The following is a 57,252-nucleotide window of genomic DNA, read 5'->3' on the forward strand; positions in this document are numbered from 1 at the left end:
TTTTTACACGGCCGCCTAAAATAGAAGGGTACGAAGTAAGATCTTCAACAGCAATAACATCGGTACCCAGGCTGCGGATAAAAGTTTCGGTACCGCCGGTTGAGTATATTTTAACACCAAGACGTTTTAACTCGTTAATTACAGGCTCCAAATGGTCCTTGTAATAAACCGAAATTAAAGCGTTTTTGATTTGAACAGACTGGCTCATGCAACAATGTTTTTTGAGCCGCAAAGGTAATGGTTTTAGTTGATTACGGCGAGGAGAATGATGAATAGTTAGCCGCTTAATACAAACCAATTCATTTGGTTATTAGCCGGCCATTTTTCGGCTAATAGGCTACTCGGTACTTTTGCAAAAGTAGGCGTTAAAATCAGGACTTGATGTTACTTCGCATTTTAGTGGCCAGGTTATCAACCACCCTGGGGAAATGAAAATGCTCGAGTTGTTGTCCTTTCAGTTTTATATTGTCTAACGTATCGCCAGGTTCAATTTTAAATTTAGCCTGGCTAATAATCTCGCCCTCGTCAAAATGCTCGTTAACAAAGTGGATGGTAATACCGCTTTCTGTTTCGCCATTGGCTAATACGGCTTTGTGTACGTTATCGCCATACATACCCTTGCCGCCATATTTAGGCAACAGGGCCGGGTGAATATTAATGATTTGATTAGGAAAAGCTTTCAATAACGATACCGGTACCAGCCATAAAAAACCGGCCAGCACAATAAGGTCTACCTCCATGGTCTTCAGCAGCTTCACCACATTCTCGGTTTGGTAAAACTCGGTGCGGGTAAATACATGGGTGGGTATCTCAAAGTTATCGGCACGTTGCAGTACGTAGGCCTGCGGGTTATTGGTTAACACTAAAACTACTTCGCCATGCGTATGATGTTTGAAATGCTCTAATATCTTTTGAGCATTAGACCCCGATCCTGAAGCAAAAATGGCTATCCTGGTTTTCAAAGCAGCAATGAGTTATTTTGGGATAAATATAGTATTTTAAATATTATGAGAAGTTTAACGAATAAATCCATAATTGCTGATACGGCGTCGGAGCACCACTAAAGGCGTTTTGCGGAGTGTATCGGTACGTACTACCTGCAATACCAGCGAGTTTTGACCCAGGTTGAGTACCTGTGCTTTGGCAAAAGGCCTGCCTGTACCTGTTACAGTAGTGTCTTTACAAACCATATTGGAGCGAAATATAACCGAATCGGTAGTGGCAAGCTCCCAGGTACCATTTGTAGTTTGATCTAAACAGCTGAAATCTTCATAAGTGCAGGTTCCATCTGGTTTAAAGGTAAAGCTTTGGTTAAACACACAATTGGTATTTAGGGTGTCGCGACGTTTAGAGGTATCGCCGTGCAAGGTTTCTACCCTTAAAGATGCCAGCCGCCATAAACCATCGCGGTCGGTTAAAAATGTGCTGATGGTTTGCTCCTCATCGCCCTTGTTGCACGAACTGATGAACCAGCCCGAAAGCATGAAGGCCAGTACAATTACTACAGGTAATTTGCTTTTGATAGAATACACGTGGTAAAAATACAAAATCCCGTAAAATACTTGGCTGCGGGATTGTATTATAAAACGTTGAGGTTTTAATAAATTGTGCGATAATTTGAATCTTCTATTACTTGGTATGCTGAGCCAGTTGAAGCGTTTGTAGCGCTACTTAGTCTTCTACAGGCTCATACTGACGGTGTTTTATTATTTACTCGGTTTTTAAGTTTTTTACCGGATTGGCTAAAGCCGCTTTAACCGCTTGAAAACTAAGCGTGGCAAAGGCGATGATAATAGCTAACAAACCGGCCAGGGCAAACACCCACCAGCTAATAGTAACCGGGTAAGCAAAATTTTGCAGCCACTTATTCATAGCATACCAGGCAACGGGCGAGGCTATAACAATAGCGAGGATTATAAGCTTAATGAAATCTCTGGATAACAATAAGGTGATTTGTGCTACCGATGCACCCAGCACTTTGCGGATGCCGATCTCCTTGGTGCGGCGTTCGGCAGTATAAATTACCAGTCCTAATAACCCTAAACAGGCCACAAATATGGATAGGGAAGTGAAGATAAACAACAGGCTGCCCATGCGCTGATCGGTAACATACAAGGCATTTAAATCAGCATTTAAAAAGGTGTATTCAAAAGGTTGTTCGGTATTGTAGCTTTTCCACTTGTTATTTATTTGCGTTAGGGTGGTAGCCGGGTTGCCTGGTTTAAGTTTAGCAATTACAAACGACGTATTGCTGTCATAACTTTTAGATGAGTTGTGGAACAATGCGAAAGGTGCAATAGCATCGTGCAACGATTCCATATTAAAATCCTTCACCACTCCTGTAACTTTGTATAATTCCATTTTACCACCCGGATAACGGATAAAACGGCCAATGGGATCTTTCCACCCGATTTGTTTAACGGCAGTTTCGTTTAATATAACCGATAACGAATCGTTAAAGCGTTTATCAAACGCTCGTCCCTTAATTACTTTTAGGTTAAGTGTGGTTATAAAATCCTGATCAATTAAAAACGAACCCAGTGTAATGTCTTTAGCGATATGCTCATTAGGTGTATTAGCAATAGGATTATAAAAATCACCGAATGCACCTCTGGAGATCATACTGGTAGATATACTGGCGCTTTTTACCTGTGGCATAGCAGCGATTTCCTGCCGGAACTGTTCCTGGCTGCGACCCAATTTTTCGGTATTGTTGAATATAACCACATTCTCTTTATCGAAACCCAGATCGCAGTTTTGTATGTAACGCAATTGCATATATACCACCAGCGTACAAATTATTAATGCAGTGGAAACAGTGAACTGAAAAACTACCAGCCCGTTACGTATGCCCCGGTTACCGTTACCGGCTTTAAAAACAGCCAGTCCTTTTAATACATTAACCGGCTTAAAGGAGGCTAAATAAAAAGCGGGATAACTGCCCGCCAAAAAAGTAATAGTAATAATTAACCCGGTAATAATGAGCCAGAACTGTACGTTGAGCATCATATTTATATCCATAGATTTCCCCGATATTTGATTGAAGCCGGGAAGAAGTAAAACAACGAGTATAAGTGCAATAATTACTGAAATTACGCTGAAGAACAATGCCTCCATTAAAAATTGCTGTATCAATTGACTTTTCTCTGAGCCCATTACTTTGCGTACACCAATTTCTTTGGCCCTTTTAGCAGCCTGCGCGGTAGATAAGTTGATGAAGTTTACACAGGCCAGTACAATTACAAATAAGCCTATAGCGGCAAAAATGTAAAGGTTTTTTATATCGCCCTGGTCGGTTACCGCCGAAATGATGCCGGCCGATCTTAAATGCACATCGGGCAGGGCCTGCAGGTGCAGGTTCCAGCGGCCACCCTTTTTTATAAACTCATTGTAAGGCTGGCCTATGCGTTCAAATGCGGTAGCCGCCTGTACTTTCATCATAGCGGGGAACTTTGCTTCCATGTTTTTAACTACATTGGGGTTGGCCGCCGCTGCTTTGTTCAATTTAATATAGGTTGCCATATTAAGCCATACCCAGCTCCAGTTAAAGTATTTTACATCGGCACATAGCTGTAAGGGTATCAGCATATTAAATTGTAACGATGAGGTTTGCGATACCTCTTTTATAACACCCGTAACCTTGAGCGGGGTTTTAGCCACATCCAGGATAAGCATTTTTCCCATAGCATCGGTATTGCCAAAGTATTTCCTGGCCATATCCTCGGTAATTACAATAGCATTAGGTTCCAACAAACACGTGGCCGGGTTGCCTTGTAGTAATGGGTAAGTAAGCACCTGCAAAAAGTTAGAATCCACCGCAAATACCTTGCTCTCGGTAAACGATTTATTTTCGACGCCGTTATTGTAGCGGATGAGCTGATTGCCCGGACGGTAAACGCGGGTATAGCTTTCTACTTCGGGGAAATTGTTTTTAAGTGCTTCGCCTGCCGGGGGTGGGGTATAGCCTGCGTAAAATTCACTATCACCCATTTTGCCATCCATATTTACCCGGTAAACGCGGCTGGCATCTTGCACAAAGCTGTCATAAGCCAGTTCGGTTTTAATATACAGGCTAATCCACATTACGCAGGCAAAGCCAATAGCCAAACCGGCTACACTAATAAAAGAAGATACCTTGTTGCGAAACAGGTGTCTTAAAGCAATGGTAACGTAACTTTTAAACATACAGGCAGGTAATTAAATAAGTTTACAATTATTGTACAGCACAAGCAAAGCCAATTTTGTAAATAATTGAATTACAGTGATTTTAGTTCATAAGCAAAGCTGTTGCCTGTACGAAACCGGACACTCTATTGTGCGGTAGTATTACTGAATTTGCTTTTAGCCAAACTTATTCAAAGCACTAATGTAATTTGTACAGCCAAACCATTCACTCAATCACCATTCATTAACTCACTCATTACAATGAGAATACTTTACGAAACTCTGCAGGCCGAATTTAAACGTGTACTGCTGAAACTTGGTTTTACCGAAACCAAAGCGCAGCAAATTGCCATCATATTTGCCAATAACAGTCGGGATGGCGTTTATACCCACGGTTTAAACCGTTTCCCGGTTTTTGTACAGTATGTTAACGAAGGCAAGGTAAAGCCCGATGCCCAACCCGTGGCCGATGAAGGCCTGGGCTTGCTGGAACGGTACGATGGTAATTTAGCCCCAGGTATGCTGAACGCTCAGTTTTGCATGGATAGGGCTATTACACTGGCTAACGAACATGGCATGGGTTGCGTAGCTATACGTAATACCAACCACTGGATGCGTGGCGGTACCTACGGCTGGCAGGCTGCCGAAGCCGGTTGTATAGGTATTTGCTTTACCAACACCATTGCCAACGTACCACCCTGGGGTGGGGTAGAGCCGCGCTTAGGTAACAACCCGCTGGTTATAGCCGTACCTCGCGAAGGCGGACACGTGGTGCTGGATATGGCCATCTCCCAATACTCGTTTGGTAAACTACAACAGTACCATGCCGCGGGCAATGAACTGCCTTTGCCCGGTGGTTATAATAAAGCGGGTGAACTGACCACCAACGCTGGTGAAATTATGGAAACATGGCGGTTGCTGCCTATCGGTTTCTGGAAAGGTTCGGGCTTATCGCTGATGCTGGATCTGCTGGTAACTATCCTGAGCCAGGGACGGTCTACCGCCGAAATATCTAAAAGTAAAGCAGAATACGGGGTGTCGCAAGTATTTATTTGTATAAAGCCTCACGGCACTGCACAAAACGCCGATTTAATTGAACAGATTATTGCCTATACCAAAACCAGCGGACTCGAAGATCCTGAGAAAGCCATCCGTTACCCCGGCGAAGGCACATTAGCTACCCGCAACAAAAATTTACAGCAGGGCATCCCGGTAGATGAACTGATTTGGGCTAAGGTGAAAGCGCTGTAGATAGAGACAAGAAACAATAGACAAGAAACAAGAAAGAAAAGTCTTATAAAGAAGAAAATTACTCTTGGCTCTTGTTTCTTACTTCTTGTCTCTTTCTACTACTTTTCTTTCAGCACCATCTCATCATCTTTAGCTTGTACTAAATGGTTGAACTTTTCCCAAAAGCCATCTTTGGGTAATGGAGCTATAATATCAACCGGTTCTTTTTTTACAGGGTGGATAAATTGCAGCCGACGGGCATGCAGGCAAATGCTTTTTTTGAGGCTGCCCCTTGGGTAGCCGTATTTATTATCGCCTACAATGGGGCAATCTAAGGTGGATAGCTGTACGCGGATTTGGTGTGGGCGGCCTGTAATAGGGTTCACCTGTATCAAATAATAACCTTCCAGCTCACCTGCTAAACGATAGTGCAGTTCGGCACGCTGGCTGCCTTGTACTTCGTGGCCGTGTGCTTTGGTTACGTTTTTTTGCGGATTTTTAATTAGCCAGTGTACTAAATCACCATACGGCGGGTTGGGGCGGTTACGTACCACGGCGTAGTAGGTTTTGCGCATTTCGCGTGTTTTAAACATCTCGTTTACCCGCTCTAAGGCCTTACTGGTTTTGGCAAACAATATTACGCCGCTCACTGGCCGGTCTAACCGGTGTACAACGCCTAAAAAGGCACCATTGGGTTTATTGTATTTTTTAGCAAGGTAATTTTTAACTTTTTCATCCAAAGAAACATCGCCTGTATCGTCAACCTGCACAATATCACCGGCACGCTTGTTAATAGCAATCAGGTGATTGTCTTCAAACAAAACATCACGATCCGTAATTTCGGCGTTAGGGTTACTGGGTACAAATTTCAACATAATTGTTATAGTAAACGAAGTAAGGGAGGATGCGTAAGCCTGTTAAAAGTAATAGTGCTTGATAATTGATAAAGTTTTAAACCATAATCAAGAGTGCATTGTGGCAGAATAAGGATTTGTATGAAATTAGTTGGCATCACATTATACGCTATATTCTAATCCTTAATATAAACCTCGCCCTTATACGGGTTAATGGTATCGTAAAATTTGTAGCTTGCTACATGTAACAGGTAGTAAGTCATAATATCGCACCAGCAAATCTCGTCGTGAAAGATGGGTACTTTAGGAAATTTGCCTTCTTGTTTGCTTGCCTCTTTATTATAATCGTATTCCCCGTCGTGTTGTTTAATCCATTCCCTGAACAGGTCAAACTCTGCCGGTTCCGAAAACACGATCTTAAAATGGGTTTCCTCTTTTACTTCTTTTAAATCATCATTCATATAATGATGAAATTTATGCCGATGACGGATGATTTTGGCCGTGTACATGTTGCTGCGCTTATGGTGTGATAGGGTAACAAAAATACGCAAATGATGTTTAGCCTCCACCCCAATCTTCCTGCCGGGGGAGAAAAAGATTAATAATTTATGCGCTCATCAATAACATTTTTTTAGTAGGCGCCGGGGCATTGCTTCCTGCTCCAGATTACCGCCCACAACATATTTTTCCAAATCACATCTACCTCGTTAAAACCAACTGCTTCCAATTGTTTTAAGTGCCAGCCTACCGGGGTATGATGATCGTGCGCATCCTGATGTAGCATCCAGAGTTGCCAGTTTTCTTCGGTCGACCCCAGTTTAAAAGCTTCTTCTTTCCAGCGCAAAATATGTTTATGGTAAATTTCTTCGGTAATGCCTTTAGTTTGATCGGCAAAAACAAACAGGCCGCCCGGTTTAAGCAGCGCGTACACTTGCTGGTAAAGTATGGCTTTTTCTTCATCAGTTATATGATGTATAGCAATGCTCGAAATAATCAGATCAAAACTCTCCGGCTCAAATTTCAAATGACTAAAGTTTTGCTGATGGTAATAAACGTTATTATTGCCCAAAAAGCGCTGTCGGCATTCGGTCAGTATATCGGCCGATATATCCAGTGCATGAATATCGGCATCGGGGTAATGTTGCAAAGCTACTGCAGTTAAATTACCTGTGCCGCAACCTAAATCGATTATTTGGCGCGGATGCAGATTATTAGGTATATAATGAAACAAATTGTAAAATAGCTCCTCGTAACGTGGTACGCACTTGCTAATAAGTTCGGTATAGCGGGTACTTAATTGGTCGTAAAAAGCTTCAACGGTTTGCATTTTGTGGTCCGTGGGTTAATAAGTCAGTTAGTTGGAAAGATAAGAAAAAGGCGGATAGTATAATAGTTCGTTTGAAAAGTAATATTTATTTAAACATGTTTTCTTTTTTGGCATTGAGGACTAACGGACTAACGGACTAACGGACTAACGGACTTTCCCAACTCCCAACTAAATTTATTACCTTCACGCCCTCTAATATTACCTGAAAGTATATGAAATTGTTAGAAGGAAAAACAGCGCTCATTACCGGAGCATCCAAAGGAATTGGCCGTACCATAGCCGAAAAATTTGCCGAACATGGTGCTAATGTAGCGTTCACTTACTTATCGTCGGTGGAAAAAGGACTGGCCCTGGAGCAGGAATTGCAAAGCTATGGCACACAGGTAAAAGGCTACCGCTCGGATGCTTCTAAATTTGACGAAGCCGATAAATTGATCACCGATATTATAGCCGATTTTGGCAAACTGGATATTGTAGTGAACAATGCCGGTATCACCAAAGATGGCTTGCTCATGCGCATGACCGAAGAACAATGGGACGAAGTGCTGAACGTAAACCTGAAATCGATATTTAATGTAACCAAAGCGGCCTCTAAAATAATGATGAAGGCCCGCCAGGGTGTGTTTATCAACATGAGTTCGGTGGTGGGCTTGCAGGGTAATGCCGGTCAGGGTAACTATGCGGCTTCTAAAGCGGGTATTATTGGTTTCTCTAAATCAATGGCTAAAGAATTGGGTTCCCGTAATATCCGCACCAACGTGGTTGCTCCCGGCTTCATTAAAACTGAAATGACCGAAGTTTTAGATCCAAAAGTGGTGGAAGGCTGGACGGCAGGCATCCCGCTTAAACGTGCCGGTGAAACGCTTGAGATTGCTAATACCTGCGTTTTTCTGGCATCTGATATGGCTTCTTACATTACCGGCCAGGTAATTTCGGTTGACGGCGGAATGGCGTAAAGAGAGAGTCGAGAGTACAGAGTCAGGAGTCCAGAGTGAAGAATATGCCGCTTATTTCCACGCAGGACAGTCAACTGTGCCGATAGAAATTGTTCGCACCATGAACCATGAACCATGAACCATGAACCATGAAAGATCACCCATAAGTCAAACCATCTTAACGATGGCTACTGAACGGGGAGTGGATAAAACCATTTGCCCGTCGGAGGTTGCGAGGGCTTTGTTCGATACACATTGGCGTAAGCAAATGCACGAGGTAAGGCAAGCCGCTATTATGCTACAACAGGAAGGCAAAGTCAGTATTACACAAAAAGGGGAGCCTGTTGATATTAATCACATCAAAGGGCCTATCCGTATAAAAATTGTTTCTGGTTCATAGTTGATAGCTAATGGTTCATAGTTATTGTGAAATAAAAGCTATTTTTAGAACCGTAATATGAGCTGCTATGAATTATTGACTATGAACTACGGGCTTTTGCTGGGTTCCCTAACCTGGGGAAGTATTTCGGGCTGGTGGACGCTTGTTTGCATGTTGTTTGGTGTGTTGTACGCCTGGCTGCTCTACCGTAACCCGGTCAATGTAAGTGAGCGTACACGCTGGTTACTGGCTGTTTTACGTGCGGTTGCTGTGTTTGTAATCGCTTTTATGCTGGTTGCTCCTCTAATAAAAACCGTTACTTACCAGCCACAAAAACCGTTAGTACTTATCGCGCAGGATAATTCATCATCCATCAATACTTTTAAACCGCGGGGGTTTAGTACCGAAGCATTTAATACTCAACTTGCCACACTTAAAAAGGTGCTGGGTAAAGATTATGAGGTGCGCGAGTTTAACTTCGACCATGATCTACACACCGGTTTATCTACCGGTTACCAGGGTAAACAAACTAATATCGCTTCGGCAATTCACCAGTTGAGTGAACGCTTTGTCAATCAAAACATAGGGGCACTAATACTGGCTACCGATGGATTGTACAACCAGGGGACAGACCCGCAATACGAAGCCCGCAACCTTAAAACCAGCATTTATACCATTGCCCTGGGCGATACCATCCCGAGGCGAGATCTGCTGATTGGCAACATTAACTACAATAAAACCACATTTTTAGGTAACGATTTCATGCTCGAAGTGCTGGCTGAAGCCTACCAAAGTCAGGGCGAACAAATGCGTTTAAGCGTTGCCGAAGATGGGCGTGTAGTTTTTAATCAAAATATACTTATAACTACTGGTACGTTCAGGAAGGTGATACCGGTAAAGCTCAATGCCGATAAAAAAGGCGTTCATCAGTTTGCCATAAAGCTGGCACCGGTAAGTAACGAGCTATCGGTACAAAACAACACGGAAACCGTTTACATTGAAGTGTTGGATGCCCGGCAAAAAATATTGCTGGCCTATGCCGCCACACACCCCGATATCAGCGTAATTAAGCAGCTGGTAGAGCGCAATAAAAACTATGAGTTAAAAGCCATACAAACCAACAAGCTATCAACTCTGAAGCTAAGCGATTATGGCTTAATTATACTGTACCAGATCACCGCTGCCGATAACCTGGCCCTCAAGAGTTTTATACCTCAAAGTAAAGTGCCGGTTTGGTATATGGCCGGTGCGCAAACCAATTTGCAGGATTTTAACCAGGAACAAAGCACCATACAAATAGTAGCCGGCCGTACCGATGTGCAGGAAGAATTTGCCGTGCCCGTTACCGGTTTTTCGTTGTTTACGCTCACCGATTCTACATTGAATAAGATCAACCGTTTCCCGCCCTTGCTGGCACCGTTTGGTAATTATGGTTCGGCGGGAGGTGCATCGGTATTGCTCAAACAAAAAATAGGCAGCGTTAGCACCACTTATCCTTTAATGGCCTTCAACGAAGCCGATGGTCGCCGCTCGGCGGTGCTGGCCGGTGAGGGTCTTTGGCGCTGGAACCTGGCCGAGTACCAAGACTTTGGCAGTCATACAGCTATGGAAGAGCTATTTAGTCAAAGTATCCAGTACTTAACAGCTAATGCCAACCGCCAGCGTTTTAGGGTGTATCCGTCTAAAACGGTGTTTGACGAAGGGGAGAACGTCCTGCTGAATGCCGAATTATACAACGATGCCCTGCAACTGGTAAACACGCCCGATGTAAACATCACCTTAAAAAACAGCAGCGGTAAAAACTATAGTTATCTGTTTACCCGTACCGGTCAAAGTTACCAGTTAAACGCTGGCGTACTCCCTGTGGGTAATTACAGCTATACGGCTAACAGCCAGTTAGGTAAGCAACCGTTTAGCACCAAAGGGCAATTCACCATTAAGCCTTTAAATTTAGAGAGCCGGCAAAGTACGGCTAACCACCAGCTCTTGTATGGCTTGGCTAAACAATCGGGCGGTAAAATGCTGCAGCCGTCGCAGTTAAACCAACTGGCCGATCTCATCCGTAAGAACGACAATATCAAGACCATTGTGTACGACGACCAGCGTTACAGCGACTTGATAGACAGCAAATGGGTATTTGTACTCATATTGGCTTTATTAAGTACGGAGTGGTTTCTACGCAAGCGCGAAGGGGAGGTGTAAATGTTCAGCGTTACTTTTATTATCGAATTGCTGGGCACTATTGCTTTTGCCATATCGGGTGCGTTTTCGGCCATGCAAAAGCGGCTTGATGCATTTGGAGTATTAGTTATTGCCTTCATCACGGCTATAGGCGGCGGTACCATCCGCGATGTACTGATCGGCTACATGCCCGTAAGCTGGATGCGTGATTTGAACGGACCTATCCTCATCACTATAACCGCCATATTTGCTATCTTGTTCAAGAAATATATTAAAAACTTTAAGGTTACCCTCTTTTTGTTTGATGCCGTGGGCCTGGGTTTGTTCACGCTTATTGGTATTCAAAAAGGAATAGATGCCGGGCTAAATCATGGGGTATGCATTATCCTTGGCACCATAACCGGTTGTTTCGGTGGTGTGCTACGTGATATTTTGCTGAATAATATTCCCCTTATTTTCCGCAAAGAAATTTATGCTACGGCTTGCATTGTAGGCGGCGTAATTTACTTTGGCTTATTTCGACTGATAGATCCTAATTGGGCCAAAGTCATAGCGATAGCTTTCATTTGCGGAATAAGAATATTGGCGGTAAGGTATGATTTGAAATTGCCGGTTTGGTAGAGGGGTGCGGGGTTTTGAGGTTCGGGGAGCGGGGTGGGCACTCTTCTCGTCATTGCGAGACAGCAGAGGGAAAAAGCCTGGCCGTCGAAGCAATCCCGGAGTAACAAACCACAGGCATTTTAAAATAGACTGCCCATTAACTTTACACACCCGTCCTTGCGAGACAGCTGGGGCAAAAGCGTGGCCATCGAAGCAATCCAGAAGTAATTAACCACAGGCTTAACATGTAAGCACTATCTATTGAGCAGCTACTTCTTCATACAAGTCTTTCCAAGTTGGATTAAATACATCGATAAGCCTCATTTTTCCAAACCTGCTCCCGCTTTTAATTGCTTTTTCGGCTGCAATAGCTTCTTCTATAGTCGAAAATACGCGATAATAAATTAATTGATCGCAATTTTATTTAGCGGTAAAACTGTCAGGATAGACCTTGTTTTTGTGTTCCCAAATCCGGTTTACCAAGTTTGAGGTAACGCCTGTATACAGAACGGTATGACGTTTATTAGTCATGATGTAAATTTGTCCGCCTCTTTCCATTTTGGTTTCTGCGTTTATTTAGCTCTGTGCTCTGAACTTCCAGATTGCTTCGACGTCCATGCTAAACCTTTGCCTTTTGAATTTAGTTTATGCATTAATTATGGTCTGTGGATAGTTACTCCCAGATTGCTTCGACGGCTACGCTCTTCCTCCACTGTCTCGCAATGACGGACGAGTTCAACCCACGTAACTGCATCTACTTCAATTCATCCAGCACCTTAAACAACTTCTGCCTTACCGCCGTTGTCGATCCATTATAGTTATTAATAATGGCCGAAAAGCACAACTTACGGCCGGAATGAGTTTGGTAACCCGCATAAGCTACCACATCGGCTATGGTGCCGCTTTTCATGTGCATGTTGTTGTACAGGGGCAGGCTTTCAAAAAATACCGGGTACCAGGGTTGGTTTACGGCTGTTTGTAAAATATGGGCTATGGTATTGGTGGTGATCCTATCGGCGGGAGCGAGGCCGCTGCCATCGTATAAGTTTAAAGTATGGGTATCAATACCGCGTACTTTCCAAAAGTTTTGCAGGGTTTCTACACCCATTTTAGTCGACACGGGTTTGCCGGCTTTGAGGGCAATGGTTTTCAGCAACTGCTCGGCATACAGGTTGATGCTTTCCTTATTAAGCCAGTAAATGATCTTGCTCAATTCGGGCGACGAAATGATAGTTAACGTTTTACTGATAACCGGCGCTTGTTCGGCTTTGGCAGCAAGGGTAACGGTCGATTCCGGGTCGTGGCTTACCGTAATGCCTAAACGTTTCAGCGTATCGGTTAAGCGCCAGGCGGCATCGAATGCTGGGTCGGGCAGGGCTACGGTAATGCTTTTTTTGGCTTTATCAATGGCGTAAGCACCACGAATATACATGGACTTATTACCTATAGGCAAGTAGGCATACGATTTGTCGCCCGAGCCGGCTGCAGATGTAATGACTTCGCTTTTGAAATCGAAATAGGGCATAGCCGGACTGGTACGTAATACTTTTACCGGGCTACCCACCGCCCCGGTTTCATATTTAATATCAAAGATGTTTTCGCGCCAACATAAACCCGATGCACCGGCACCGTAATAATTGCCTAAATCCTGCCAAATCCATCCATCTGGGATAGACTGGGTATCAAAAATAGAATCGTCGCCAATAACGCGGCCGTTTATTTGTTTGATGCCGGATTGCTGTAAAGCGGTAATCAGTTGGGTTAATACAATGTTTTCTTTGGTAGTAGGATAGTGCCAGCTGCCCAGGGTAGGGTCGCCGCCACCTTTAATAATTACATCGCCATTGAGTGTGCCCCCGGCATCAATAGTTCCACTGTAGCCAAACTGCGTTTGAAAATGATAATCGGCACCGAGCAGGTTAAACGCGGTAATCGACGTCACCGTTTTTAAAGTAGAAGCCGGTGCCAGGCCCATATTGGGGTTAGCAGCAAATACCTGTTCGCCGGTGGTGGCATCCAGTACCGTTAACGATATGGATGCATAGCGGCACTGGCTATCCTGCTGTAAATGATTGAAAGCAGTTTGCAGCTTTTGGTTTAAAGTTTGTGCCTGTGTTAAGGTAGTAACAAGTAAAAAACTAACTATCTGAAAGTACGGTATCCTCATGCTTAACGTTGCGTTGCGATATATAATAAATAGGAATGCCGATGAGTACAATAATCAGGCCCGGCCAGGTGTATTGTGGCTTATAGATAATTAAAAGCGTACAAAAGGTTAAGCCCATGAGTATGTATATAGCTGGAAGCACCGGGTAACCAAAAGCCTTATATGGACGCGGTGCATCCGGCCGTTTTACGCGTAAAATGTAAATGCCTATAATAGTCAACACGTAAAATATCACCACCACAAAGGAGATCATGTCCAGCAGATCGCCATAACGGCCACTCAGGCATAGTATGCTGGCTACCAAACATTGCAACCACAAGCCAAATTCAGGTACCGCATTTTTATTTAAAGTGCCGGTTCTTTTAAAGAAAACACCATCCTTAGCCATAGTGTGATACACCCTGGCACCTGCCAAAATTAAACCGTTATTGCATCCAAAGGTGGAGATCATGATCATCACGGCAATAATTATGGTACCTATATTACCAAAAATAACGTTGGAGGCAGCCACGGCTACCCGGTCCTTTTCGGCCGAGGCAATTTCTTGTAAAGGCAAAACAGCTGTGTACATTACGTTAGCCGATACGTAGATCAGCGTAACGATCAGCGTACCGAAAAACAAGCTCAAGCCAATATTACGCTGCGGGTTTTTCATTTCGCCGGCAATAAAGGTTACGTTGTTCCAGGCATCGCTGCTGAATATAGAACCCACCATGGAGGCCGCAATGGCCCCCAGCGCACCGGCTATGGTTAGTTGGGTAATGCTGCCATCCTTACCCAGGCCGTGCATGTCCCAGGCATTGCTCCAGTTAGCGGTCCACACATCTCCCTTTAGCATAATAAAGCCGAAGGTGATGAGCCCGAACAAGCTCAGTAATTTGGTTAGCGTAAAGGTGGTGGTAATAATCTTCCCGCCTTTTACACCACGGGTATTAATATAGGTGAGTATAACAATGGTAAAAATGGAAACCAGTTGCGCAGCGCTGATAGTAAAGTTGTAAGTATCTGTTATAGGAATATTTAATAATATATTGTCTTCGCTAACTGCCGGTATTAAGTATGCCGTAAACTTGGAAAAGGCCACACCCACGGCCGCTATGGTACCGGTTTGTATCACCGCGAAAAAGCTCCAGCCATATAAAAAAGCGATCAGCTTATTGTAGGCTTCTTTTAAATAAACGTATTGTCCGCCCGCTTTAGGAAACATGGCGCTAAGTTCGCCATAGCTAACGGCAGCAGTAAGGGTCATAAAGCCGGTAATTATCCACACGGCTATCAGCCAGCCGGCCGAACCTACATTGCGAATAATATCGGCACTCACAATAAATATCCCCGAACCGATCATAGATCCGGCTACCAGCATGGTGCCATCCAGCAGGCCCAGTTCGCTCTTTAGTTTAGGTTGAGTTGAAGGTTGTTCCATCAATAGTTTAAGGTTTAAAGTCCTAAGCTATTCAAAAATGTTTGAATTAATACGGAGGTAACGAAAATATTAAGTGAGCGGGGGAGTGAGGAGTGTCAGTAGCAAATGGCGAGTAGCAGTGGCACCGGCTGTTGCATGTATCCATATAGCGGAGTACATGTCAATAATATGCACATTTCGGATTTTGACTACTGACTCTGTACTCCTGACTCTTTATTTTTTCCTGGCGTTGCTTTCGGCCCGCGATATATATTATAAGTCCTCATTCCGCTACGCTGCATTCCGGGCTTTCCTTTACAGAATCTAACGCGGTATTAGGGTGATTAGTTGAATAGTGAGTAGTTGATTGGTTGAATAGTTAAAAAAATCTGAATCAAAGAAAGTAGAGATCGACTTGCCTTATCAACCAATCAACATCTGACAGCCAATTATTTCGCTTGCAAAATTCCATATTTTATTTGCACATTCGTTACACCAATTTTAGTATAAACCAAACTTAACATTATGGATTTTTTGTACCATTATCTGATCTATTTAATTCCGTTAATAGGTGTTGTTGGCCTTGTGGCTATGGCTGTAAAATCGGCCTGGGTGGTAAAACAACCTACCGGCGACGCCAATATGAACCAACTGGCCGGCTATATTGCCGATGGTGCCATGGCCTTTTTGCGCGCCGAGTGGAAGGTGCTAAGCTACTTCGCCATTATAGCGGTAATCTTGCTGGCATGGTCGGGCAGTACGGTGGCTAATTCCAGCCCGGTTATTGCCGTGTCGTTTTTAATAGGCGCGTTTTTATCGGCCTTTGCCGGTTATTTGGGAATGCGCATTGCTACTAAAGCCAATGTGCGTACTACCGAGGCAGCCCGTACCAGTTTGGCCAAAGCGCTTAAAGTTTCGTTTACCGGCGGCACCGTAATGGGCTTGGGTGTGGCTGGTTTAGCGGTTTTAGGCTTAGGGTCGTTATTTATTTTGTTCTATCACTTTTATGTTGTAAAAACCGGTGGTAATGTTAACGGCGAGGCCATGTCGAAAGCGCTGGAAGTGTTGGCCGGCTTTTCGTTAGGTGCCGAATCCATTGCGCTTTTTGCCCGTGTGGGTGGCGGTATTTATACCAAGGCTGCCGATGTGGGCGCCGACCTGGTGGGTAAGGTAGAAGCCGGTATCCCCGAAGATGATGTGCGCAACCCGGCTACCATTGCCGATAATGTGGGTGATAATGTGGGCGACGTGGCCGGTATGGGAGCCGATCTGTTCGGCTCGTATGTGGCCACTATATTGGCAACCATGGTTTTGGGCCGCGAAATTGTATCGAAAGATAATTTTGGCGGCATTGCACCTATATTGTTACCCATGGTAATAGCCGGTTTGGGTTTGATCTTCTCTATCGTCAGTGCGTTGTTCGTGCGTATTAAAAACGAGACCGACAGCGTACAAAAGGCGTTGAACATAGGTAACTGGTCGTCCATTTTTTTAACGGCAATAGCCACCTTTTTTGTGGTGCAGTGGATGCTTCCCGAAGGTAACTTTTACCTCACCCGCGATTTGGATGCCGCCGGAAATATAAAGGCCGGTGCGCTCGTGTTCGATAAAACGGGCGTATTCCTGTCTATTGTAGTGGGTTTAATTGTAGGTACGCTTATGTCTATTATTACCGAATATTATACCGCTATGGGCAAGCGCCCGGTACTGAGCATCATCAGGCAATCATCAACCGGGCATGCTACCAATATTATTGCCGGTTTGGCTGTGGGTATGGAATCTACCGTGTTGCCAATCCTGGTTTTAGCTGCCGGTATTTACGGCTCGTATCACTTTGCCGGTTTGTACGGTGTGGCTATTGCGGCGGCGGGTATGATGGCCACTACAGCTATGCAACTGGCTATTGATGCCTTTGGACCCATTGCAGACAATGCCGGTGGTATTGCCGAAATGAACCAGTTGCCCGAGGAAGTTCGTGAGCGTACCGACAACCTCGACGCAGTAGGTAACACCACTGCCGCTACAGGAAAAGGTTTTGCCATAGCCTCGGCAGCTTTAACCTCGCTGGCTTTGTTTGCGGCATTTGTAGGTGTGGCAGGTATTGAGCATATTGATATTTACAAGGCCAATGTATTGGCCGGTTTGTTTGTGGGCGGCATGATTCCGTTCATATTTTCGGCCTTGTGCATTTCGGCAGTAGGTAGGGCGGCTATGGCTATGGTAGAGGAAGTACGCCGCCAGTTTAGGGAAATTCCTGGTATTATGGAATATAAAGCTAAACCCGAGTACGAAAAATGTGTAGCCATTTCTACCAAGGCCTCCATTCGTGAAATGATAGCACCCGGACTAATTGCTTTGCTTACGCCAATTATTTTCGGGTTTGCCTTCGGCCCTGAGGTATTGGGCGGCTTGCTGGCCGGTGTAACCGTATCGGGCGTATTAATGGGGATTTTTCAAAGCAATGCAGGCGGTGCCTGGGACAATGCCAAAAAATCGTTTGAGAAAGGCGTGGAAATCAACGGCGAAATGTATTATAAAAAATCGGACCCGCACAAGGCCTCGGTAACGGGCGATACCGTGGGCGATCCCTTCAAGGACACTTCAGGGCCATCTATGAATATCCTGATCAAGCTGATGTCCATCGTGTCGCTGGTTATTGCGCCGCATCTCAACCAGGAGGTAAATACTCATACGCGTATTCAAAATGAGCTGAAGATGCAATCGATGAAAACGCATATAGTTAAGACCGATAAAAAGTTTTAAGTTAAAAGGGGATGCCGGATTGGTGTCCCCTTTTAATTTTGAACAGTGTATTAATTGATTATTAGCGTTTGTAATTTTAAATTTGTTATATGACGATATCTATTAATTTGCATAATGAGCAGGAAGAAAAAGTTTTATTGGCTTTTTTAAACAGTCTGTAATATGATTATCAAGCCAATGATGTATTATCGGTAGCCCAACAACAGGAAGTATTAGCCAGAGACCAGGAACTGACCGACGGAAAAACAACAGTTCGTGATTGGAGTGAAATAAAAGAAGAGTTAAAAAGTGTATATCGTTAAACTACTTCGAAAAGCCGAGATAGAACTTAACGAAGCTTGTATTTGGTATGAAGAAAAAAAGCCTGGTTTAGGTAAATCCTTTTTTAAGAGATTAGCACAAAAATTAATGGTTTAGTGCAAAATGCATTACGTTATAATGTTAGGTTTTCTGAAAAATATCGGTTTGCTCCTTTAAATGTATATCCATACCTCATTGTTTACCGGGTTCATGAGCTTAAAAAGACAGTTTATATATTATCTGTTTTTCATACCAGTCGCAATTCAAATAAGTTTAGTTAGGTTTTATTTTAAACACATAGCTATATTTAACTTATCCGTTAAATATTCCAAATTAAATTTTCTTCAAATAACTTAACGACGCTGGTATTTTATTGATTAAATTGGATCAGGAACATTTAACGACCTGATTGTAAGGTAATTTTTTAGCAATAAATTCGCATAATTCTATTTCGTGTTGTAATATTGGTTTTACAACTATATTGCTACTTCTATTTCTTTAAATTTTGAAGAAAAATAAGTACGTTTGGAGGTATAAACATGATTAAATCTATACAACTGATCAAAACACATGAGTTTATTTATTAAAAAGTCCATTCAGTCTTTACTGGCTGCCTCTGCCGAATCGGATAAGAGTTTAAAACGGACCTTAGGCCCAACGGCTTTAGTTGCTTTGGGTATAGGAGCCATTATTGGTGCAGGTTTATTTGTACGTACCGCTGCCGCTGCTGGTGGTAATGCCGGTCCTGCTGTAACCATCTCTTTTATTATTGCTGCCATTGGTTGCGCTTTAGCTGGCTTGTGCTACGCCGAGTTTGCCAGTATGATACCTATTGCCGGTAGTGCTTACACTTATTCTTATGCTACTATGGGCGAGTTTATTGCCTGGATCATTGGTTGGGATTTAGTGTTGGAATATGCTTTAGGTGCTGCTACCGTGGCTATTGGCTGGTCGCAATATTTGAACGATTTGCTGAATACATTTTTTGGATTTACCATACCCTACGAGTGGAGCCATTCGCCGTTCCAATCGGCCGATGGCGTACATGGTATCGTTAACTTGCCTGCCATACTCATCATTTTTTTATTAACCATGCTATTAATACGCGGTACGGCTGAGTCGGCTGCGGTTAATAACGTTATTGTGTTTGTTAAAGTGGCTATTGTGTTATTAATTATCGGCTTTGGCTGGCAATTCATTAACCCATTAAATCACACACCTTACATGATCCCTGAAAATGCCGGAACTGTAAAGTTGAATACCGGTGTGCTGCATGATTATGCCGCCACAGGTAACCACGGCTGGTTTGGAGTACTTAGGGGGGCAAGTATCGTATTCTTCGCTTTCATTGGTTTCGATGCCGTATCAACTGCCGCGCAGGAAGCTAAAAATCCGCAAAAGGATATGCCCTTAGGTATTCTCATCTCCTTAGTGATCTGTACTGCATTATACATACTTTTTTCGCACGTACTAACCGGTATTTCTTCTTACAAAGAGTTTTTAACTCAAGGTAGCGAGGCTTCGGTTTCGTATGCTATCCGTCATCACATGCCGGGTTTCGAGTGGTTGGCTAAACTGGTTACCGTAGCAATTTTAGCAGGTTTCTCTTCAGTTATCCTGGTAATGCTAATGGGCCAAACCCGTGTGTTTTATACCATGAGCACCGATGGTTTAGTACCTCCAATATTTTCGAAATTACACCCTAAACATCGTACGCCATACAAATCACAGTGGTTATTCTTCGTATTTGTATCGGTATTTGCCGGCTTTGTGCCCGATAGCATTGTGGGCGATATGGTAAGTATCGGTACCCTATTTGCGTTTGTGCTGGTATGCTTAGGTATCTTCATTTTGCGCCGTACCGATCCTGATATTAACCGTCCGTTTAAAACGCCTTTGTATTACATTGTTTGTCCGCTGGGCGCGTTGGTATGCTTGGGTATGATTGCCAGCGAGGGCTGGGAAAACTGGGCCCGTTTAATTGTTTGGCTGATGATTGGCTTTATAATTTACTTTGGCTACGGCATCAAGCACTCTAAAGTGCGCCAGGGCCAGGATAAAGGACCGTTAGATCCGCCAAATCCTAAATATGTTGACTAAGTAACATTTCTACGATACAAAAAGGTTCTGCATTACGTGCAGAACCTTTTTTGCTTTTAATCCTTTGTTATCCATACCAACAAAATTGTACAGTTTGCATGAAAGGGGATAAAAATTTATGGGTGCTTGTTTTTATCTGTGTCATCAATTCGATGGGGTTTGGCATTATTGTGCCGTTGCTTTATGATTACGGCAAAAAATTCGGGCTTAACGGGCAAACCATCGGTATCCTTACCGCATCTTTTTCGGTAGCGCAATTTTTTGCTACGCCCTTGTTAGGCGCACTATCTGATAAATGGGGAAGAAAGCCATTGTTGGCTATTAGTTTGGCCGGTACTTGTGCCTCGTTCCTGTTGTTTGCTACTGCGCAAAGCCTGGTAATGCTGTTTGTAGCCCGCATACTCGATGGTATAACCGGCGGAAATATTTCCGTAGCCCAGGCCATGGTGTCCGATACCTCTACCCCCGAAAACAGGGCCAAAAGGTTTGGTATATTAGGTTCGGCGTTTGGGTTTGGGTTTGTACTGGGCCCTGCAATGGGTGGGTTGTTAAGTAAGCTGGGCATGCAAGTGCCGTTTTATTTCGCCGCAGGTATAGCGCTTGTAGGAGCGCTATGTGCTACTTTTGTGTTGAAGGAGACAAGAGGGAGTTCTGAGTCGGGAGTTCAGAGTCCAGAGTTGGATGGGAAAGAGGTGAAAGGTGAAAAATTAAAGGTTGAAAGTGTAAGGTCGGGCAACAACAATCAGTCAACAGGCAACCGAATACAGGCAACCGACCACAGAAAACAGAAAACCGGGATATTCAATTTCACATCGCTCATTACCTCATTAAAGGTTCCTGTTATTGGTACGGCTGTGTTTACCGGGTTTTTGCTTACCATGGCGCAGTTTGTGATGATCATTGGCTTTCAAACGTTTTCGGTTGATGAGTTGAAAATTAAGCCGGAGCATATAGGTTTATTGTATGCGGGTTTCGGCGTTACAGGCATTATAATGCAGTTGGGGGTGCCATTGATCAATAAGTTTATCTCCTCAAAACCGGTTATTTTAATGCTGTCGACCATAGTTTGCCTGGCCGCCATGTTTTTTGCCGGGTTCACCCAAACTTTAATACCTTTTGCAGCATGTATATTTGTTTACGGTTTGTTCAACGGGCTACGTAACCCTATGCTCAACGCCATTATTGCCGACCGTAACAGCGATGATGAACAGGGCGAGATACTGGGTGTGAACCAATCATACGCCTCGGTAGGGCAAACTTTAGGACCCATTGCAGCAGGATTAATCACAGCCGTATCGGTACATGCGGTTTTCTTTTTATCGGCATTTTTTATTTTGATGGGCTTTTTACTTACCTTTCGGCTTAAAGCTAAAGAGAAGCAACATACCTAATCTGCCTTACCTATGATCGACACATTTGACCCACGGCAAATCCTGTCTGTAACCATGATCCTTTTCGCCATTATCGACATTTTAGGGACTATCCCCATTATTATTGGTATGCGCCAACGAGCGGGCCATATCGAATCGGAAAAGGCTTCGTTAACGGTGCTGGTATTGATGATCGTGTTTCTGTTTGTGGGTGAAGAATTACTCAAGATCATTGGGTTGGATATTTCGTCATTTGCCATAGCCGGTTCGCTGGTGATCTTCATTATTGCTATGGAAATGATACTGGGCATCCAATTTTTTAAGGAAGATGATATATCGTCTACCGTATCCATTGTACCATTAGCTTTTCCGTTGATAGCCGGTGCCGGTACCATGACCACGTTGCTATCCCTTAAATCGCAATATGCTACCGCCAACATCATTGTAGGTATAATTTTGAATACTATTATTGTTTACGTAGTGCTCAAAAACGTACAGTTACTGGAACGGATGCTGGGTAAAACTGGTTTGGGTGTAGTGCGTAAAGCTTTCGGTGTAATATTATTGGCTATCGCTATTAAGCTGTTCAGGAGTAATAGCGGGCTGTAGAGGGGAATTGAAGCAAGAGATAAGAAATAAGAGACAAGAAATTCCGTCTGTTCAAGCGTCCACGCTTGAACATAAACACTTGCGAGCGTCTGCGCTCGCGAAAAAATTGTGCAAGCATGGACGCTTGCAATTGTAGCATTGAGGCGTCCACGCCTCAATGGGTGGTTCATTTTATTCCATCTTGTCCAACAAAACGCCTGTAGGCGCAGGTGGGTTTGCGCATAATCTGGCCACAAACATGGTATCGGCCTTGTGCTCATAACCTTTTAGTACCTGCATTTCTTCCAGTTGCAGTCCTAATTCTTTTACCATAAAATCTACTGTGTCTTCATTCTCTGCTTTAAATGCCGAACAGGTAATGTAAATAAGCGGCTTGCCGGGTTTTAAGTATTTTACCACATTACGTGCGATGCTTTGCTGCAGTCGCTGAAAAAACTCTATGCGGTGAGTGTTAAATTGAGTAATGAGTTCAGGTGTACGCCCCCAGGTGCCCGAGCCGGTACAAGGTGCGTCCAGTATAATGCCGTCGAAGGCATAGTTATGCATAATGAAATCGGGATTCTGAGTAAGGTCGAGGATCTTCTTCTGATACTTCATTAAACCTGCCTGCCGAAAGCGCTCGTCGAGGTTAGCTAAAATATTCTCACGAATGTCTGATACCACCAGCTTCAAATCCGGTTCTTGCTCATGCAATAAGAGTGATTTACCGCCCGATGCCGCACAGGCATCCCACCAGCCTTCCCATTTTTGCGGACGAAAATATTTGGCCGTTTGTTGTGAGGAATGATCCTGCACCTCGAACCAATGCTGGTTAGGGAACAAGGTTTCCAGTTTGGTACCGTTAGGAAGGGTAAGGCAATTGTTGCCCTCGTCTTTAAAGGTGACATCGGCCTTGGCCAGCGTAGTTTTAACTTGCTGCTCAAAACCCTTGCGTACCCTGATAAACAGATCGGGCTGAATGAAGAAAGATTTAAGGAAAGCCTCCTGATCAACACTGGCCGATAGCTGCTTATTCCATGGAAAAATATCTTTTAAATTAAAGTTAGGATAAGCCGCTTTAACCATTTCCAGCTTTTCATCCAGCGTAAAACTTATGCAAGCGGCCCATTCAGGCTTAAAGTGCTGTAAAAAAGAATTGGTTTGCGTGTTGCATAAAAATTCGGCTGCCATTAAGCGGTCTTCGGCAGGCAGATCGGGCAGGGCATTACCAAGGCGAAAGTAGTTATACACCAACCGGCTTGCCACGCGCCTGTCGGTAGAGCCCATTTGCTTGTTTTGACGGAAAAAGCCGGGCAGAAACTTGCTTAACTGTCCATCAGCCGGAAAATTGGCTAAAATGCGCTGAAATGTTTTGAGCTGATTAAGGGCTTTCATTCTACCTGTTTTAACTCAAAATTAACATATTGGAGTACATATACATGCGTATTTATCCAACCAAGCCCTGGTTTTTTAATAAAGCGGAAATCATTGTGCAAGGCCTTATAAGCATGCTGGTCGAGGTAGGGCATTTCGTTACCGTCCAGTGCCAAAATCTGTCCAAAATACAAGCCTTCATCAAAACCCTTATAAGCAAACGCCGAGGGTTCTGCATTAAACTGTTTACGATAGGATTTAATAAAATTTATGGTAGCTGCAGAACGGTAGTTCACCCTATCGGCCGAGGTAATATGTGTTTTAATACGCTGCAACTGGTCGGCTTTTAAAAAGGTGAGCTTTTCCCAATTAGGGTGGCCGAAAACGGTAACCGGGTAATGGCGCGATAAGGTATCTAACGAGCGCAATGTAACCGATAAAAACGACTGATTAACCGCGGCAACAATAAATATATTCTCCATTTTGTTGTTAAGCTGAGCTCTTAAAGCGGTTAAACTACCTTTTGATACCGTAAAATTAACCACCTGGATCTTCCGCTTGCCCAGGCTATCTATCATCTTTTTAAAAGGCACCAGATATTTGTTATCCTCGCTAAAACCCGACCTTAAAATGAAGATCTTTTTGGGTTTAAGCTTGTTGTTAACATACTGCGCAGCATAACGGGCATGGTATTCCAGCGGCGGGTTAATAGTAATAAGGTTATTGTTGGCAAACTCATCGGGCGCGGCGGGCGATAGCGGCGATAGTAGCGGCTTGCTAAGCGTTGCAGGTACGCCTATAAAAGATTTGATACCTTCTGGAAATACCGGCCCTACTATAAGGTTACTGTTTTTAATAGCCGGATTGCCCGATAAGCTATGCGTGTAAGCAGGTTCATCTTTGGTATCGTAAATTTGCAGTTTGTAATTGTAACCGCGGGTGGTTAAAGAATCGAGCGCCAGTTTAAAACCCTGGTAATAATCTATGGCAATGTTGGCCTTTTTTAAATCGGCCGGGCTGTAGCCTTTCACCGAGTTTAGGTTATCTAAACTAAAAGGCAGCAGCATAACAATGCTCGAAGTTTTGTTTGCTGCAGGTAGCCTTACTTCGGGCTTAGTACTCATTGGTGGAGTAACCGTTGTGGGCTTGCCGGTTTGGGTAGTATTATCAGCTACAGGCCCTGTTTTACCAACAGGCTGCACCTTGGGCGAGCAGGCGTTGAAAAGTATCAGCGCCAGCAACCAAAGTTTGTTATTCCCACTCAATGGTAGCCGGTGGTTTTGAACTAATGTCATATACAACCCGGTTTATTCCTTTTACGTTGTTAATAATGTCGTTTGATATTTTAGCCAGCAGATTGTACGGTAAATGGCACCAATCGGCCGTCATCCCGTCTAATGATTCTACAGCGCGTAAGCAAACTACGTTTTCGTAAGTACGCTCATCGCCCATAACCCCTACCGATTGTACGGGCAAATAGATAGCGCCGGCCTGCCAAACTTTATCATAAACACCAGCCTGGCGTAAATTGTTGATATAAATCGCATCGGCCTGTTGTAGTATGTCTACTTTTTCGGGTGTTACATCGCCCAAAATACGGATAGCCAAACCCGGTCCGGGGAAAGGATGACGACCTAATATGTTAGGATCGATGCCCAAGGTTTTACCCACACGGCGCACTTCATCCTTAAATAAGGTGTTTAAAGGCTCTACTACTTTCAGCTTCATAAAATCGGGCAGTCCGCCTACGTTATGGTGTGATTTAATAGTAGCCGACGGGCCGTTAACCGATACCGATTCAATTACGTCGGGGTAAATAGTGCCTTGTCCCAGCCATTTTACATCCTGCACATCGTGCGCCGCATCATCAAACACCTCAATGAATACGCGGCCAATGGCTTTGCGTTTCTTTTCAGGATCGCTTAGGCCGCTCAATGCATCGTAAAAACGTTGCTTCGCATCAATACCACGTACGTTTAGGCCCATACCCTCATACGATTGTAATACCGATTCAAACTCATCCTTACGTAGTAAGCCATTATCTACAAAAATGCAGTACAGGTTTTTGCCGATAGCCTGGTGCAGCAATACCGCCGCAACCGATGAATCCACACCGCCCGATAAGCCTAAAACCACCTTATCATCGCCTAACTTTTCTTTTAAAGCAGCAATGGTAGTTTCCACAAACGATTCGGAAGTCCACTCCTGGTGGCAACCGCAAATATCAACCAAAAAGTTTTGCAGCAATTGCTTGCCATCCAAACTATGGGTAACCTCGGGGTGAAACTGAATGGCGTAAGTTTGGGTATCTTTTATTTGATAAGCCGCTACCTTTACGGTGTCGGTGCTGGCAATAATTTCAAAATTATCGGCTATACTGGCAATAGTATCGCCGTGCGACATCCATACTTGCGAATTACCCGGTACGTTTTTAAATAGTGGATTAGCTTCGTTTACGTATTGCAGGTTTGCCCGGCCGTATTCGCGCGTGCTCGATGGCAAAACCTCGCCGCCGTTGTGCTGAGCTAAATACTGTGCGCCGTAGCAAACCCCTAAAATGGGCAGTTTACCATGGTATGGTGCAAAATCGAACTGTGGTGCGTTTTCCTGGCGAACAGAATATGGGCTGCCGGAAAGGATAATACCTTTAACCGTACTGTCAACTTCGGGAAAATGATTGAAAGGGTGGATTTCGCAGTAAATGTTAAGCTCCCGAACACGACGGGCAATAAGCTGAGTAAACTGTGAGCCGAAATCAAGAATAAGAATTTTTTCAGGCATGGGCAAAGATAGTTTTTTGATGCGAGATGTAGGATATTAGATTTGAGATTGTTGCGTTAAATAGTATATTAGCAGACTAAACCATACCCGGAATATGCCCTTACCATTCAGGCTCTTTTTTATAATAGCACTGCTTTGTTTTATGAGCGTGTTAGCAACCGCTCAAACTCCCGAAAGCATTTATAACAAGTACACCGACTTTAATTTGGCACGCCTGCAGGGCGAAAGAACTAAATCTATTACTTTAGGTCAGACACTATTGCCTGATGCCGGCAAGCTACCTGAAAAAAACCGTATAGGCTTTTATAACAGCCTGGCTAAATTATATGAAGATAACAAGCAGTTGGATTTAGCGCGACCTTTATATGAAAAAGTAGTTGCTGCCGTACCCGATTATTATGTAGTGCATTTGGCGCTGGGACACATTTACATGAACGATGCCAATGCCCTGGCTGTAAAAGTGAACGACGCTAAAGGCGATAAAGCGGCTTATCAGCAAAGCCGCACGGCCTATATTGCGGCAGTGAACAAAGTGCTGATGCATTTAGAAAAAGTACAGGCCTGCGACCCTTACGATGATAACCTGAACTTGATTAAAAAACTTTATACCAGCATTGGCAACCCCGCTGGTTTTGCCGGTTTAGAGAGTCGGTTAAAACCCATGCGAGCTAAATGCCTGGATATTTTGGATGAGAATTGATTAGAGAGTTTTGCCATAAATTATTTTTGCCATACTAAACTTGTTTCAGCAACCCACCAAAAAGGTCGTTAATAAATGGGCTATTTAGCGTGTGAGATGCCGATATTCACCGGCATGACGGGGTAGAGTTAAACGTAATTAAAACTTCATCATCTTACCCTGCTCTGGGAAAATCAATTTTAAATGCATATTGTTACCTGTTTTAAGTTGCTCTTTAATGCGCAAAATGTGGCTTTGCGGAGGTTTTACATGGGTAATAACCATATTAACCTTTTGTAATGCAACAACGCCGGTAAGTTGACTCAATTTGTTCATCTCTTTCATTAACCAGGCGGGTGTAAAATGACCGAACAGAGTTTTATCGGGTTGCTGGTTAGGAAAGGAAACTTCGATCATCAGGGCCTTCAACTGACCGGCTTTAATTAAAGGTGCTACCGACTGCCACAGTTTTTGCAGGTTCTGGCTCTTCTCTATCTCATCGGGGCCGGTGTCACCAAGGTATAGCAGGTAGTTATTGTTGCTGTTTACTAAAAAAGCGGTGCTTTGCAGGTTGGAGTGACTTAGCACAAAGGCCTGCACTTTTAAATTGGTACCGGCCACATTTACCTCGTTACCAGGCATGAGTACTTGGTAACGGTACTTGCTTAACTGCGGTTTTTCGCCCTCGTTGGCAAAGTTGGCCCATGCCTTCCAGGTAAAATAGTTATTTTTAAATACGTCTATACAATCGGCATTGGCATAAATGGTTTTGCTGGTGTCCTCGGGCGAATTGATGATGAGCCCACCCAGGTGATCTAAATGCGAATGTGAGATAAAGTAGGCTTTGACATATTGTTTGAGCACTTGTTCGACCGGAACCTTGAAAACTTTACGGTCTATAGCTTTTTGAATACCGGCATGCAGTGTGCCTGCATCCAGGCAAATGTAGCTGTTGCTGGCATATGGTGCCACCATATAAGCCGATAGGTTGCTTTCATCTATTCCACCCTTAACTCCAAGCGGCACAACTTTGAACGTTTGGGCGAAACTTGCTGACGACAAGAAGAAGCATGGTAACAACAAGCTTTTATAGAGAGATGACATCATGCTGTAAAGTTAGGTACAACAGTTAAAATACACATAACTATTTACCTGCGTAAAGTATTAATTTAGCGGCCTTATGAAATTAAGTAAATTTTTTGCCAAGCTGATGGTGCGGATGTTTTTCATCCTGATACTGGCGGCGGGGGTAGGTGTATGGCAAGGGGGCGATAAGCTAAAACACTTAGGCTACATTAACCTTTTTCAATGGCGTATGATATTCCCCGCTTTGCTTATCAGCGGCTTTATCGGACTCTTATTGACAGCCAGCATAAAAAAATATAACAATATGGAGCTGAACTGGCTGCTGGTAGTTAATACCCTCATGCTTATTATTTATGCAATGGCCATTTTTATGAAGATAGCGTATCCGGTAGCTTAGCCTCTTATCAAGAAGAGGGAAAGGAAATTACCTTACACGCCGGCCGGAGGCCGGGTAATAGCTGCCACCTGGCTGGAGCCGGGCGGCGGCAGAAATAATACTATATAAAAGTCATGGCTCTTGTTTCTTAAATCTTGTCTCTACCTTTCACTCCGTCTTCATTTCCTCTTGCGCCTGGCGGTTGTATTCGTAATCGCCGCCTAAGAGGTAACCCCAGGGGCGCAAGCCGTGTACATGATCGAAAATAATCTTAAATATGGCTATAACCGGGATTGATAAAAACATGCCCGATAAACCCCAAAGCATTTCGCCTAAAATAATGCCCATGAAAGTAATAAGTGCGTTAAGACGCACTTTTGACCCTACCACCAAAGGCAATATCACATTGGAATCTATAACATGGATGGCTACTACTACTATAGCTACAATTATAGCTTTGCTAATAGCACCGGTAGCAAAAGTAATTAAAGTACTGAGCAGTAATGCCGAAAATATACCTACATACGGAATGATGTTGAATAAGCCGGTAATGATGCCCAGCAACATGGCATATTTTACCCCGATAATCCAAAACGCAATGCAGGATATAGCCGATACGATCACCATTTCGAGCAGGAGCCCGATGATGTATTTGCGTAAAATACTTTGGATGCTTTCGGCTATGTTATGCACCGTTTTAGCCGCTTCCTCGTTAAAAACATAAATAACGAACCTGAACAGCAAACGCCTGTAAAACAGGATCAGGAACGTAAAAATGATAATAAAAACATAAAACAGCAACAGTGACGATACCGCGCCGAAGGTAGTACCAAAAATGCTGGTACCCGAGGCCATGAGCTTATCGGTGGTATCGTTCACATACACCATCTGTTTTTCGGCATTTACATGAAAGGTATGTTGTACCCAAATCTGTATATCGGAGGCCGATTTGCCTACCTGGTCTTTAAGCATGGGCCAATCGTTGGCTAAATTTGATATTTGAGTACCCACCAGGTAAACAATACCACTTATAAAAGCAACCATTAACAGGATGGATAGAAACCCCGACATGCTTCGCGGCATTTTAAGTTTCCGCTCAAAAAAGTTAGCCAACGGTAACAGGAGTATAGCGAACAAAAAGCCGAACATTAGCGGGTCGAGCAGTTCTTTGCCCAGGATAATTAAAAACCCAAGTGCCATTATACCAATAAGTATAAAAGCTGATTTGGCATAAAAAGGCAGTGGGGTATTTTTTATTATCATAGTTATGACTTTAATATTCTAAATATTTAGCTGATTAACATGGTATCGTTTTATATGTTTGTGTTGCGCATAGTTAAATTAAATACATGTCCCCGAAATATTAAGGAAATTAATCATCTTAAATGGTTGTTTGAGGAACGCTCAGTTGTTATAAATTCCTGCACCTTATCCTTTGATCACTCATATCGCGCAAAGTTCTGCTGCTGCCTTTATTCTTGCTTACTCTTTCTGCAAATTATTTGTTATGCAGTTTTAATGCTTGCATTAATATTTTTTGTAAATGCTGTATAGGCATATATACCTCATTAATCATATCCGTATGAACTCGCTTGTTTACAGCGGATACCTGATTATAATGCTTTTCTAACTCTGCCTTAGTTTTTATGATGTAGCTATTAATGAGTTTATAGTTTGGGCAGCACTTAACGCAGCTGGCGATTCTTCATCCCAATAATACGAGTGAATTTTTACTGGAATAAAATCAGTACGCCCACATTTCACAGTATTACGAACATAAATAAATACTAAATCTTCTTTTATGACTTTTTGGAGTTTTAGCCAACATAATATGGATAGATCTTCATTTACTTTCATACTTTTTTGTTTTAATTTGAAACTGTGTTTTTTAAACTGAAAATCAAACTGATATAGTGTATAGTGCAATTCGGCCACCGATTACTTTAAATTAGATTGAACTAACTTGTAATGAAATTTTTAAGAAAAGTGGAGGAATGGTTTTGGAAAATTTAGTTAATAACTCAAAAACTAAATAAGCCTCAAATCTTTCGACTTGAGACTTTCTGCTTAAAATGTGATCCCACTGGGATTATTTTCGAACCATTTCCTTACAGAATTGAAAAAATCAGGAACATTAAATGATCAATGGTTCGAGTTCTGCCCGGTCTGGCGAGAAAGTTCTGAAACACCAGCCCCAACAGGACTATTATCGAACCATTTTATGGCATAAACGCAGATGGATATAGCGCAAAGCTGATAGAAATATCAATGGTAATACTTCTATCAGCTATTTTACAAAGATACGGGAGAACTGTGTATTATCCCATGGAATGGAATCCAACTTTGTTTCCTTCTGTGTCGATAAAAAGTGCAATAAAGCCCCTGTTGTCACCAATAGCAGTTTTCGGCAAAATCACTATTCCACCGGCACTTTCTACTCTGCCTAATGGAACTGAAAGGTCATTTCCGCCATCTAAGTAAACAGTTGTACCGGTCATTGCAGGGACATAGTTTTCACCGCAAGCAATTGCTCCGCCAAATCCGCCTTTATGTGGATCAGACGGTAAATATGCATATTGCATATTAGGATCGTCATGAATTTGAGCATCTAAAACTTTTGCATAAAAAGTTTTTGCTCTTTCGAAATCTGTAGCTGGTATTTCAAACCAATTTAGAGTATTTACCATGTTTATTAAATTTTATTTGAGTGTTTAGTGTTTTTATTTTTTAGTTGTTAAATATAAATTCATCAGTAATCAGGCAAATACGGGTAACTCGAGTTGGTCAATCTGCGCTTCGGCATTCTGTACACTTTCTGCAGCGTTGAACAAAAGCCCGGAGGCTTCAATAAACTGCACGTGTTGAATACCCAGCGTTTGCCACAAATATTTTGCGTACGGTGTTGCGAAATCCTTGTCGCTCCCTATGCCGGTGCCCCCGCTGGTAAAAATGATGTACACGCTTTGTGCGGCAAGTTTGCCGTGAGAAACGCCGTCAACGTATTCAAAGGTCGAGCCGGGACGGCTGATATGGTCAACGTACGCTTTGAACGTGGAGGGAATGGTCCAGTTGTAAAGCGGCAGGCCGAGCACCACCACGTCGGCGGTGAGCAGTTCTGTCACCATTTCGTCGGAAAGCTGCTTAGCGGCCTGCATGGCCGGGGTGGGGTTTGCCATGGCGTACAAAATCCCATCAACCATCGCCTCCGTTGGGAGGGGTAGGCCTATTGCTAAATCGCGGGTGGTAACGTTAGCTTCGGGATGATCCCGGCGTAGGCGCGCTACCAAGCGGGTGGTTAGTTGCCGGGTTACTGAATCGGCATACCGCGGGCTACTGTCCAAGCGCAGAATTTCAAGGGGGCGGGATGGGGTGTGAGTCATAAGAAAAAGTGTTTGAGTGTGGTGAACAATTGATGATTAGTGGCAAGTATCATAGTTGTACATTTTTGTCAATTACCGGGGGTTTTTGCCGTTAGTTTCCCAAAACCTGATCTGGCTACTGTGATTAAAATGTTTTTACTTGACATGTTAATTACTTTGATTTAGTTTTGTAGTACAAATTTTCATTATTAACTTTAATTAAACAAGTAGGTTGATAAAAATAAGTAAGTATGGAAAAAGCTACTAATATTGAAAAAGAAATAGTTAACGACGAAAAAAAAATTGTTTTTGATGAATATTCTTGTCCTGTAACTGCTACTATTCAAGTTTTGGGTGGAAAATGGAAGGCCATTCTCATCAATGCTATCTACTTCACATCCCCTGCACGGTTTGGTGAATTGAGGCGTAGCGTAAAAGGAATCACGCAATCAATGCTTACTACTCAATTACGAGAGTTAGAAGCTGACGGGATAATTAGTAGAAAAATTTATGCAGAAATTCCCCCAAGAGTGGAGTACAAGCTTACCGACTTTGGGCTAACCCTATCGCCTATAATTCAAGCAATGGCAGAGTGGGGCAAACAATACAGACTTAACGATGAAATAAAAAAGAAAAAGTAAGGTTTCATTGATATCACGCTCAGAACTCCTCAAAGAAATCAACGAGCTGAACAGCCGTATTGCCGAAGCAAGGGAGTTACTTTTTAATGTCGATATAGACGGAGCAGATTATAAGACCATTAAGTCTGAAAATAAAAATATGATAAACGTATTGGAAGCAAAGTTAGCAGAAGCTGCAGCAGACTCAAAAGCTGAAAACATAGAACCGATACTTAGGTCATATTGCTTGAAGGCAAGATATGTGATCTGCGAGGTAATCAGATGAGCATAAGTGAGGCCGAGAAAACGCTGGATGCAGCGTTACTGAAGCTAACCTGCCTCAATACAATTTACTGTAAGTCTGATCATAACGTAAAGCGAAAACTGATCGGTTCGATATACCCCGAAAAGTTCATATTTGAGGATTTGAAAGTTCGAACTGCAAAAACAGGGGATATATTTAGTTTTATTTACCTGATAAACAATGAGTTAAGAGGGCATAAAAAAGGGACAAACAATGTTTTAAATCGTTTGTCCCAAGAGGTGATCCCGCTGGGATTCGAACCCAGGACCACTACATTAAAAGTGTAATGCTCTACCAGCTGAGCTACGGAATCAAAAAAATTTACTTTAATACCTATTAAATGTCTCTATTGCTTTATAGCACATTATAAAGCATCTCACAATTGAAATTTCAAAGCCTCCTGAAAGTCAGAAGGCTTTGATGTGATCCCGCTGGGATTCGAACCCAGGACCACTACATTAAAAGTGTAATGCTCTACCAGCTGAGCTACGGAATCAACTATTACCTTTTCCGATTAAAGTGGTGCAAATATAGGGTTTATTGCCTTTGCCTGCAAAAGTTTTTCAATAAAATTTGAACATGTATTTAAGTGTTTAATTATCAGAAAACTAAAGTTTAAATACAGCAATTTTCCCTTTATCGCCGGCTAATATAACCAGGCTGCCTTTCTTAGCTTTCTGGCATACGTTATAACTGGTGGTGTCAATTTGTTTCCAGGTTTTGCCTCCATCGTTGGTTAGGTTACTACCGGGCGTACCAGTAGCAAGATATTGTTTTTTGTTTAACCACTCTACACACGATTGGTAACCAGCTGGTCCTGGTGTTTTACCTTTCGATGTTATGACTTGAGTTTTATTAAAATTAACGCTTACGGAATCAAGCCGCTTGGCGTTGGCGTAATCGCCGCCTACAATTACTGCAAAATCGTTGCTAATTGAAAATGCCCCCTGGCTTGGTTTGCCTTGTGCTATAGGTATTTTTAAAGTCTGCCATGTGGTATCAATATTGTAAAATGTAAGCAAGCGCGCCGTACTGCCCCCCGTGACTATATTGATAACCTTGTTTTTACTTACCCGCAGGCAGGTGCCGCTTGCAGCAAAGGCAGCTTCACCCGGCAGGGCGGCAGGCATGTGTTTTAATTTTTGCCAACTGTTGCCGCTATCGGAACTTTCCAGCATCAGAAATTTACCCTCAATGGGGTCGCCCAGTACATAACCATATTTACCGTTTGCTGTAAAATCCATAGCATCTAAAAAATACGCTTTATCATCCTCTCGGTAAACCTCTTTCCAATTAGCCCCGCCGTTTACAGTTTTTAAAATAAGCGCTGGTGTGCCCGAACTCATGATGATGGCTTCTTTATCTGAAAAGGCTTCTATATCCCTGAAATCGCTTTGTTCGTATCCCTTTACCTGTTGCCAGGTCCAGCTTTGTCCGCCGTTAGTACTCAAGGCTACATGGCCTTTGCTGCCGCTTACCCAAGCCACATGGTCATCCACAACCGATAGTCCTCGAATGCTGGTAGGTTTCCCCTGCTCAACCAAGGTTATGGTTTGCCCGGTTACCAATTCAACGCTCAACAACAGGCAAATAAAAACGAATGTGTACTTCATTACAGATTATTTAACTCTCGTCCAAACTTCAGACCTGCCCAGTAACGAGATGCCAATGTAGCCTCTGATTTTGAGTTTGTTGCCATCCAACGTCATTTTGCATTTATAGGTTTTGCCATTTTTAGGATCGTAAATACTTCCTTCATCGTACAGCTCATCTCCATCGAACTTAAAGTTCTTCAAAATTTCCAGGCCTAATATGGGTTTGCTTTGCAAGCTTTTTTCAGGATTATTTATATCGGTTTTAGGCTGACCGGTAGTTTCATCATTGGGTAGCTTTAACCAAACCAGTTTACCAAAGTACAAACTGCCTTTTTTATAAACCAGGATCTGGCCTTCGCCACTTGGGTTAATCCATTTACCTAAAATAGCATCGGCCTTTTGTGCCTGTACAAACACGGGGCTTAAAAAGCCACATATAAGAATTAAAAAACTCCATCTCATTATCATATATTTATAATTGATACCCCGAAAGTATCAGGTAAAAAGCACTATATCAAACCTATAACAATTTTTATTAATTATTTAACTGCTTTTAGCTTAAACTGCTATATTTGCAGCCTCAATACCAATAATGGTTGATTGCGTATGCTTCTAAACAATTAATGTTCTTTTAGGCCTATTTAATTAACCAGGTAAAGAGCTGAGCCCAGGTGGCGAAATTGGTAAACGTTGCGGTCTCAGAAGCCGTTGAGAATTGTCTCTTGAGAGTTCGAGTCTCTCCCTGGGCACATTACCAGTCGGGTTTTTAAAAACCCGATTTACGCCGAAAATAAACAAGAATAGCACTCCTCATCAAGTGCTATTTTTTTTGAAGATGCTTTTACAGAGCATATTGTATTACCTGCCCAGGTGGCGAAATTGGTAGACGCACCATCTTGAGGGGGTGGCATTCGTAAGATTGTACGAGTTCGAATCTCGTTCTGGGCACCAAATAAAAAGGCAACCGATTTTTTATCAGTTGCCTTTTTTATGCATTCACAATATCATGAGAAGTTGCGAACTCTAATATTTTGGTAGTTAAACTACAGCAGATCAGGATCTGTTCCGCCAACATTGGGGCTGGTAATCTTGCTCAAATTATAGCTCACTTCGCCATCCTGTTCGGCACCTTTAATAAGCCCTTTTTCATATAAGCCCATTAATACCTGCTCGGCATGGCGATGCAACTCCTGCGGTGCTACTTCGGGTTCATACTCTGTTAACTTGGCAGCTACATCGGGTGCGGTGCCTTCACCTAATTGAGCAAGGGCATATAAAACCTTGTCCTGCCAGTCGGCCTCAGGATGATAGGCCTCAGGTGGAGCAACCGGTTTAAATTGTTCGTTGAAAGATTGATCTGCTTTATTCATAGTAGCTTAATAACATGCTGGTTAAACATATTGTTTCAACTGGTTGCAGTAAACCCTTATCATTAAAAATTTAAAAAGTGGAAGATGTAGATATGTTTAGTTAAACTTTAACTGCTATAATTGCACATGATTAAGGCGTATCAACTATATACAGCGGCCGACGGCCATTCTTACTTTAAAGCCGGAAACGTAGCTGAAGCGGTAATAACCCGTGCCGAATCTATCCGTTTTCAGGAGTCGCCTCCGGGCTCGGTTTATGATTGGCATCCGGCCCCAACTATGCAGTTTGTAATTAATTTGCGTGGTACTTTAGAGTTCACCACTTACAAAGGCGATACTTTTACCCTGAAACCCGGTGAAGTTTTAATAGCGTTGGATACTACCGGCAGCGGACATAAGTGGCGTTTATTGGGCGACGATCCGTGGCAACGGGCTTATGTGGTTTTTGATGATACCACCGATATTAACTTTATACCCGAGCAGGTGGCAGATGTTTAGGAGAGCGAGATAGGGCAATTGTGTATTGGAGACCGTGGTACGGCTAACTGGTTGCTTTAAACCGGTGCTGATAGTACCATTCCATAATGTAGGCACCGTCTTGCCAGGTAAGTTTGCCGTCCGCGGCTACCTGGGCTATTAAAACGGATAGGTTATGCAAAAAGGCGCTCTTTAAATCGCCGGTTAAGCTTTGCAGGGTTTTAATGGCACAGGCGGTAGTTTCCTGAGGCGTATTAGCGCCCGAACAGTTATCAGCTAACTTTAACTGGATAAGCAATGTGGGCAGGGCTGCACGCAAAGCGGCTTTGATCCTGTCGTCTGTTTCACCCGGAATAAGGGTGGTCAGGATATCGGCGGCGGGCGACTCTACAAATGTTTTAATATTTTCGGTTACTACAACGCCGGTATGTATGGCGGTTTTCAATTCGGCCGGAATACGGTTAAACAAGCTTTGAATAGCTTTCCAAATTTTCTTGATCCAAACGGGAATTTTCATAATCATTTTTTAATTTTAAGTTGACGATAGAATTTTACAGCCCATATTACCGCGCGCACTATCCATGATAAAGCCGTGGCGCAGCCCACCACGCAACCTGCGCAGGATGAGATAGCGGCCACCATTTTTAAGGTTTCATCGGTAAGGAGTAGTCCTTTTTGAGTGATAACATAGCTGCTTGCAGCAGACAGCATACCTACATGGGGTTTGTAGTTGAAATAGTGGTAGAGATATTTGACGGCATTTTGCATGGCGGGTCGTATTGTTTAAGGTTGTATTTGGTAATAATGCTGATGAGTTTTTGCGGGTAGGAGGGGTCGGTAGCGTAGCCGGCTTTTAAAAAGCAGCGGGCCTGCTCTTCGGGAGAAGTGCTATTAAATACACCATGCAAGGTGTAGCGCTTATTTACCTGTAAAAAGCGGACCCTATCGGCAAAGCCGGCAATTAAGGAGGGGTAAGAGCGGAAGGATTGTTTTACCGTAACGGGTTTGTTGTTGACGAATTCCTGTGTTTGGTAGGCAACTGTTTTACCTTTCCAGCCGGTGCTGGCTTTAATGCCAAAGTAATTGTGATGTAAGGCAGATAATTTAGACTTGCCATAATTGCTTTCAAGGCAAGCTTGGGCAATCATAAGCGAAGGGAATAAGTTGGTGCCCTGGCAGGCTTGAATAGCCGGAGGGGCTATTTGGGTGATGAAAGAGGAGGAGTTCATAGGATCTAATTTTTAGGTTAGTAGGAGAAGCTTGCTGGAAAAGCTATATATTAGGGCTGTTAATTATAATGCCCTCTATAGATAAGCGACGTGAGTATTGCTTAAACCATTGACGCTAATTGGTCTTTAAGGTTATTATTAAGATATTGGAGAATAGTTGCTTACTTGAGTTATAACTTTAAAAGTTTGGATACTAAATAAATGGGTTTAAAATATTATAAGGAACTCGATGGAGTAAGGGGTTTAGCGGCTTTAATGGTTGTTTTGTTTCATATTAAACAATCAGGCTTAAGTAAAGATGCATTTGCACAGATAATATTTAAAGCTGGTAATATTGGACAAACAGGTGTTATATTGTTTTTTGTATTATCTGGATTTTTAATTACGAGAATCTTAATTGTTTCAAAACATAAAAACGGCTATTTTAAGAATTTTTTTGTTCGTAGAAGTCTCCGAATATTTCCGTTATATTATCTTGCTTTAGTAGTTTTCCTCATAGTATATCCATATTTAGTGTATGGACAGCCAATTTCATTTGATAAAAGTTGGACATTTTGGTTATATCTGCAAAATATAGGTATGACGTTTAAATGGAATCAAGAGGGTCCTGCCCATTTATGGAGTTTAGCAGTTGAAGAGCATTTTTACTTAATTTGGCCGTTTGTAGTATACTGGGTATCTGATAAAACACTTTTAAAAATTATTGCAATTGTTATTTTCTTTTGCATCGCTTTTAGAATTCTTTTATTAAATAATGGCTATGCAGGGATTTTTTATTTCACATTAACTACGGTTGACTGTTTAGCAATTGGTGGTTTTGTGGCACTAAACGAAAAATACAATTGGCTTAATCTAAAACAACTTGGCTTTATCTTTTTTATAACTGTTATAATACTTGGTTTTAATTGGATTTTATTTAAAGGGAAAGGTAATGACTACATACAAATACTAAAGTTGCCATTTATTGCAATTTTGTATATGTGTGTTATTAACTTTCTTATTAGTAGTGAAAGTTATTTTAACACTATATTCAAAACGAGGTTTTTAACTTATACAGGAAAGGTTAGCTATGGTCTCTACATTTTTCACCCATTATGTATTGAATTAATAAAGAAGTTTTATATACAAAAATCCTTTCTGTTTTATTTAGTCGCGGTTTTTATGTCATCTTTTTTACTTGCTTCATTAAGTTATTATGGTTATGAAACATGGTTTTTGAAATTGAAAAAGAAGTTTGAAAACTTTAATTGGAATAAGGTAAAGTTGTTGTCTCGAAATAGAGAATCATTATAGTGCTTGGCTTAAATTTATTGTACCATTACTTATGGTTAAACGACGTCTCGTTCCATCAACCTCATCCTTTAATATTAATCCCTTTCCTGTTGTAATTATTTCTAAGTCGTTTGTTGTAATGTTGCCTTGATCCGTCATAGACTGTAAGTTTGCATTAATTTTTATTCTGTTACCATTTGTGCTAAAGTAAAGATTCGTACCATCGTATTCCCAAGCACCATTTTCTATTGTGTTAAGCAATAATCCAGGTCGAAACTTTAATGCTGAATCACCCATTGTAGCCTTCCCCGCAGCAAGTTCTAAATACGCTGATGATACAGATCCCAATCCATCTATAAATCCATCAAATAACGGATTGATTAATATCTTTCCGAAATTGTCAACCCAAAGTGGATAGGAGCCATTAATTAGAACTCGGAAAGCTTTGCCTTGTTGTATGTTTCCTCCGGCAGCATCACCAAATGTTTGTTGGCCGCGTTCACCATTTGTTATACCATCTATTGAATTAAATACAGTGGCTTCAGAAGCAGTACCACCAGTTGGTACTTTTCCATTATTACTCCAAATAACTGTATTGTATAAAGTAAAGTTGCCATTTCCGGTTAAATCTATAGATGATGCACCGTTACCCTCATCAAATTCCCACCGTCTTAATAATCCTATATTTGGAGGGGATGCTGTACCAAAACCCGAGTTGTAGATTTTATTAACGCTTTCATTACCGGATTGAGGTAATGCATAATTGTATATTAATACTTGGTCTATAAGTCCTAAATAACCGGCTCCGCCGCTACCATTTCGGCCAAATTGCATAGAACTTGGTGTAGAGCTAAATGTAATTCCAATTGTATAGATTAAAATAGTATTTAAATAGATACGTGCATTTGAACCATCAAATGTTACCACGAGGTTTTTCCAACCGACTGATTCAGAGTTTGCTGCTGGAGAGGCAATTACAGTATTTCCCTTACTTACCATAATCTTATTTGCTATTGTCCTAATATTGACACCATTTAAATTAGACCCCGTATCACCCCAAGATACAAGATTTACTCCAGCACCACCTGTTATGCCATATGTTGGATTATACCAAATGGAAACTGAAAATGGAGAATTGTTTTGTGGTATATTGTTGAATGGTGCAACAGCGTAATGATTACTATTAGTAAAGCTAATGGCTTTTCCTATTGCCCCCGATTGAAATACATTATTCTTTAATGTTAAAGAGTTACTTGTTAAGCTCTTAGTAAAGGTTGCATAAAAGCCAAGACTTCCAAATCTCATCCCGTCTAAAAATGTCCATAGACCGGATACAATACGCGAAATACCTAATGTTCTTGCAATGCCTTGCCAAAATTTCTTCGGTGTAACCATAGTTTGATCTTCTATGGTCGTTTCACTTTCTATGGTAGCTTGAGTAGCTATTTTTGCAATACCCCTCATGGCTTCGGTAGCTTGCTGTTGGTTAGTATCAAAACTGCCCCAGTTCGCTTCAACCTGACCTGGGTTGGCTATCTTGGCATAAATGGTATCACCAGGTTGATAATAATTTATACCTATACTACCTCCACCTGTAATATTATAGGCATCACCACGCCGTATTCCACCATTGGTACCAGTGCCCAATGTTGGGTAAGAACTATTGATTGAAATATCCCAATCACCCGCCGTACGATAAATAGCTGCAACTTGTGTATCGGTATAAATTTTTGCAGCGTTTAGGGTTGCTGTATCACCTGATGCAATACCAGCTATCAAATTAGCATCAGCCAGTTGTCGTTCCGTTCTTTCAGAAGAAACCTGGCTATCGACATAAGCTTTATCTGCCTTGCCCGACAAATCCACATCCGTTTGCAGCAACACCAGTTGCTCATCGGCTACGCCATCGCGCCACCAATACAAACCAATGCTTGCACCATTTACAATTACGCATTGCAGGCCCTGGTAGCGGAGTGCGGGTTTAATCAAATCGAGGGCTTCGGCAATGTTGGTGAAGGGTATGGTGGTTGATCCGTTAAATTTGCCGTAGCGCTTATCGGTAGATACGGGGTTGGTTACATCAAAAGGTTTTGCGAACTGGAAGCCCGCTAATTGTTCGGCCATAAGGTTTATATTGTTAATTCATGGGTGTGCGGATCGCCGTAAGGCACGGCTTGTTCATACAGGTAAACGTCATAGCTTACGTCGCCGGTTCCACCATTTTTTAGGTTAAAGGTTTGCTTGCCGGCCAGGTAAATAGATTTCACATCTCCGTTGGTTTGCACATCTTTTGCAACGGTAAGCGATCGGCCAATGCCGTTACGTACAGCTACAAAAAAGCGTTTGTGGGTGGTGCCGGTGTTGAGAGATATAGGTATGCTGCCGTTTTCCCAAATGAAATTTACTGAGCCGCCGCCCGATACGCCTCTTAATGAGTCGCTGCTAAGTGCCGCTGTATCCGGCAACGCACCATAAAAGACCTTGTACCTTGGGGTAATGGTGGTGGTTGAAGAAACTGTACCGTCGCCAAACTGACCACGGTTATCAGGTTCTCCAGCATCATTAGTTTTAATCGGGGCCGATTTATAGTTATAAGCGGAGGTGAAGGAAATGGCTTCGGCAGTGGTGGTAACAGCGGTGTGATCTGTAGGGTCGGTATTGCCAATCTGAATGGCTGCCGCGTTGCCTATTTTTTTAGTGATCAGTAACGGATTGGTATCGGCCAGCCCCCCGGCGCTGTTGTTATTAAATTGTGGATTGATATTAAAGTCAACAACCTGTCCAACTTCAATGTTAGCTGTTGGTTGTACTGCTTGTGTTGCGTTTATTTTGGCTGTAACCACTTGTGCTGCTGTGGGTAAGGTGTAAACTGGTGCATTTACATTTTGATAAGCCTCCTTAAATTGCATATAGGCATTCGCTGCTGCCGGTACGGTCATGTTATTACTGTACTTACCAAAAGGCACAGAGCCGTAAACTTTCCAGGCCGGGGCTGCAGTTTTACTAAGTACTTCGTTAATGGCGGCTATTAAGTTGCTCTTATCAGTGGTAGAAAGATCGCTCAGGTTGCCCAGTTCGGCAATGTCCTGGGTCATGTATTTACCGGTACCCCAGTCGCCGTTTATTTTCGGGCCATAGATTATCCAGGTGGTGGTGTTGATGTAGAAGTCGCCATTAGTGCCTACCGTTTGGTTCGATGGGTTTATAATACCGTTCAACACGGTTTTACCGTTTACGCCGGGTGCGCCGGTATCACCTTTAGGGCCAGGACCGCCTGCCGGACCATCCAGCATCGAGAACACCATTTCCCAACCCCCAACGTTTTTTTGATAGAATATGCCGTTAGCCGTATCAATATAGGTATCATCAATCTGTCCGCTCGCGGCATCGGGTTCTCCAAAACCATAGGTAATGCTGTTGCCTGCCGGTGCATTTGGCGGAAGCGTGAACACCTGCGACCAGCCCCCATTTCGTTTTTGGTAGAACGCGCCGCTAAAGGTATTAATAGCTATATCTAAATCCTTGTATTCAGTGTTTTGAGGGATGTTGGTGACAAAAAATATCTGGTTCCCGGAGGAGGTGTTAGCAGCTACATAATCGCGCAGCTTATCGAAACTAAACTGGTAATCGGTATTATTCCGTACCAGTACGCCTACATCATCGCCCGTAAGGGAAGAGGGGACAACGGGTAATTCGCTTATTTTTTTATCGGGCATGGCTTAATACAGGGTGTCTAAGGGTAAAAAGTTATCTATTTCGGCAACACCGGTACTGTCGTTAAAATCGGTATGGTCAATGCCGCGGATGCGCGGACCGGCCTGGCGGGCGCTTTTGTTGCGCTCGTTATAACGCCATAAAGGATAGTCGGCCTGGTTGTCCTGCAAAAACTTTTCCACCTCGTTGGCATGGGCATTGGCTACGCTGCGTTGTTGCTGTACCAGTTTCAAAATGTCGGGCGTGCTTACGGCCTGCGCGTTATCGTATTGTTTAATTACTGGTCCGGTAGCGGTAAAGTGCACGCCGTTACTTTCTATAAAGCGGGCGAAGGTGAAGTACACCAGCGTAGGGGTAAGGCCTTCGTATGTTACCGTATAACCCGACCGGTCGATGTACTCGAAACCGTTAAATAACTTTTTATAAACCTGTGGGGCATCGGTTTTCATTTGCCCGGCATCGTCGAAGTATTTAAGCAGCTGGTAATATAAGGGGTAACCCATAAAGGGTTTCAGATCCAGTTCCTGGGCTTTTTTGATGAACACCTGCAGGCGCTCGGGTTTAATATTGGTAGAGATGTCTTCGAATTGCTGGAAGACAGAGGGGGAAATCAATATCGTGGTAGCCCCCCAGCCCCCTGAAGGGGGAGTAGAAGTTTGGTTGCCGGTCATAACAGGAAATTAATGTGAGTTATAGATATAACCCTCTGTTCCCCCTTTAGGGGGTTAGGGGGGTATTAGTTAGGGGGTTACCATCGCTTCCGCCTCCGCTTGTTTAAAGCCGTAGGCATGTATCAGGATGGCAATTTTATTTGTGGTAGGTATTGCCGAAAGCAGGATTTGGTTGATGCTGGTGCCGGCGGTCATGCCGGCGCTATCGTCGGCTACGTTGCCGGGTACGGGGAGTATGTTCCAGTTGCCCGATGGGTTTAGGTTTTGGTGGAAGTTGCTGAACAGTTCGGCAAATATTTCACTAAGCTCCAGGCGGTCGGGGGCGGTGTTATCGTTAAACTCGCGGATGGCTTCCTTTTTTTCGCCACCATTGCTTAATCCTGATGATTTTTCGGCGTTGATCAATTCTTTGGGAACCGAGAAGCCTTTGATGATCCGTGCTTCTACCGATTTTTCGGTAGCCTCAAACAACTTGTCGTTATTCTGAATGGCGTAAGGCTTAAACTCCGGTTTTGATGCTTCGTCCTCATATTCAATTACGATGATCTTTTGTGAGCTTTTAGTACCTTGAAATGCGCCCAGGTCTTTTTCCAGCTGCGATGGAGTATTGCTGCTTTGTCCGTCTGGGGTGCTATTATCGGCTTCTTCCCGCCGGGCTTGCATAAACAACATGGTGGATGGTAAAAAGCCGGTGGTTACCTCACGGTTATTGAAAGTTTTGATACCGGCTTCGGTTTCAAAGTCTTCCCATACGCTGTCGGCTTCTATCAAGGGGTAATCGTCCACCTCGGGGTTAAAGTAGTAGAGCTGACCTTTATAGTTTCCCCAGCCACCGGCCTTAAGCACTTGTTCCTCAATAACGGTAGGGTCAGGGTTATACCGGTCGAGGAAAACGATCTTAGAACGCATTACATGTTTCCAGCTTTTGCGTCCCCAGTCGTTATACAAGGCGAAAATACCTTCCGTTTCTGCACAATCAACATTACCCATACGGATGTCTTCAAATTTTACATAATGGGCCGATGCTATCTGGTAATTGGCGTTATAATTTAAGTGGATACCGAACCCGCTGAATAAGGCCTTATCGGTAGCTACGGCTTTTAGGAGTTTAGCCAGGGTCAATCCTTTATTGTTAACCGGCTGCTTTCCCAGGCTTTTCTCTTCGAAACCGTTGCCGCCTATAAATTTGGCCCGCTTGTTCCAGCAGTCTTTTGCCGTTGGGGATGCGGCCACCAGTTCGAGCATACGCTGCGGATACGCGTTGTCCACATCATAATTCAGGATGCCATAAGTTTGGTTGGGCCGCACCTTTATCCGGCGTTCAATTTGTGGTAGGTAGGTTTTCATGTAGCCTCACCCTAACCCCTCTCCAAGAGGAGAGGGGCAAAGGATTTATTTAATTGTGATATAATTGGGTTTAAAGTCCTCTCCTTTAGAGAGGATTTAGGTGAGGTTTTTAAGCTGCCGTTAACGCTTCCAATGCCGCAATGGTGGTAGCATAAGAGGCCGAACCCGATTCGGAAATGGATACGGCACGTGGAGGATAGGGTTCGCGCAACTTATCGGGATTGGTAAGTTTAAGCTTGTAGCCGCCTTCTAAACCTTCGTCTGCAGCATTACGCTCGGCTTCGGTGAGGATCAGGCTGTTTACGGCGCCAAATAGCTCTACCGAGGAATCACTTTCTTTGTAATTGTTAATAACGATGGCTTTCACCCGGCCGTAACCCATGGCGCGCAGCTGGCCTTTAATATCAACCGAAAGACCGGCAATGTTAAAGTCTATTTCTTCGGTATAACGCGGACCAACCTGCGTTTTGGCCAGTTTGCTCATGGCGTTGAAGCTGTTGTTGGTTCCTTCAAATTTGAATACTTTACCGCTACCTATTTTTTCCAGGTCATCAATAATAAGCGGGTTGGTGGTGTTATAAGTGATCTTGATATCGTCTTCGTTGAAGATGTAGATTACATCTTCAATACCCGAGGTAACGGGCTGCGAAGTGGCAAGGCTAAAGCCTGCGTTAATTTTGTTATAAATGGATGTTGGCATGTTTTGGTTGTTGGGTTGGTGGTTATTAAGTTATTTAGGAATAGTATCAAGTAGTTAGTATCAAGTAGCAAGACAAGAAAGTTGAGGCAAAGTGACAAATGCAGAAAGCGGCTTACTTGAGAAATTGTATAAGGAAGGTTGAAGTGATAAGGCAGGAAAAATCTTGATACCTGATACTAAATACTTGCTACTTAAATTGCCGACAGGTAAAACAGTTCGTTGGCAAATTTGAAGTTAACGGCGGCTTTCATACGAGCTTTCATGCGTACCACGTTATCGTTAGTGTAAGGTTTCATGTACACGGTAGATAGCTCGCTTTGGTCGCCCAGAAGATCCACACCCAGGAACAAGTTGCTCGAACGTGCACCTAATATAGTGTTGGCTTGCCAGTGGTTCATGAGTTGCAGTGGAAGACCGAGGTAGTCCATCTTCTTTTTATCGGTAAAGGCATTAAGTACATTGGTGGCGTTGTTGGCCTGTGCCTGGGCGTAAGCATAACCTACGTGTAGCGGGATTTGCAGGTTAAAATCTTCCTGGCTGCGGTCGGCCGGGTCCAGTTGCGAGTACACATTGCTCAGCACTTCCAAAACGTTTTTAGCATTAATGAAGCTGATGCTTGCCGCAGTTGAGGTGCCTGTGAAAGTGGCCGCTTTACGAGTATTCATTTCATTGTAATTACGAATGAGCTGAAATGTGGTAGCGCTAAGTACTTTAATAAAGTAAGACTGGCCTGGCAGATCAATACCGGCTGCGCCATTGGTGGTATCTTTACTGGTGCCGGTTGCTGCTGTAATGGTTACTACATCGCCATCTACAAGTGCTGTAGTGCTGGCTACCGTTACTACACCTGCAATGCTGATAGCCGATACCGACATGGATGTAGACGTTTTTCCTAATCCAACTTTGTAAGTGTCGGTACTGGCAGCAATGGAAGGTAATAAACCTTTAAAGGCTGCCGAAAATGTAGCTTCTTTAGTGGCATCTTTACCTAACCAGTATAAACGCTCGTTGGCAATCTGTATTTTGGTAAGGTAACGCTGCACCATAAAGTCCGATAGGTCTACCACACCTTCGTAATCGCCGAAGGCACCGGGGGCCAAGCGTTGCGATTCCCAGCTTTGTACCAGTTTATCCCATTGCTCCTGTTTCATAAACTCGTAAGTTACAGGGTCAAGGTAAGTTTCGGCTTGTAAGGCAGTGGTAGCTTGGTCGTTAAACATACCCGATGGGTTTTGCAGCTTAATGTCGTCATCAACATCAAGTATTACCCTTTTCGATTTTACATCGTTAATTACTGTTAATAGTCCGCGTTTTACGGAATCGGCCTCAAGCAGGGTGCTGGCCATAAAACCTGCCAGCGCTTCGCCGGCATAGGTGTTGTTAGTGAAGGTGAATTGAGCCATGTGTTTGGTTAGCGCCGTGTTGCGGGGTTGCGAGCGGCGGGTTGTTTTGAATTAAATTTAGTGGAAGGTTTTATTTGGTTGGTTCGCGACTTACCGAGGTTTCTCTGGCAACTCGTAACACATCACCGGCAACTCATTTACTGTCGCCAACCGCTTGCTTAACCGCGTTTTGGGCTATGGTTGATTGCGGTGCAAAAAAGGGCTGCGTTTCTGTTGTGGCCTTGTTGCTGCGTTTCGATCCTTCGGGGGTAAAAGTGGACTTGATCTCGTTCTTCACCTGGGTGTGCGTTTGCTGCAGGCGGGTTTGGGCGCTTTGTAAGGTGTTGCGGGCTTCGGTAAGCAGGGCGTTTTGGGCATGGAGTTTGGCTTTAAGGGCAGCTACCTGGTTTTGTACATCGTGCGGTTTAACTTTGCCTTTGGGTTTCCCGGCTACCTCTTCATTCTCGCCACCGGCAGCTTCTTCGGCAGGTTCCAGCTTTTCTACTTTGCCGCCTTTGGTGGTTAGCTGTTGGCCATCGGCGGTGGTGTACACGTCGTCAACGGCGGGTTCGTCCAGGTCTTCGCTGTTGTACACTTCAGTGCCGGGTTCCAAATCCGCAGTGTGGTGCAGCGGACCTTTGTCGGTCATGGTTTGTTTGTTCATCACTTTCTTAAAAAAGTTCATCAGCTTGTTTAAAACCGAGGTGGTTTTGTCAATCAGGTCGGCATTGTGCATGTTCATTTGTTTTTGGGGTGATTTATTGGTGTTAACTAAAATTTTGTTGATGCAGCGCTGGTAAACGGCCGGTGCCGTGCTGGTGCATTTTTGCAGAATGGCGCTGTTGGTAATGGTGGTTTGGTAATCTTCAATACTATCAATAAAGCCCAGGGCCAGCGCCTGATCGGCCGTCATCCAGGTTACGGCGTTAATGAGGCTGTTAATGGTTACTTCGTCTAACCCGGTTTTATCGGTATAAATTTGCGCCAGGCGGGTTTGTACGGTGTTGAGCATCTGTACGTCTTTCAACAACTCATCGGCATTGCCGCCGCTGCCCGCCATAGGTTTGTGTATCATGAGCAGGGCGTATTTGCTCATGATAATTTTGTGCCCGCCCATGGCTACAATTGATGCTGCCGATGCGGCCAGGGCATCAATGTAGGTGGTTACCTGTGCGGGGTATTTCTTTAACAGATCGTATATGGCAATGGCATCGAAGGCCGAACCTCCTGCCGAGCTGATGTGCAGTTCCACATCGGCACCGGCGGCCAGCTGCAACTGTTGCTGCAAATAAGCCGACGACAAGCTGCCGGAGCCAATACCATCCTGATCGGTATCGTAAAGGTAAATTTTGTAGGGCATGGGGGTTAGTTGTTGGTTGTTAGGTTATTGGAGGATGTGCAGATGTGAAAGGCTGTCTTGAACCGGAATTTTAGGAATTTATTGAATTGCCATAATTTGGGAAGATTCAATATTAGAAAGGATTTCTGTTGATTCTTTAATCCTATAAATTCAGATCCAAGAAGGGTTTTTTGAGAGGGCGCAGAAAGAAATTCTGTTAATTCTTTAATTCAGTAAATTCAGATCCAAGAAGGGTTTTTTGAGAGGGCGAAGAAAGAAATTCTGTTAATTCTTTAATTCAGTAAATTCCGGTTCAAGACAAGCTTTGATTTCAGATGCGTTTCTCTGATTGACAATTCAAATATCGGGAAACTTTTTGGTTGTTTTCGTGACACTGTTTTGTCACATAAGCTAATTAGTGAAGGAGTGGTGTTGTATGCTGGTTGGCATAGTTCAAAGGTGCGAATAATTATTTACTTAGTTCGTGACACTGTTTTGTCACAAGCGTTGAAACTGTTAAGGGCACGCCAAATGGTACGTTTATCCTTATAAAATTTTATTTCGGCCTCTAACACGGCCTGGTACTTATTTAAATTACGGGTTTGCATCTGTGCCTTTATCCACAGGTAAATCTCCCGATAAAGGAAAACCTTATCGGTTATAAAGCCGGCCTTGTACATTTCCATAAAAGTGCCGTTATCGAACAGGGTATTGGCTAAGTTGATATTCATTTGAGGGTAGGTGTTGTGGTGCGAGGATGGGGGAAAGAAGGTTGTGGGGCTTGGGTTGCGAGGAGCGGGGAAAGAAGGTTGCGGGGTTTAAGTTGCGAGCATTGCGGGTGGAGTGGTGCCGGGAGACTTACTGCAACTGCCACTCACCCCTGCCACTAAAAACTCTTGTCTCTTGTTTCTTATCTCTTGCCTCTTGAGCTTAAAGATTCACCCTATCCACCGTTTGGGCCAGGATGTTTTGCTGGTTGTTTACGTCTTTCACATCCACGTAAATGGGGGGGAAGTTGTTAATGAGCTGGTAAGCCAGGGTATTGGCCATGTCTTTTTGGTCATTCACGGGCTGACTGTAGTAGCGGTTGGCATTGCCGCCATCGGTAAAGATACCGCCTATGGCATAACCACGGCCTGGATTAGGCATCGAAAAATCGCGGCCGCCGTGGGCCACGTTAATAGCACTCACCAGGTTACGTGCCCAGGGGTTGCGCATCGCTTCCGACACCACCACCGCCTCGCCCGAACGCAGGTAAGCGTTGGTATTATCGGTACGGCTGTAACCGGATAGGAGGGCACCACGGCCGTCGGACACGTACTGACCGCCTTGTGAGAAGCCGGGCTTTTGTTTAATGATGGATGCCAGGTTTGATGCCCCTACAGCGGCCACTAAAGCGGTTTCGGCTATGGCTTTAGGTACGCCCACAAATGGGATACCTGTATTGGCCGACCAAATATTCATTATGGACTTTTTAGTTTCAATAATGACTTGTGCGGCCGCGGCGGCCTGCTGGGCTTTAAATGCTAAACGGGCTGCGATTGTGTTTTTGCCAAATATGCCGGTTACGGCAGTAGCTACACTACTTATACTTTGTAAATACTTTTTTTGATTAGCTACCTCCGCATCCTGCTTTGCCTTATTAAGTTGCTCCGTATCATCTTTATACTTCCTTTTAATTCTTAATAGTTCACTCTCTTTTAAGCCTTCAGCACTTATAGCCTGATCGTATTCCAGTTTGAGTAAGGCTTGTTTGTCCGTAAACTCTTTTTGCCAGTTACCGGTTTTTCCATCTTGGGCAATACTGTCCTCAAGTTCTGCCTTTTTATCTTCATTGGCAAACCCTTGCGATAACTTGCCTGTGTCTTTTATATGTTTAGCATCAAGTTGTTTATTGACTGTTTCTGCTCGATTAATTAAGTTTTGTGCATCGGCTTGTTTTTTAGTCAAATCATCTATCAGAACTTGGGTTTCCTGGGTTATAGTACCTGCAGAAAGTCTTTCAATTTCAACTTTATAATTTTGGATTATATTCCTATTTTTGGTAATGACTTGCTGAACATTAGTCGACTTTTTTTCGTAGTCGGCGTTTAATTGTTGTAAAGCCTGTTCTCTTGCGTTTAGGCTGGTTTGCTTCAGTTCATTTTCGTATCCGGTAAGTTCTGTTAGACTTTCCTGGTAAAACTTTTGATTGATGTTATTAAGCGTTGTTGCCCGTTCTTTTTCCAGCTGTTCAACAGTTTTGCCATTAGCTTTGTGAAGCTCTATGATTTTGTCGAAATGTTGGTTAGTTTCTTTGACCTCACGGGCATATCCTTCTAATACCAGCAATGCTTTGCGTTCGGCAGATTCCTTTTGTACATCTTCTTCGCTTGGGCCTTTAGGTGGTTCTTGTAGGTTATTGGAGAAAGAAAGTTTAGTTTCATTACTGTTAGCAGTAACAGTCTTTTTTACTTTTTTATTTACTATAGGTTCTGCATAGTTTTGTACAGAACCTTTTGCTATAATGTAGTCAAACCTTGCAATTTGACTTAGGTACTCCTTATCTTTCTTTTTAGCTTTGTCAAATCTTTGTGTAGCATCTCTCAATAAATTAATATCGTATCCTGCTTGGTATACTCCATTAATGGTATGGCCTTGACGCGATTCTATCACGTTTTTCTTCTTTCCAGTTAAATAATCATTGCGATCGCTTTTTGCGTCATAAAATTCTGGTTTTAATTCCTCTCTTAATTTAACATATTTAGCTCTTTCAGCATGTACCGACTCTTCTAAAGCTTTTTGTTTTAAGGATTTGGTATAAGCATCAATAATCTTTTGACCTTCTTTGGTCTTCATATTTTGTAATGTTAAGCCTTCAAGAAGTTTAGGGGATAGGCCTATTAATTCTTTTAACGCATCAACGCGTGTTTTGTGGTGAAGGTCAGTATTACCAGCCTTGTTTACCAACATTTGCGCTTTAGATAAATTATCAGCTACATTTTCAACATAGCCCTTCATTACATTTTTATATTCTCTTAATGCTTGAGCAGCCTCCCTCGTTTTATCTGATTGAAACATTTTGTTTAAAAAGTCAAGAACTTGCGGACCATATGTGGTTATTAGTGTAAATGCAGCTGCGGCAATGCCTGCCCAGCCACTAAACGAACCAGAAACTTCTTTAATAGCGGTCTTAAGTGTATTGTAAGTGTCAGCCAAATTGTAAACACTATTTTTGAGTTTGGTGCCCCAATTTTCCGCTTCTAAATTTTGCACATTAAGTTTGCTTAATTTATCTGTAGACGCTACAATTTCCTTATTCAAATTATTTACTGCATCTCGCAGGCTATCAAAGCCCGCTTTGTATTTGGGCAATTGACTAAGAGCATCTGAGTTGATGTTTATATCAACATTTATTTTTTGATCAGGCATGGCAGTTTATGTTATTTATGATAAATGGCATAGGTTTATTTGAAAATAAATCTTTCGATCTATTTTTTTGATTTAAGTACATCTTCGTCAGATATATCTAATGCAAGAATATATAATTGATTATTAGTCCAGGTATAATTTTTAGGCAATTCGCCATCATAATTCGTATCGCTGAAAACCTTTTTATACGGTTCAATCTTATAAAAATTCGAAAATACTATTTGATCTCCTATCTTGATATCCAATACCTCCCTACCTTGATATAAACCTATGTAAGCAGATTTAACTCCTATTAAGTCGCTTTCCGCGAAATATTTATTTACATTAATTACATAAGGTTTTGCAGTAGGATTTAGAGTTTTCTTTTTGAGTATTTTCTCATAGTCATCTATAGATAATTTGTCGATGTCTTTTTCAGTAAGTGGACGTACTATACGGTATAAAAATACTGCTGTAGAATTTTTGTCTTTAAACAACTCATCAGATGCATACATCTTATCACCCATTTTGAAATGATTGTGTGTTAAGTTGTAATAGAAAGCATTGACGTGCCATCTGAAATAATATCCTAAAACTGATAGTACAATTATAGAAATGATTGGAAAGAGTATTTTATTTTTTTTCATGTGTTATATTGCTAATAATATTGGTAAATATAATGATTGCTATTATAAATTACAAGTTAGTTATATTGAATTAAATGTTAGTAGTTAGAGCAACCGAAATCGCCGTATTCCACGACAACATTGAACCGGCTAATTGGGACAATATGCTCTTTGGTTTTTCGCCATTGGCTACCAGTTCCTTGTTGGCTTTGTTGAATTTTCCCATGCTCTCCACTACGCCCGGTAGTTCTTTAGAGATGGCAATAAGTCCGGCCTGCATGCTATCCGCAAATTCGGGAAACTCTTTACTTAGTCCTTTAACTGAGTCTCGCAGACTGTTAAAGCCAGAGTTCAATTCATTTAAGTCTTGTTGATTATTGTCCATAATAATATGAATTCAATGCCAAAAGGCATAATATTTCTAAAAAAAGTGCATTAAGCACCCTATTCCTTTACCTTTCTGAAGGTTTTAATTTCGTTTGTACCTAAATCTAATAAACTTACATAGAACGTACTGTCTGAATCTAGGTAGTCATCAGGCATTTTATATTTATGGCTAATAATACCATCTTTGATGAGGGCATTTCTGTTAGGATTAATAACATAATGCAAGACTGGGTGGAATTCGTCATCGAGCCGTATATTGACAATTTCATATCTTACATAAGTTCCAATTACTGCACTATTATGTTTACATAGGCTATCGCCGCTAATTTGCCACCCACGCTCCATTATATAAGGTTTGTGGGAAGAATTTAAGTTAGCTTTGATCACCGATTTTTTATATAAATCTAAATCCATTGCATCTACATCGCTTTCGTTAATTGGTCGTACAAGTTGATAAAGATCCAAATTATATCCTTCACCCTCTTCATTTACGTCGTTCAAATAGAAATTCTTTGCATAGATTTTGTCTCCAGGTTCATAATCATTGTATCGGAAGTTAATGTAATACATGTCTAAATATTCTCGATTAGAAATAAATATGGCACTAATTACGGTAATTATGAATGCACTAATTATCCAAGCTTTATAGCGTTTATATTTAGGAGTTTTCTGGTTGGTTATAGTGTCAATGGTCATGTAATGTTTTATTTATATTGCTAATAATATTGGTAAATATAATGGCTGATATTGTAATTTACAACAGATGTATTAATAAAAATTAAGTAATTAGTAAGGTAGCGCCCAATGATATTGCCGTATTCCACGACAACATAGAACCTGCCAACTGAGAAAGTACACTTTTGGGTTTGCCTCCCTTAGCTGCCAGCTCTTTGTTCTGAGCATTTAGGCCTATCATCGAGTCCACTAAATCTGGCAGCTTACCTGCAACGGCAGCAATACCCTCACCTAAACTATTTGTAAATTGGGGTATTTCGCCATTAACCGCCGCTAAAGCTTTCTGTAATTCTTTTATAGCATCTGTAGTGCTATTTAACTGTTGTTGCGTGTTGTCTGCCATTTTTATGTTATTTATGCCAATTGGCATATAAAAATTAATAGGTTTACTTGACTTTAAGGTTAAGTTTAATTGACCTTATTACTTACATCATAAGGTGCGATGTAATAGTTGTGGTTTACATATAAAAAACCATTACTAACATCATTCTTGAAATTGTTGTCTCTCTTTACTACTTCCGAGTCAATTTGAATTATATATAAATTATCTAAGCCTGATACATTTTTATATTCGATATGGCAAATTTCATGACCCAAGTATTTACCTATATATCTTCTATTTGTTCTCAACAAGGAGTCTGTTTCAATATGGATACCAGCAAAAACAATGTAAGGGAAAGTTTTATCGTTATTTTTTGCTAATCTATATAATGGTATTCCTGTAAACTCCCCATTTTTTATAGCAGAACTACTTACAAACATACTATCATTAATGTTAAAGTGATTGTGCTTTAAATTGCTGTAACTAAGCCTTAAATATAGCTTATTACTTATGCCCAAAATTACAAGCGCAATGATTATAAATGAAGCTGTAATCCAACCGATAAGTTTAGTTTTGTTTTGTTGTATCCATTTTATGAATTTATCAGTCTGTTATGTTGCTAATAATATTGGTAAATATAATTGGTGCTATTGAGAACTCCAAGATAAGTTATTAACAAATGATAAATGGTAAACAGCGGGAGTAAAGCCAGTGCCAGCAAGCATATTATAGAAGGACGAACGAAATTTTGTTATCAGCCAAAGGCCCAGGTATGGCAAATGCTTATTTTCCTGTGTTAGCAACCCAAAGAGGTTCAACATAATAATTTTCATTCACATAGGTGTAATTGCTACTATTTTCCTTTTCATATTCTATATATTTTTTTACTAAACCTGTATCAACTTTTATAATATAAAAATTATCCAAACGAGTTGCATCTATGTATTTAACCTGATGGATTTCATGGCCTCCATATTTTCCAATATGTATTATATTTGATGGAGAGGAGGATTTTGCATTGATATAGCCACCGGTTAAAATCATTTCAGGCGAACCATCGCCATGCTTGCTTTGTGCTAATCTTAACAAACGTATCTGCACGTTTGAGGATAGTTTTAGAAATGATTTATTGGCGTACATATCATCATTAACCTTAAAGCGGTTTTCATTGAAATTAGTATATTGAAGTTGTAAATATTTTTTTTCACAAAGCTAACAGCAATTATTACAACAAGTATTGTTGCACCTACTAGTAAGCCCTTGTAGTTGGATTTTTTAATTGTTTGATTATTCATGAAAAATAATGGTTGCTGTACACTTGCCGTACTATATAATTATAAATGTGATCAAGTTTAATTATACGTATATGAGGTAATTAAAATGTTAAGACAATGGTTAATTGCTATTTTTTATCAGACACGAAAGCCCTGATTACGTAATAATCATTGTTAACATAAACATAGTTGCTTTTTGCTTCACTTTCCTGATCCATGCTTTTTTCCAATACATCGGGTTCTACCTGTATAGCATAAAAGTTGTCCATTCCAGATTGATCTTTAAACTTAATGTCCTGTATTTCATGACGAATATAGCGCCCGATAAAAGTGTTTTTTGTTTTTAGGGCAGGTTCTAACGTGATTTTATCCTTTACAAATACCATGTAGGGAGAACCTTTGCCATCGCTGTTTTTTACTAATCTTAGCAATGGAATACCGCCAACTTCACCAACTTGCATTGCATAAGGGCTCGCGTACATGTTACCATTAGTTTCAAAGTGGTTATTTTTTAAGTTGCTGTAGCTAAGTCTTAAATAGAGTTTGTTATTCAAGCCCAAAATAACAAGAACAATAATTACGATAGACGCTGTAAGCCATACTACACGTTTAGAACTACTTTTTTTAGTTTCGTTTGTATTCATTATTTAGGTTATAAGGTCATTCATGTGATTGCTAATAATATTGGTAAATATAAAATCCATTTTCCAAACTTCCTATACTGTGGAAAAATAATCCTCAAAAAAAGTTAAGGTCATTAATTTAGTAGTTTACTCCACACCCCGCTCCGAACACCCCGCACCTTTCTATCCCAGCTTCACCAGTTCTACCTTGGTAGGCTGCCCTTTGCGCCAGCTGTCTATTTTGTTAATGTAGTAGTAAGCGCCATCCTGTTGCAGGTAAACGGGGATGAGCAGGTCAAGCTCCAATATATCGCGCGGGGTGAGCATAAACCAGCGCACTACTTTTTTGGTTTGCTTAAGGATTCGCTCTAACTCGGGATAGTAAAGGTTTTTTAAGCCTTTCAGGTTTTCGGTGCCTGTTCCTGGCATATCGGCCCAGCACAGGTTGTGTTCGCCGTCGGGTTTGTAAAAGTACGGTACCGATAGGGTATCGTTTACCACCGTGCGTTTGCCGTCGTCATCCACAAAGGTTACGGTTTTGCCGTCGGGTAGTTTAAGCTTCTGGTCTACCAGCAGGCGGGGCTGCGTGCTAATGCTGAACTCGTTATCGGCACCATCGGTGGTGTCTATTTTTTTAATAATGGCTATGCTGCCGTTTAAAAATGGTCGGTTAAAGGTGGGAGCAAACTGACTCTCAAACAAATCGGCGGTGGCGGGCAGGGTTTTATCGTCTACATTAATTTGCGCTAGGCCAAAGGTTTTGGGCAAAATGGCCTCATCTTCCTTATGCTTTAAAAAGTTGACCTGGGCATAACTGCCTAACTTAAAGGAGATACTTTTGCCCTGGTTAAGGCATTGGGCGGTCCAGTCTTTAGTGCGGGGTATGTTGTTTACAATATCACGGAAGGAGGCAAAGTTTACCACCTTGCTTTCGGTATTGGTTTGGCAAACAATGCCGAAGCGTTGCAGGGTATCTTTCAGCAGATCTTTCTGGCTAATATCGGGGAAGATGCGTTCGCACTGTACCATTTGCCCCAGCAGCATATTTTTGGTTTTACTCACTACCGATAGGGTGGCACCGGCGTAAATGTACACAGTGGTGTTGCTGCTGTTATTTACATTGTATTCGATAAACAGTTCCTGGCCCTGCAATAGTTCCATCTCGCACGATAGCTTCTGGTTCCGGCGTTCTTCGGTATATTGCTGTTGACCGTCAACGGCGGCATCGGTGAGGGCCGAGGTAATGGTAGTAACCACGCTATGGCCCCCGGTTCGGGGGTCGATGGATTTAAGCCTGATTTCAATACCACCGCCCTTGCTGGGTTTTTCGCGGCTGTTGATAAAAAGGTCGAAAGTAAAGCTTACCGATACACTGCAACGCTGCAAAGCTTTATAAGCATAACGCGACGGTACGAACGGATTGTAAGGATATGCATTGCTATGGATAGGATAGGGGTTAACCTTATTTAGCGGAAACTTACCGGCATAACCCAGGTTTCGGCCGGCTGCAAACTGGTTGCTGTTGCTCACGCTAATGGAGTTATAATCGCGCAGGGTTTGCTGATCGGTGCCGTGCTCAAAATCATCGTTGGCAAACTGAACAATGAGTTTGTTAAACAATTCATCCTGCAATAACGAGCCGGTTGCCTTAAAGCCCGATGCCTGGGTAATTAACTCAATAGCGGTTTTTAAAAAGAAACCCGGTCGCAGGTTTTTAATGTTGATTTGAACGGGTTGTGCCGGATCATACGCCAGGTTGCCGTAATCAATAACCGGCCATATCCAGCCAGTGGTGTTGTATTGAGAATACACCACATTATCCAGGCTCCAGGTATGATCGTAAGGCAGCCAGGCTTTTGC

The 57,252-nt window shown here is 42.5% G+C and carries 56 protein-coding genes and 4 tRNA genes (2 of these 60 running past the window's edge); 17 read left to right on the forward strand and 43 right to left on the reverse strand.

Annotation, left to right across the window (positions count from 1 at the left end):
• The 4 genes from purH to ACFQ3S_RS02540 form a co-directional block, all read right to left on the reverse strand.
• Positions 1-208: the start of a bifunctional phosphoribosylaminoimidazolecarboxamide formyltransferase/IMP cyclohydrolase gene (purH, locus tag ACFQ3S_RS02525; RefSeq protein WP_377160921.1), read on the reverse strand. The gene continues 1,334 nt to the left of window position 1, outside the view; only the first 208 of its 1,542 coding nucleotides appear in the window; its start codon is at positions 206-208; the stop codon falls past the left edge of the window.
• 163 nt (positions 209-371) lie between these two features.
• On the reverse strand, positions 372-962 hold the full coding sequence (gene purN / locus ACFQ3S_RS02530; protein WP_377160923.1) for a phosphoribosylglycinamide formyltransferase: 591 nt from the start codon (positions 960-962) through the stop codon (positions 372-374).
• Positions 963-1,016: 54 nt separating this feature from the next.
• A complete protein-coding gene (locus ACFQ3S_RS02535; protein ID WP_377160925.1) occupies positions 1,017-1,532 on the reverse strand; it encodes a hypothetical protein in 516 nt (171 codons plus the stop codon).
• 178 nt (positions 1,533-1,710) lie between these two features.
• A complete protein-coding gene (locus ACFQ3S_RS02540) occupies positions 1,711-4,185 on the reverse strand; it encodes an ABC transporter permease (protein WP_377160927.1) in 2,475 nt (824 codons plus the stop codon).
• Positions 4,186-4,425: 240 nt separating this feature from the next.
• Between ACFQ3S_RS02540 and yiaK the strand changes: the two genes are divergently transcribed.
• The gene (gene yiaK, locus ACFQ3S_RS02545) at positions 4,426-5,415 is read left to right on the forward strand and encodes a 3-dehydro-L-gulonate 2-dehydrogenase (RefSeq protein WP_377160929.1); all 990 of its coding nucleotides are present in this window, start codon (positions 4,426-4,428) and stop codon (positions 5,413-5,415) included.
• Positions 5,416-5,513: 98 nt separating this feature from the next.
• On the opposite strand, the gene ACFQ3S_RS02550 is transcribed toward yiaK, so the two are convergent.
• The 3 genes from ACFQ3S_RS02550 to ACFQ3S_RS02560 form a co-directional block, all read right to left on the reverse strand.
• Complete coding sequence (locus tag ACFQ3S_RS02550; protein ID WP_377160931.1) at positions 5,514-6,269, reverse strand: RluA family pseudouridine synthase; 756 nt, start codon at positions 6,267-6,269, stop codon at positions 5,514-5,516.
• Between the two features lie 155 nt (positions 6,270-6,424).
• A complete protein-coding gene (locus tag ACFQ3S_RS02555) occupies positions 6,425-6,757 on the reverse strand; it encodes a hypothetical protein (protein ID WP_377160933.1) in 333 nt (110 codons plus the stop codon).
• A gap of 122 nt (positions 6,758-6,879) precedes the next feature.
• Positions 6,880-7,575, reverse strand: coding sequence for a class I SAM-dependent methyltransferase (locus tag ACFQ3S_RS02560; RefSeq protein ID WP_377160935.1), 696 nt, complete (start codon positions 7,573-7,575; stop codon positions 6,880-6,882).
• A gap of 212 nt (positions 7,576-7,787) precedes the next feature.
• Here ACFQ3S_RS02560 and fabG point away from each other — a divergent pair, with 212 nt between their 5' ends.
• From fabG to ACFQ3S_RS02580, 4 genes are all read left to right on the forward strand, one after another.
• Entirely contained in the window at positions 7,788-8,531 is a 744-nt protein-coding gene (gene fabG, locus ACFQ3S_RS02565; protein ID WP_377160937.1) for a 3-oxoacyl-[acyl-carrier-protein] reductase, read from the forward strand.
• Between the two features lie 121 nt (positions 8,532-8,652).
• Complete coding sequence (locus ACFQ3S_RS02570) at positions 8,653-8,910, forward strand: DUF3253 domain-containing protein (RefSeq protein ID WP_377160939.1); 258 nt, start codon at positions 8,653-8,655, stop codon at positions 8,908-8,910.
• An 81-nt stretch (positions 8,911-8,991) separates the two neighbouring features.
• Positions 8,992-11,091 carry a hypothetical protein gene (locus ACFQ3S_RS02575; RefSeq protein WP_377160941.1) on the forward strand — a complete coding sequence of 700 codons (2,100 nt, stop codon included), beginning with the start codon at positions 8,992-8,994 and terminating at the stop codon, positions 11,089-11,091.
• A complete protein-coding gene (locus tag ACFQ3S_RS02580) occupies positions 11,092-11,691 on the forward strand; it encodes a trimeric intracellular cation channel family protein (RefSeq protein ID WP_377160943.1) in 600 nt (199 codons plus the stop codon).
• Positions 11,692-12,090: 399 nt separating this feature from the next.
• Here the strand turns inward: ACFQ3S_RS02580 and ACFQ3S_RS02585 are convergent, their stop codons facing one another.
• The 3 genes from ACFQ3S_RS02585 to ACFQ3S_RS02595 form a co-directional block, all read right to left on the reverse strand.
• Positions 12,091-12,228 carry a GIY-YIG nuclease family protein gene (locus tag ACFQ3S_RS02585; protein ID WP_377160945.1) on the reverse strand — a complete coding sequence of 46 codons (138 nt, stop codon included), beginning with the start codon at positions 12,226-12,228 and terminating at the stop codon, positions 12,091-12,093.
• A 196-nt stretch (positions 12,229-12,424) separates the two neighbouring features.
• Positions 12,425-13,837 carry a D-alanyl-D-alanine carboxypeptidase/D-alanyl-D-alanine endopeptidase gene (dacB, locus tag ACFQ3S_RS02590; RefSeq protein ID WP_377160947.1) on the reverse strand — a complete coding sequence of 471 codons (1,413 nt, stop codon included), beginning with the start codon at positions 13,835-13,837 and terminating at the stop codon, positions 12,425-12,427.
• Positions 13,809-15,260 carry an APC family permease gene (locus tag ACFQ3S_RS02595; RefSeq protein WP_377160949.1) on the reverse strand — a complete coding sequence of 484 codons (1,452 nt, stop codon included), beginning with the start codon at positions 15,258-15,260 and terminating at the stop codon, positions 13,809-13,811. The genes dacB and ACFQ3S_RS02595 overlap by 29 nt, the downstream gene beginning before the upstream one ends.
• Positions 15,261-15,764: 504 nt before the next feature.
• On the opposite strand from ACFQ3S_RS02595, the gene ACFQ3S_RS02600 reads away from it, so the two are divergent.
• The 5 genes from ACFQ3S_RS02600 to ACFQ3S_RS02620 all read left to right on the forward strand — a co-directional run bounded on the left by ACFQ3S_RS02600 (position 15,765) and on the right by ACFQ3S_RS02620 (position 22,381).
• The gene (locus tag ACFQ3S_RS02600; protein ID WP_377160951.1) at positions 15,765-18,002 is read left to right on the forward strand and encodes a sodium-translocating pyrophosphatase; all 2,238 of its coding nucleotides are present in this window, start codon (positions 15,765-15,767) and stop codon (positions 18,000-18,002) included.
• A 404-nt stretch (positions 18,003-18,406) separates the two neighbouring features.
• Positions 18,407-18,583, forward strand: coding sequence for a type II toxin-antitoxin system RelE/ParE family toxin (locus tag ACFQ3S_RS02605; protein WP_377161840.1), 177 nt, complete (start codon positions 18,407-18,409; stop codon positions 18,581-18,583).
• Between the two features lie 289 nt (positions 18,584-18,872).
• Positions 18,873-20,402, forward strand: a complete 1,530-nt coding sequence (locus ACFQ3S_RS02610) for an amino acid permease (RefSeq protein WP_377160953.1) — start codon at positions 18,873-18,875, stop codon at positions 20,400-20,402.
• A gap of 98 nt (positions 20,403-20,500) precedes the next feature.
• Positions 20,501-21,793 (forward strand): MFS transporter, encoded by a 1,293-nt coding sequence (locus ACFQ3S_RS02615; RefSeq protein WP_377160955.1) that lies wholly within the window; start codon positions 20,501-20,503, stop codon positions 21,791-21,793.
• 12 nt (positions 21,794-21,805) lie between these two features.
• Positions 21,806-22,381: a MarC family protein gene (locus ACFQ3S_RS02620; protein WP_377160957.1), complete on the forward strand. Its 576-nt coding sequence runs from the start codon at positions 21,806-21,808 to the stop codon at positions 22,379-22,381.
• A 171-nt stretch (positions 22,382-22,552) separates the two neighbouring features.
• Here the strand turns inward: ACFQ3S_RS02620 and ACFQ3S_RS02625 are convergent, their stop codons facing one another.
• From ACFQ3S_RS02625 to guaA, 3 genes are read right to left on the reverse strand one after another with little or no spacing between them, the layout of a single operon-like run.
• Entirely contained in the window at positions 22,553-23,755 is a 1,203-nt protein-coding gene (locus ACFQ3S_RS02625) for an RsmB/NOP family class I SAM-dependent RNA methyltransferase (RefSeq protein ID WP_377160959.1), read from the reverse strand.
• Positions 23,752-25,029 (reverse strand): ABC transporter substrate-binding protein, encoded by a 1,278-nt coding sequence (locus ACFQ3S_RS02630; RefSeq protein WP_377160961.1) that lies wholly within the window; start codon positions 25,027-25,029, stop codon positions 23,752-23,754. Before ACFQ3S_RS02630 ends, ACFQ3S_RS02625 begins: the two co-directional genes overlap by 4 nt.
• Positions 24,986-26,515: a glutamine-hydrolyzing GMP synthase gene (guaA, locus tag ACFQ3S_RS02635; protein ID WP_377160963.1), complete on the reverse strand. Its 1,530-nt coding sequence runs from the start codon at positions 26,513-26,515 to the stop codon at positions 24,986-24,988. Before guaA ends, ACFQ3S_RS02630 begins: the two co-directional genes overlap by 44 nt.
• Positions 26,516-26,657: 142 nt before the next feature.
• Between guaA and ACFQ3S_RS02640 the strand changes: the two genes are divergently transcribed.
• Positions 26,658-27,215: a tetratricopeptide repeat protein gene (locus ACFQ3S_RS02640; RefSeq protein WP_377160965.1), complete on the forward strand. Its 558-nt coding sequence runs from the start codon at positions 26,658-26,660 to the stop codon at positions 27,213-27,215.
• A gap of 138 nt (positions 27,216-27,353) precedes the next feature.
• On the opposite strand, the gene ACFQ3S_RS02645 is transcribed toward ACFQ3S_RS02640, so the two are convergent.
• The gene (locus ACFQ3S_RS02645) at positions 27,354-28,301 is read right to left on the reverse strand and encodes an MBL fold metallo-hydrolase (protein WP_377160967.1); all 948 of its coding nucleotides are present in this window, start codon (positions 28,299-28,301) and stop codon (positions 27,354-27,356) included.
• A 73-nt stretch (positions 28,302-28,374) separates the two neighbouring features.
• On the opposite strand from ACFQ3S_RS02645, the gene ACFQ3S_RS02650 reads away from it, so the two are divergent.
• Positions 28,375-28,677, forward strand: coding sequence for a hypothetical protein (locus ACFQ3S_RS02650; RefSeq protein WP_377160969.1), 303 nt, complete (start codon positions 28,375-28,377; stop codon positions 28,675-28,677).
• A gap of 147 nt (positions 28,678-28,824) precedes the next feature.
• Here the strand turns inward: ACFQ3S_RS02650 and ACFQ3S_RS02655 are convergent, their stop codons facing one another.
• The 4 genes from ACFQ3S_RS02655 to ACFQ3S_RS02670 all read right to left on the reverse strand — a co-directional run bounded on the left by ACFQ3S_RS02655 (position 28,825) and on the right by ACFQ3S_RS02670 (position 32,036).
• Positions 28,825-29,919, reverse strand: coding sequence for an AI-2E family transporter (locus tag ACFQ3S_RS02655; protein ID WP_377160971.1), 1,095 nt, complete (start codon positions 29,917-29,919; stop codon positions 28,825-28,827).
• A gap of 381 nt (positions 29,920-30,300) precedes the next feature.
• The gene (locus tag ACFQ3S_RS02660) at positions 30,301-30,513 is read right to left on the reverse strand and encodes a hypothetical protein (protein WP_377160973.1); all 213 of its coding nucleotides are present in this window, start codon (positions 30,511-30,513) and stop codon (positions 30,301-30,303) included.
• Between the two features lie 461 nt (positions 30,514-30,974).
• Positions 30,975-31,343, reverse strand: a complete 369-nt coding sequence (locus tag ACFQ3S_RS02665; RefSeq protein ID WP_377160975.1) for a VOC family protein — start codon at positions 31,341-31,343, stop codon at positions 30,975-30,977.
• 69 nt (positions 31,344-31,412) lie between these two features.
• Entirely contained in the window at positions 31,413-32,036 is a 624-nt protein-coding gene (locus ACFQ3S_RS02670) for an FMN-dependent NADH-azoreductase (RefSeq protein ID WP_377160977.1), read from the reverse strand.
• 230 nt (positions 32,037-32,266) lie between these two features.
• On the opposite strand from ACFQ3S_RS02670, the gene ACFQ3S_RS02675 reads away from it, so the two are divergent.
• Positions 32,267-32,656 carry a winged helix-turn-helix transcriptional regulator gene (locus ACFQ3S_RS02675; protein WP_377160979.1) on the forward strand — a complete coding sequence of 130 codons (390 nt, stop codon included), beginning with the start codon at positions 32,267-32,269 and terminating at the stop codon, positions 32,654-32,656.
• A gap of 523 nt (positions 32,657-33,179) precedes the next feature.
• Here ACFQ3S_RS02675 and ACFQ3S_RS02680 read toward each other — a convergent pair.
• The 4 genes from ACFQ3S_RS02680 to ACFQ3S_RS02695 all read right to left on the reverse strand — a co-directional run bounded on the left by ACFQ3S_RS02680 (position 33,180) and on the right by ACFQ3S_RS02695 (position 34,996).
• Positions 33,180-33,252: transfer RNA gene (locus ACFQ3S_RS02680), tRNA-Lys, on the reverse strand.
• Positions 33,253-33,362: 110 nt separating this feature from the next.
• Positions 33,363-33,435 (reverse strand) — tRNA-Lys (locus ACFQ3S_RS02685).
• A 112-nt stretch (positions 33,436-33,547) separates the two neighbouring features.
• Entirely contained in the window at positions 33,548-34,552 is a 1,005-nt protein-coding gene (locus ACFQ3S_RS02690; RefSeq protein ID WP_377160980.1) for a YCF48-related protein, read from the reverse strand.
• Between the two features lie 6 nt (positions 34,553-34,558).
• Positions 34,559-34,996, reverse strand: a complete 438-nt coding sequence (locus ACFQ3S_RS02695) for a DUF2147 domain-containing protein (RefSeq protein ID WP_377160981.1) — start codon at positions 34,994-34,996, stop codon at positions 34,559-34,561.
• A gap of 203 nt (positions 34,997-35,199) precedes the next feature.
• Here ACFQ3S_RS02695 and ACFQ3S_RS02700 point away from each other — a divergent pair.
• A tRNA-Leu gene (locus tag ACFQ3S_RS02700) sits at positions 35,200-35,283 on the forward strand.
• 115 nt (positions 35,284-35,398) lie between these two features.
• Positions 35,399-35,485 (forward strand) — tRNA-Leu (locus tag ACFQ3S_RS02705).
• A gap of 92 nt (positions 35,486-35,577) precedes the next feature.
• Here the strand turns inward: ACFQ3S_RS02705 and ACFQ3S_RS02710 are convergent.
• Entirely contained in the window at positions 35,578-35,904 is a 327-nt protein-coding gene (locus ACFQ3S_RS02710) for a hypothetical protein (protein WP_377160982.1), read from the reverse strand.
• A 126-nt stretch (positions 35,905-36,030) separates the two neighbouring features.
• On the opposite strand from ACFQ3S_RS02710, the gene ACFQ3S_RS02715 reads away from it, so the two are divergent.
• The gene (locus ACFQ3S_RS02715; protein WP_377160984.1) at positions 36,031-36,402 is read left to right on the forward strand and encodes a hypothetical protein; all 372 of its coding nucleotides are present in this window, start codon (positions 36,031-36,033) and stop codon (positions 36,400-36,402) included.
• Between the two features lie 43 nt (positions 36,403-36,445).
• On the opposite strand, the gene ACFQ3S_RS02720 is transcribed toward ACFQ3S_RS02715, so the two are convergent.
• Genes ACFQ3S_RS02720 through ACFQ3S_RS02730 form a run of 3 tightly spaced genes read right to left on the reverse strand, consistent with a single transcriptional unit; the run spans position 36,446 to position 37,610 of the window.
• Complete coding sequence (locus tag ACFQ3S_RS02720; protein WP_377160986.1) at positions 36,446-36,898, reverse strand: hypothetical protein; 453 nt, start codon at positions 36,896-36,898, stop codon at positions 36,446-36,448.
• 2 nt (positions 36,899-36,900) lie between these two features.
• Positions 36,901-37,092, reverse strand: coding sequence for a hypothetical protein (locus ACFQ3S_RS02725; protein ID WP_377160988.1), 192 nt, complete (start codon positions 37,090-37,092; stop codon positions 36,901-36,903).
• A 2-nt stretch (positions 37,093-37,094) separates the two neighbouring features.
• A complete protein-coding gene (locus ACFQ3S_RS02730; RefSeq protein WP_377160990.1) occupies positions 37,095-37,610 on the reverse strand; it encodes a glycoside hydrolase family 73 protein in 516 nt (171 codons plus the stop codon).
• Between the two features lie 201 nt (positions 37,611-37,811).
• Here ACFQ3S_RS02730 and ACFQ3S_RS02735 point away from each other — a divergent pair, with 201 nt between their 5' ends.
• Positions 37,812-38,903 carry an acyltransferase family protein gene (locus ACFQ3S_RS02735; RefSeq protein WP_377160992.1) on the forward strand — a complete coding sequence of 364 codons (1,092 nt, stop codon included), beginning with the start codon at positions 37,812-37,814 and terminating at the stop codon, positions 38,901-38,903.
• Here the strand turns inward: ACFQ3S_RS02735 and ACFQ3S_RS02740 are convergent.
• The 17 genes from ACFQ3S_RS02740 to ACFQ3S_RS02820 form a co-directional block, all read right to left on the reverse strand.
• Entirely contained in the window at positions 38,898-41,006 is a 2,109-nt protein-coding gene (locus ACFQ3S_RS02740) for a LamG-like jellyroll fold domain-containing protein (RefSeq protein ID WP_377160994.1), read from the reverse strand. The two genes, ACFQ3S_RS02735 and ACFQ3S_RS02740, sit on opposite strands and share 6 nt — an antisense overlap.
• 5 nt (positions 41,007-41,011) lie before the next feature.
• Positions 41,012-42,598: a hypothetical protein gene (locus tag ACFQ3S_RS02745; RefSeq protein WP_377160996.1), complete on the reverse strand. Its 1,587-nt coding sequence runs from the start codon at positions 42,596-42,598 to the stop codon at positions 41,012-41,014.
• 3 nt (positions 42,599-42,601) lie between these two features.
• Complete coding sequence (locus ACFQ3S_RS02750) at positions 42,602-43,267, reverse strand: DUF6712 family protein (RefSeq protein WP_377160998.1); 666 nt, start codon at positions 43,265-43,267, stop codon at positions 42,602-42,604.
• A gap of 69 nt (positions 43,268-43,336) precedes the next feature.
• Positions 43,337-44,614 (reverse strand): hypothetical protein, encoded by a 1,278-nt coding sequence (locus tag ACFQ3S_RS02755; protein WP_377161000.1) that lies wholly within the window; start codon positions 44,612-44,614, stop codon positions 43,337-43,339.
• Between the two features lie 109 nt (positions 44,615-44,723).
• Complete coding sequence (locus ACFQ3S_RS02760) at positions 44,724-45,314, reverse strand: hypothetical protein (RefSeq protein WP_377161002.1); 591 nt, start codon at positions 45,312-45,314, stop codon at positions 44,724-44,726.
• 191 nt (positions 45,315-45,505) lie between these two features.
• On the reverse strand, positions 45,506-46,717 hold the full coding sequence (locus ACFQ3S_RS02765) for a hypothetical protein (protein ID WP_377161004.1): 1,212 nt from the start codon (positions 46,715-46,717) through the stop codon (positions 45,506-45,508).
• Between the two features lie 133 nt (positions 46,718-46,850).
• Positions 46,851-48,056 (reverse strand): head maturation protease, ClpP-related, encoded by a 1,206-nt coding sequence (locus tag ACFQ3S_RS02770; protein ID WP_377161006.1) that lies wholly within the window; start codon positions 48,054-48,056, stop codon positions 46,851-46,853.
• A gap of 452 nt (positions 48,057-48,508) precedes the next feature.
• Complete coding sequence (locus tag ACFQ3S_RS02775) at positions 48,509-48,766, reverse strand: hypothetical protein (RefSeq protein WP_377161008.1); 258 nt, start codon at positions 48,764-48,766, stop codon at positions 48,509-48,511.
• A gap of 199 nt (positions 48,767-48,965) precedes the next feature.
• Entirely contained in the window at positions 48,966-51,446 is a 2,481-nt protein-coding gene (locus ACFQ3S_RS02780; protein ID WP_377161010.1) for a hypothetical protein, read from the reverse strand.
• A gap of 59 nt (positions 51,447-51,505) precedes the next feature.
• Positions 51,506-52,072: a hypothetical protein gene (locus tag ACFQ3S_RS02785; protein WP_377161012.1), complete on the reverse strand. Its 567-nt coding sequence runs from the start codon at positions 52,070-52,072 to the stop codon at positions 51,506-51,508.
• A gap of 70 nt (positions 52,073-52,142) precedes the next feature.
• A complete protein-coding gene (locus ACFQ3S_RS02790; RefSeq protein WP_377161014.1) occupies positions 52,143-52,406 on the reverse strand; it encodes a hypothetical protein in 264 nt (87 codons plus the stop codon).
• An 89-nt stretch (positions 52,407-52,495) separates the two neighbouring features.
• Positions 52,496-53,134 (reverse strand): hypothetical protein, encoded by a 639-nt coding sequence (locus ACFQ3S_RS02795; RefSeq protein ID WP_377161015.1) that lies wholly within the window; start codon positions 53,132-53,134, stop codon positions 52,496-52,498.
• A gap of 82 nt (positions 53,135-53,216) precedes the next feature.
• Positions 53,217-53,516 carry a hypothetical protein gene (locus ACFQ3S_RS02800; RefSeq protein ID WP_377161017.1) on the reverse strand — a complete coding sequence of 100 codons (300 nt, stop codon included), beginning with the start codon at positions 53,514-53,516 and terminating at the stop codon, positions 53,217-53,219.
• Between the two features lie 65 nt (positions 53,517-53,581).
• Positions 53,582-53,935 carry a hypothetical protein gene (locus ACFQ3S_RS02805; RefSeq protein WP_377161019.1) on the reverse strand — a complete coding sequence of 118 codons (354 nt, stop codon included), beginning with the start codon at positions 53,933-53,935 and terminating at the stop codon, positions 53,582-53,584.
• 343 nt (positions 53,936-54,278) lie between these two features.
• The gene (locus tag ACFQ3S_RS02810; RefSeq protein WP_377161021.1) at positions 54,279-54,584 is read right to left on the reverse strand and encodes a hypothetical protein; all 306 of its coding nucleotides are present in this window, start codon (positions 54,582-54,584) and stop codon (positions 54,279-54,281) included.
• A 313-nt stretch (positions 54,585-54,897) separates the two neighbouring features.
• Positions 54,898-55,413 (reverse strand): hypothetical protein, encoded by a 516-nt coding sequence (locus ACFQ3S_RS02815; RefSeq protein ID WP_377161022.1) that lies wholly within the window; start codon positions 55,411-55,413, stop codon positions 54,898-54,900.
• Between the two features lie 162 nt (positions 55,414-55,575).
• Positions 55,576-57,252, reverse strand: the 3' portion of a protein-coding gene (locus ACFQ3S_RS02820; RefSeq protein ID WP_377161024.1) for a hypothetical protein. The gene runs 387 nt beyond the window's last position; 1,677 of the gene's 2,064 nt are visible here — the last part of the coding sequence; its start codon lies off the right edge, out of view; it ends in the stop codon at positions 55,576-55,578.

Source organism: Mucilaginibacter terrae, assembly GCF_042679325.1.
Taxonomy (GTDB): Bacteria; Bacteroidota; Bacteroidia; order Sphingobacteriales; family Sphingobacteriaceae; genus Mucilaginibacter; species Mucilaginibacter terrae.

Bases quoted from the DNA above. Each gene is read 5' to 3' on its own strand.
- ACFQ3S_RS02540 (WP_377160927.1), bottom strand. From the start codon at position 4,185: ATGTTTAAAAGTTACGTTACCATTGCTTTAAGACACCTGTTTCGCAAC.
- yiaK (WP_377160929.1), top strand. From the start codon at position 4,426: ATGAGAATACTTTACGAAACTCTGCAGGCCGAATTTAAACGTGTACTG.
- ACFQ3S_RS02550 (WP_377160931.1), bottom strand. From the start codon at position 6,269: ATGTTGAAATTTGTACCCAGTAACCCTAACGCCGAAATTACGGATCGT.
- ACFQ3S_RS02555 (WP_377160933.1), bottom strand. From the start codon at position 6,757: ATGTACACGGCCAAAATCATCCGTCATCGGCATAAATTTCATCATTAT.
- ACFQ3S_RS02560 (WP_377160935.1), bottom strand. From the start codon at position 7,575: ATGCAAACCGTTGAAGCTTTTTACGACCAATTAAGTACCCGCTATACC.
- fabG (WP_377160937.1), top strand. From the start codon at position 7,788: ATGAAATTGTTAGAAGGAAAAACAGCGCTCATTACCGGAGCATCCAAA.
- ACFQ3S_RS02570 (WP_377160939.1), top strand. From the start codon at position 8,653: ATGAACCATGAAAGATCACCCATAAGTCAAACCATCTTAACGATGGCT.
- ACFQ3S_RS02575 (WP_377160941.1), top strand. From the start codon at position 8,992: ATGAACTACGGGCTTTTGCTGGGTTCCCTAACCTGGGGAAGTATTTCG.
- ACFQ3S_RS02580 (WP_377160943.1), top strand. From the start codon at position 11,092: ATGTTCAGCGTTACTTTTATTATCGAATTGCTGGGCACTATTGCTTTT.
- ACFQ3S_RS02585 (WP_377160945.1), bottom strand. From the start codon at position 12,228: ATGGAAAGAGGCGGACAAATTTACATCATGACTAATAAACGTCATACC.
- dacB (WP_377160947.1), bottom strand. From the start codon at position 13,837: ATGAGGATACCGTACTTTCAGATAGTTAGTTTTTTACTTGTTACTACC.
- ACFQ3S_RS02595 (WP_377160949.1), bottom strand. From the start codon at position 15,260: ATGGAACAACCTTCAACTCAACCTAAACTAAAGAGCGAACTGGGCCTG.
- ACFQ3S_RS02600 (WP_377160951.1), top strand. From the start codon at position 15,765: ATGGATTTTTTGTACCATTATCTGATCTATTTAATTCCGTTAATAGGT.
- ACFQ3S_RS02610 (WP_377160953.1), top strand. From the start codon at position 18,873: ATGAGTTTATTTATTAAAAAGTCCATTCAGTCTTTACTGGCTGCCTCT.
- ACFQ3S_RS02615 (WP_377160955.1), top strand. From the start codon at position 20,501: ATGAAAGGGGATAAAAATTTATGGGTGCTTGTTTTTATCTGTGTCATC.
- ACFQ3S_RS02620 (WP_377160957.1), top strand. From the start codon at position 21,806: ATGATCGACACATTTGACCCACGGCAAATCCTGTCTGTAACCATGATC.
- ACFQ3S_RS02625 (WP_377160959.1), bottom strand. From the start codon at position 23,755: ATGAAAGCCCTTAATCAGCTCAAAACATTTCAGCGCATTTTAGCCAAT.
- ACFQ3S_RS02630 (WP_377160961.1), bottom strand. From the start codon at position 25,029: ATGACATTAGTTCAAAACCACCGGCTACCATTGAGTGGGAATAACAAA.
- guaA (WP_377160963.1), bottom strand. From the start codon at position 26,515: ATGCCTGAAAAAATTCTTATTCTTGATTTCGGCTCACAGTTTACTCAG.
- ACFQ3S_RS02640 (WP_377160965.1), top strand. From the start codon at position 26,658: ATGAGCGTGTTAGCAACCGCTCAAACTCCCGAAAGCATTTATAACAAG.
- ACFQ3S_RS02645 (WP_377160967.1), bottom strand. From the start codon at position 28,301: ATGATGTCATCTCTCTATAAAAGCTTGTTGTTACCATGCTTCTTCTTG.
- ACFQ3S_RS02650 (WP_377160969.1), top strand. From the start codon at position 28,375: ATGAAATTAAGTAAATTTTTTGCCAAGCTGATGGTGCGGATGTTTTTC.
- ACFQ3S_RS02655 (WP_377160971.1), bottom strand. From the start codon at position 29,919: ATGATAATAAAAAATACCCCACTGCCTTTTTATGCCAAATCAGCTTTT.
- ACFQ3S_RS02660 (WP_377160973.1), bottom strand. From the start codon at position 30,513: ATGAAAGTAAATGAAGATCTATCCATATTATGTTGGCTAAAACTCCAA.
- ACFQ3S_RS02665 (WP_377160975.1), bottom strand. From the start codon at position 31,343: ATGGTAAATACTCTAAATTGGTTTGAAATACCAGCTACAGATTTCGAA.
- ACFQ3S_RS02670 (WP_377160977.1), bottom strand. From the start codon at position 32,036: ATGACTCACACCCCATCCCGCCCCCTTGAAATTCTGCGCTTGGACAGT.
- ACFQ3S_RS02675 (WP_377160979.1), top strand. From the start codon at position 32,267: ATGGAAAAAGCTACTAATATTGAAAAAGAAATAGTTAACGACGAAAAA.
- ACFQ3S_RS02690 (WP_377160980.1), bottom strand. From the start codon at position 34,552: ATGAAGTACACATTCGTTTTTATTTGCCTGTTGTTGAGCGTTGAATTG.
- ACFQ3S_RS02695 (WP_377160981.1), bottom strand. From the start codon at position 34,996: ATGAGATGGAGTTTTTTAATTCTTATATGTGGCTTTTTAAGCCCCGTG.
- ACFQ3S_RS02710 (WP_377160982.1), bottom strand. From the start codon at position 35,904: ATGAATAAAGCAGATCAATCTTTCAACGAACAATTTAAACCGGTTGCT.
- ACFQ3S_RS02715 (WP_377160984.1), top strand. From the start codon at position 36,031: ATGATTAAGGCGTATCAACTATATACAGCGGCCGACGGCCATTCTTAC.
- ACFQ3S_RS02720 (WP_377160986.1), bottom strand. From the start codon at position 36,898: ATGAAAATTCCCGTTTGGATCAAGAAAATTTGGAAAGCTATTCAAAGC.
- ACFQ3S_RS02725 (WP_377160988.1), bottom strand. From the start codon at position 37,092: ATGCTGTCTGCTGCAAGCAGCTATGTTATCACTCAAAAAGGACTACTC.
- ACFQ3S_RS02730 (WP_377160990.1), bottom strand. From the start codon at position 37,610: ATGAACTCCTCCTCTTTCATCACCCAAATAGCCCCTCCGGCTATTCAA.
- ACFQ3S_RS02735 (WP_377160992.1), top strand. From the start codon at position 37,812: ATGGGTTTAAAATATTATAAGGAACTCGATGGAGTAAGGGGTTTAGCG.
- ACFQ3S_RS02740 (WP_377160994.1), bottom strand. From the start codon at position 41,006: ATGGCCGAACAATTAGCGGGCTTCCAGTTCGCAAAACCTTTTGATGTA.
- ACFQ3S_RS02745 (WP_377160996.1), bottom strand. From the start codon at position 42,598: ATGCCCGATAAAAAAATAAGCGAATTACCCGTTGTCCCCTCTTCCCTT.
- ACFQ3S_RS02750 (WP_377160998.1), bottom strand. From the start codon at position 43,267: ATGACCGGCAACCAAACTTCTACTCCCCCTTCAGGGGGCTGGGGGGCT.
- ACFQ3S_RS02755 (WP_377161000.1), bottom strand. From the start codon at position 44,614: ATGAAAACCTACCTACCACAAATTGAACGCCGGATAAAGGTGCGGCCC.
- ACFQ3S_RS02760 (WP_377161002.1), bottom strand. From the start codon at position 45,314: ATGCCAACATCCATTTATAACAAAATTAACGCAGGCTTTAGCCTTGCC.
- ACFQ3S_RS02765 (WP_377161004.1), bottom strand. From the start codon at position 46,717: ATGGCTCAATTCACCTTCACTAACAACACCTATGCCGGCGAAGCGCTG.
- ACFQ3S_RS02770 (WP_377161006.1), bottom strand. From the start codon at position 48,056: ATGCCCTACAAAATTTACCTTTACGATACCGATCAGGATGGTATTGGC.
- ACFQ3S_RS02775 (WP_377161008.1), bottom strand. From the start codon at position 48,766: ATGAATATCAACTTAGCCAATACCCTGTTCGATAACGGCACTTTTATG.
- ACFQ3S_RS02780 (WP_377161010.1), bottom strand. From the start codon at position 51,446: ATGCCTGATCAAAAAATAAATGTTGATATAAACATCAACTCAGATGCT.
- ACFQ3S_RS02785 (WP_377161012.1), bottom strand. From the start codon at position 52,072: ATGAAAAAAAATAAAATACTCTTTCCAATCATTTCTATAATTGTACTA.
- ACFQ3S_RS02795 (WP_377161015.1), bottom strand. From the start codon at position 53,134: ATGACCATTGACACTATAACCAACCAGAAAACTCCTAAATATAAACGC.
- ACFQ3S_RS02800 (WP_377161017.1), bottom strand. From the start codon at position 53,516: ATGGCAGACAACACGCAACAACAGTTAAATAGCACTACAGATGCTATA.
- ACFQ3S_RS02805 (WP_377161019.1), bottom strand. From the start codon at position 53,935: ATGTTTGTAAGTAGTTCTGCTATAAAAAATGGGGAGTTTACAGGAATA.
- ACFQ3S_RS02815 (WP_377161022.1), bottom strand. From the start codon at position 55,413: ATGAATACAAACGAAACTAAAAAAAGTAGTTCTAAACGTGTAGTATGG.